Genomic DNA, 46,398 nt, shown 5'->3' on the forward strand with positions numbered 1-46,398 from the left:
GTACGGTGGTGTGAGAGGTCGGCTACTCTTCTAATGGGTAGCCTCCTACTCGATTATTTATGAATGGAATTCTACGGATTCATTTAGCTCTAATGGTAAAAAAGCATATACTCCTTCTTTTCGAATCCTACATTTTCGTACAGGAATAGGTTGCTTGAATATAGGGCCGTCTATTACCGTGGTATGAAACTCTCCACCTTCTCCGCATGGATCAATACCGCGGGCCTCTAGTTCTTTTATATAGTCATGAGTTAGGGTTCTTCCTAAATCCTCTTCCCGCATACCTAAAGATAAATTGACTGTGACTACAATCGTAGTAAAGCCAAGGTCAATAAATTCTTGCACCGCTTCTCTATGATCCATTCCCCATAGCGGCATTCCAAGCCCTAAACCTACGTTTTGCGACACCCTTTCATGCCAACAACCATGAGCAGGCACATCTAAATCTCCTGTGACCAGTACTTCGGCTCCTTGATTCTTAGCTCGTGTAAGGAGCCCCATAAATCTGGATTCGTACCCTTCCCAGCTTGCAGCAGCCGTAAATACCGGCAGTCCGATCGAGTCAGCTTGAGCTTGAATAAGCTTAGGAGGCATGCCGTGGGATCGCGATCGTTTTCCTTCCTCTTCTAACATGACGATCAGCCCAACAGCTCTGCCTGTTTGCATCCCTTTATACAGAGCTAGAACGCTGTCTTTACCACCGCTAAACGAGGCAATAAAGGGGCGGCCTACTGCGCCGTTTTTCCAATCTTTCATTTGCTCCACCGTGCTCGTCCTCTCTTGATTTCTATTCTACGTGCTTCATTCTATCACGTTATAGCAAGTGGACTTGAGAATAACAATATCTATGCTAAAATTTCCTTATAATACAATATAAGATATGAAATGTAACTTTTGTGTCTCATATTATCTAGTATGTAAATATATAACGATTTATTTTGAAGAAGCAAAGGAGGCGAAAATCATGATGAGAAGGGCGGCTCCTTATATCTTGTTCATTGGACTCACCTGTGTCGTTGTGGATGGTCTTTGGATTGTGGAGCATTACGATACCTATGATACATATCCGGCAGAAGCGTTCATCTGCCTTATCCTCGGACTTAGCTTAACTTTGGCTGCTCATCTAATCATTTTGCTTGGACAGGGGCAGGTGACTCCGATTGGAGTAAATAGTAAAGCAGGGGGAGGTAAGGATCACCGAGTTTTTCTCCAGAAAGTATGGGCAGATGGTGAAAAAATAGCAAATAGAGCATTATTAATTTTGCTTATTTTCTTTATCCTTCTTGCTATTTATGATTTTGGGTTGGCAATAAGTCTGCTGAATCCTGTTATTTTCATAGGGATGACCGGTTATTGGTTTTTGGAGATTGTGGTTTTATTTATATTTTTCAGCATGGTGACTTCTTCGGAGTTCGCCAAGCCAAACAGAGTGATTATAAAGTAATGCGACTGCATTTTTTTGAAATCATCATATGTGGCTCGACCTTTTTGATCTGGTTACTCATTCTGGTTGTTGCTTTGTTCACTAGTTACTAATCAAATAGGTGGGACCTACGATATCATCTCAGAAAGTGAGAATGGGAGGTCTCATTTTATTTATGTCTCTACTAGACTTGAAAATATTGTAAATAAATTAGAGTGGTGATATGATTAAATCATAGCAAATGATTAAAGTTACCTAATTCAACACTTAGGAGGGATGGGTTTGACCGATGACAATATTAAAGTAGGCGTCTCTAATAAAGAAGGTCAGCTAGGATTTCTTTTTACTAAAGGCGGGCTTCGTGAAGGGGCAGGAAGAAAAAGTATAGGTGTAACGAAAAAAGTATCGCTGACCTTAACGGAGGAGATGTGGGAGCAGTTCGATAAACATTGTGAAGAATTAGAATTATCTAAATCAGAAGCGATACGCACGATGATGGAGCAATATTTTTCATCTAGGTGAATCAATTTCACAATACTTTTAGTTTAAAGACATAGTTTAGAGAGGCTGAGGTGATGAATGTGCTTCTGGTAGTTGAACGAGGGGAATTGTACAAAGTACTTCGGCTTATCATGAGAGCGGTATCCCAAGATACAATGCCAGGAAACTCAGGATTACATATTCAGGCTAATAAGGATCGACTTATATTTACAGCAAGCAACTCCACTTTTATCCTTGAACATACGGTTATTACTGGAGAGCGTGATGACCACATCTGTTCTATAGAGCAGACAGGAAGCATAATCGTTCCAGCGATATACTTATACGAAATTATACGGAAGTTAGGCGCAGGGCATGTTACGTTAAAGACGAGCGATAAATTGACTCTTATCATCTCTTCAAATAAAGCCCGTTTTCGTATAAGGGGGAGAGAATCGGCAGAATATTTACCTTTACTGCGGTACAATGCAGATGACAATAAGAGTAAGTTCCTTGTATCTAATAAAGTTCTTCTATCAGCGATAAAACAAACCTTGGCAGCTACAGTAGATACATTGTCACGGCCACTCTTAACAGGTGTGCTCTTTGAGTACAAGGACAAGAAGCTGACTTTGACGGCAACAGATAGTATAAAACTAGCAACAATGACTATAGAAGTACTAGAGGTTAAGCATGATATGGGTCAGCGAGTAGTTGTACCTAAAAAAGGTATCAAAGAACTGCTTAGAGTAATGAAAACGATGGAAGGTGAAGGTACAACAGAAATTCAAATCAACACCAATAACATTAGGTTCGTATCTGGTCAGTTAACGCTCCAATCCGTTCTTCTTCAAGGAGATTATCCTCACACCGAACATCTCATTCCCAAATCGACTGGGTCAGAGGTGACTCTCCATACCGCAAGCCTTTTGCAATCGATAGAACGTGCCTCTGTACTCGCAAGTGAAAATATCATTCATTTCTCCATCATCGGTAACAAAATAAAGCTTCATTCTAATCTCTCCGAAGTAGGAGATATGAATGACGAACTCTCGACCTCCATGAAAACCGGCATTGATTTTCAAGTTTCATTAAACAGCAAATTTGTATATGATGCTTTGCGTCACTTTGACACAGAGAACACTATCATCAGGTACGCGGGACATTTACAACCGGTTGTCTTTCAGCCCGCTGATGCAGATCAGGCTTGCTTTTGTCTTATTCCCCCAGTTCGAACTTCTCAGAGGTAATGACATTAGAAGACATTAGAAGAGTAGTAGGTTGAGTTCTAAAAATATAGCCTCTGTTCCGTAGAACAGAGGCTGGCTTATTAATAATAGTTTAATAACTACTTTGCTCTATGGAAGTACGTTCCCGGCTGCGCGGTAAATTTCATACCATTCCTCACGAGTCATACGAATATCAGCTGCTTTGCAGCAGTCTTTTAGACGCTCCAGATTCATGGTTCCAATGACAGGCTGCATTTGTGCAGGATGGCGAAGTAACCAGGCGATTGCAATCGTTGTATTGCTTACCGAATATCTCTCCGCAATCTGGTCAATGACTTGATTCAGTTCAGGGAATTTATCGCTTCCAAGGAACACCCCTTCAAAGAATCCATATTGGAATGGGGACCATGGCTGAATAGTAATATCATGTAATCTGCAATAATCAAGGATACTTCCGTCTCGATTGACCGCAGCTTCATTCTCCATATTTACATTAATGCCGCTTGAAATCATGGTTGTGTTCGTGATACTAAGCTGCAGCTGATTTGCAATTAAAGGCTGTTTCACATATTTCTTAAGCAGTTCAATTTGCATTGGGTTCTGGTTGGACACCCCAAAGTGGCGAACTTTACCTGAACTCTCTAGAAGATCAAAAGCTTCTGCTACCTCTTCTGGTTCAACAAGCGCATCTGGACGATGAAGCAGCAAGGTATCTAGATAATCGGTTTTTAGACGAGCCAAAATACGGTCAACTGAATCCAAGATATGCTCTTTGGAAAAATCAAACATGCCGTTTCGAATGCCGCATTTGGATTGGAGGATGATCTTTTCTCGGATGTCATCGTTCATATGAATGGCATCTGCAAAAATTTCTTCGCATTCTCCACCGCCGTAAATATCCGCGTGATCAAAGAAGTTTGCTCCTTCTTCAAGAGCTGTTTGAACAAAATGTTCAGCTCCCGCTTTATCTAAAGAGTTTATACGCATACAGCCTATCGCTATAACGGGTACTTCAAGTGAACTGCTTCCAAGTTTCATCGTTCTCATTCATGTTCCTCCTTTTTATGTAGACAAGCTATGCTCCCTATTGATTTTGACACACAACTGTTACCGTTTACAAGACTAAATCTATTTGCATATTTCTTAATATCTGAAAATTATGATATTATATAACGGACTAAGGGCCGAAAGGTCTGTCTACGACAAACAAATATCTAATGAATTGAGGAATGAAAAGATGTCTGATTTGCCTAACTGTCCGAAATGTAATTCTGAATATACGTACGAAGATGGAACTTCGCTAGTATGTCCCGAGTGTTTCCATGAGTGGAACCCTGCTGATATGGAAAGCAATGAAGATACAAGAGTAATTAAAGATTCGAATGGTAACGTGCTAAACGATGGAGATACGGTAACTGTAATTAAGGATCTGAAAGTAAAAGGAAGCTCATCTGTGATCAAGATCGGTACAAAAGTGAAAAATATCCGCCTGATTGACGGAGATCACGATATCGATTGTAAGATCGATGGATTTGGAGCGATGAAATTAAAGTCAGAGTTTGTTAAAAAGGTATAGTAATAAACGAAAATAGATAAGAGCAACACGAAGGCCGTTCCCGTAGAGGAATGGCTTTTTTTATGATACAGAGACAAGAGATGAACCCCAAATAAATTTCTTGCTAAAACCAAGAAAAACCCTCAATATATAGTTATTATAATAAAGTTATTTACTTACGATTTTAAATATATTGGAGGGGTTAGGATGGAAATTGGAATTAGTACGTTTGCAGAAACTTCTCCAGATGTGTACACAGGTGAAGTCATGAGCCACGCACAGCGTTTGCGTGAAGTAGTCGAGGAGATCGTGCTTGCAGATGAGGTAGGTCTTGATGTATATGGAGTAGGGGAGCATCATCGAAAAGACTATGCAGCTTCAAGTCCCGCTATGGTACTGGCTGCAGCGGCAGCTCAAACAAGCCGAATTCGCTTAACAAGTGCGGTAACGGTATTATCTTCGGCTGATCCGGTACGCGTCTTTCAAGATTTTGCTACACTTGATGGGATTTCAAATGGCCGAGCAGAGATTATGGCAGGACGGGGTTCTTTTATTGAATCCTTCCCCTTGTTTGGATATGATCTGAACGATTATGATACGTTATTTGATGAGAAACTAGACTTGTTACTAAAGTTACGTGAATCCGAAAAAGTAACCTGGAGCGGTACACATCGTCCGGCAATTCACAATCTAGGTGTATATCCGCGTCCGGTGCAAGATCCGCTGCCGATATGGATTGGAAGCGGTGGAAATCAGGAGTCCGTCATTCGTGCGGGTCTACTCGGTTTACCGCTTGTACTAGCAATCATCGGGGGCAGACCGACTCAGTTTGCGCCGCTCGTTCAGTTATATAAGAAAGCAGCTGCCCATGCCGGTCATGATGCTTCCAAGCTGCCGGTTGCTTCTCATTCTCATGGTTTTGTAGGCGATGATTTAGAGTCTGCAGTAGATACCTTCTTCCTGCCGACGCAGCAGAGCATGAACGTGATTGGCAAGGAACGTGGCTGGCCTTCTTATACTCGTTCCAGTTATGATGCGGCTCGTAGTCTCGAAGGAGCACTATATGTAGGTGATCCGCAGACAGTGGCAGAGAAGATCATTTATCTACGCAAAAATGTGGGCATCACCCGGTTTATGCTGCATATTCCTCTCGGTACGATGCCGCACGCGGACGTAATGCGGGCGATCGAACTGCTAGGTACCAAAGTTGCTCCTATCGTCCGTGAAGAAATTACAAAATGGGAAGCCGCTGGCGGCATCTAAGCTTTTGTAATAATGTTAAACCTCGATTTCTCTACAAAGGAGACTTCGAGGTTTTTTTTAATTTGTCGTTTTTTGTAATTCGTTGCTGTTTACTCTTCCGGCACTATAACCTGAATATGAGAAGGCAGGATACGGAGTTCGAGCGGCAGAGGAGGTCCATCCTCGCCATCGACGTTGGTGTGGAGCTGCTCTGATGAAGTTACATGAACCTGCTTGGCAGGAAAATAGACGACATCCTTATGTTCTTTCAGGCTTCCAAATAACAAAGATGTACCTACGGTAATCGTGTTAAATACGTTAATATCTTTTATGATAAAACAGTGGAGCAGACCATCATCAACAGATGCCTCAGGTACCATTTTTTCAAAGCCGCCTACGGAATTCGTGAGTGCAACTACAAATAAAGGCGACTCACCGGTCCATGTCTCTCCATCATGCATAATGGTAAGAGGGTGTGATGAAGTTTTTATTAATTCTTTGAATCCTTCTTTTAAATAGGCAAAAGCACCAAGCTTCGTCTTTTCTTCAGAAGATACGGAAGATAATGATTCTGCTAAAGAACCTACCGCAACGACATTGGCGAACAAGCGGTCATTCATTTTGCCAATATCGACGGTTTTGACGATCGACGATGTGAGGGTCTGAATAGCCTTTTCCGGATTAAGGGGAATGTTCAGCGCACGGGCGAAATCATTAATTGTACCGAGAGGGACTACACCCAGTGTAGGGCGGTGTTCTTGATCTATGAGTCCGTTAATCGTTTCATGAAGGGTACCGTCTCCACCTATAGAGACTACAAGATCATAATATTCCTTGCAGGCCTGTAGACAGAATTTGGTTGCATCGAGTGGTTTAGCAGTCTCACTTACACGGACTTCATATCCCTTGTTACGCAAGATATCTTCCACTTGGCGGACGTACTCCATCGCCTCTTCTTTCCCGGAAGAAGGATTGATAATAATCATGGCTTGCTTCATAATCCATGGTCTCCTCTATTGTAAGGTTATTTATAATTCAGTATCTTTTATCCATTACCCAGCAGATGAGGTCATTGAATAGTCAACTTTTGACTAGAGGTTTCAGCACAGCAGGTCCTGTGCTATGATAACAATATATTTTCAGGAACAATCCAAGGAGTTAACTACCTATGAATAATGAAGTCCAACAATTTAAAGCTGAATTTTTCAAGGCGCTGGCTCATCCTATGCGTATCCGAATACTTGAAGTGCTCAGCGAAGGAGAAAAAACAGTTAACGAGATTCAGACGATTCTTGGATCCGAAGGTTCTGCCGTTTCTCAGCAGCTTGCCGTACTTCGCTCTAAAAATGTGGTGTCTAGTGTAAAAGAAGGAACTTCCGTTATCTATTCCCTTCGAGATCCTCTTATTAAGGAATTGCTGGCTGTAGCCAAACAAATTTTCGATAAACAATTAGTCAGTGCGATTTCCATGCTTGAAGATATGCGTAAAAATTAACAAGATGCGAAAGTGAGCGTGTTGTGATTTTTGACGTTGATTTTTTTGGCATGGCATCGTATTATACTTCGTATATTCAAATAATCAAATATCTAAAGAAAAGAAGGTTATCGTATATGACAGGATGGGGCCGATTCAAAGGCTATAATATGGCTTCTTTGCGTAAGGATATCGTGTCAGGTACAATCGTTGGAATTATTGCCATTCCTCTAGGGATGGCTTTTGCTATTGCGTCCGGTGTGAAACCGGAGTACGGGATTTATACGACGATTATTGCCGGGATTCTGATCTCCTTGTTTGGAGGGTCAAAGTTTCAGATTGGCGGCCCGACGGGCGCCTTTATCCCGATTCTTTTTGCAATTGGGATGCAGTATGGATATGAAAACCTGCTCATTGCAGGGATGATGGCGGGTGTGTTGTTGGTACTGATGGGAGTATTTAAGCTTGGAGTACTCATTAAGTTTATTCCAAGACCGGTTACCATTGGGTTCACAGCCGGGATTGCGGTTATTATTTTTACAGGTCAGATTGGGAATTTTCTTGGTCTTACCGGGATGGAACGTCATGAAGCTTTTATTGACAATATGAAAGAGATTGGCGCTCACATCTCGGCTATAAATATATATAGTATCATCACAGCTGTCGTCTCTTTGGTGGCTATTTTAGTACTGAAAAAATATGCTCCTAAAGTGCCTGGATCCCTAGTGGGTCTAGTGCTGGCAACTGTGGTAGCAAGTCTGTTCTTTAAAGGCGAAGTATCTACCATTGGTTCTGCGTATGGGGCTATTCCGAGTGAACTTCCTAAGTTTCAGTTTCCTCATATCACTTGGGAACGAGTAACACAGCTTATACAGCCCGCCTTTGTAATTGCGATGCTCGGAGCAATTGAGTCCTTGCTCTCTGCGGTCGTTGCAGATGGAATGACTGGAGATAAGCATAACAGTAATAGAGAACTCATTGGCCAAGGGATTGCCAATATTGCTGCCCCGATGTTTGGAGGAATCGCCGCAACAGGTGCGATAGCAAGAACAGCTACCAATATTAAGAGCGGTGCCGTATCCCCGATGTCAGGGATCATTCACGGGATTGTTGTATTTTTAATCCTTTTACTGTTTGCACCTTACGCTTCAAACATCCCTCTAGCAGCTATGGCGCCTGTTTTGATGGTGGTTGCGTGGAATATGAGTGAGCGAAAAGAGTTTGCTCGTTTGTTCAAGACAAAGACGGGAGATTCAATCGTGCTTGTCATTACCTTTTTGCTTACCGTGTTTACGGATTTGACGCTTGCGGTTGAGGTAGGTCTTGTGCTCGCCGCCATTTTGTTTGTGAAGCAAATGGGCGATACCCATAACGTATCTAAAGTGCTGCCTGATCCAGAGACTGTCAAAGTAAAGCCTCATATGGTGAGCGAACATCATGATTGCCCGCAAATTGGCATTTACACAATGGAAGGGCCGTTATTTTTTGGTGCAGCTTACCGGTTTGATGACACGATTCCTTTATCCGCTGCAGAAAAGAATAAAGTGATTTTGCTTCGGATGGGGAAAGTTCCTTTTATGGATACAACGGCTGAACTCATGTTAGAAACACTTGTCGAAAAAGTGCATTCTGCAGGAGGCAAGCTGCTCATTTCGGGTATCCAGTCACAGCCGTTATCCTTATTACAGCGGACAGGATTATATCAGAAGATCGGGGAATCTCATTTTTATGAGCATACGGGAGAGGCGATTAATGAAGCTTTAACCAGCATTCAGTATGTTACATGCTATGGCTGTCAGCATGCCGCTTTCCGTGAGTGCAGTTTGCTTTGCAGCAAGCAAATGAAAGACGGACAAGAGATGAAAGACTCCCTTTTGCATTTAGGAAAAATAAAGCATAGCCCAGCTGCTCATCTCAGCACAGGGGCTGAATAGATAATAGCAAAGCCTGCTCTGACCCATGTCAGTGCAGGCTTTTTTTGTATTGTGTCGCTTCACTCTTGTATTGTATGGCTGCTATAGCGTAGTCCGATCTTTTGGTTCGTCAGTATATACCGAGATCATGATGATTGCTGTTTCCTCACCGATATTCTTTACTTTGTGCGGAGTACAGGCGTTCCAGCTAAAAGAATCGCCTTCGGTTAGTACTACTCCTTCTTCCCCTTGTTCAGCTAAGATTTTCCCCTTCATGACAAGATGAACTTCTTCTCCTTCATGAGCGTGTGGCTCCTCTCCGGTAGAAGAGCCAGGCGGCATTTCAACAATCATCATTCGAACATGCTTCGTGGTGGCTAGATGAGATACTTTCAGTTGATCGGGGCGACTTGAGGTCTGCTTCCGCTCTTCCTTGCGAATGATCTGCATCCGTTCTTCTTTTTTGAGAAGTAAATAGGCCAAAGGAACTTCCAGTGCATCAGCAATATGTTCAAGTGTAGCGATAGAGGGTGATGTCTTATTCGTCTCCACCTGACTCATAAAACCTTGAGATAATCCTGTCATTTCACATATTTGAGCAATGGTAATATTTTTGCGTTTACGTATAGAACGAATGGTAGAGCCAATATCCAAGGGTTATTCATCCTTTCATTCCAACCTTATCATTCTTTATAGTTTATCACTTTGTGGGGAGGATCGTACAGTTTTGGGATCATTAAGCAGTCTAAAATATTAGAAATACGAATATAAAATATATATCAACTATATTTTTGTTGACAATAGCACAAGTACCCTGTAATTTTATATATAAATAAAAGTTCTGTATTACTAATAAATCGGGACATATTTAGGGGGAAGCATGATGAAAATGAATATAGTTACTACCATTATGAGGGTTGTGTTCGGTATTTTATTCCTTGTACATGGGATGGACAAGTTTAACACGGGGCTTGGTAATATATCGGGATGGTTTGAAAGTATTAATATTCCTGGATTTTTGGCTTATATCGTAGGACCTGTCGAACTTATTGGAGGAATTCTGCTGATCCTTGGCTTGTTCACTCGGTATGTGTCCGCAATTTTGTTGGTTATTCTGATTGGAGCAGTACTAACTGCTAAGCTCTCTATGGGGCTGCTTAACGGATATGAGCTTGATCTCTCGTTCATGCTCATTGCTCTATATCTTGTATTTGCTGAAACGTCACGCTGGTCACTTGATCATTTGATTTTCAAAAAAACGTATTAATCTGTCATTGGTAGAACAAAAAGCAATCACCCCTGGTAATAGAGCCAGAGGGAGGTTGCTTTTTTCGTCTTAACTCACGAGCTGGGCGGCGTCTTTACAAATAGAACATTTAATGAAATGTCCTGAAAAAAACGAGGTTGTTACAAGAATTTTCAGAAAAAACTTTACATATGTAAAAATGTTCACTATACTTTAGAAAGTAGTTACCTAGAGTAACTAAATTTCGGAGGTTTAAAATGGAGGACCATAGAACTTTTTTTCATAAATACTTTTTGCTGTATCGTCCCTTTGTTAGTGAGCTGAATCGTATTCTTGCGAATTATGAGCTTCACAACGCCCAGTGGTCTATCTTGTATTACCTTGATATGTACCAGTCTAGTTTTTCGCTCGTGGAACTATCCAAACATTTATATGTGGAGAAACCAACGATTACAAGAACGGTAATGACGCTTCTTCGCCTTGGATATGTGGAGCAAATTCCAGTTAGTGATAAACGTGAGAAAAGGATTCAGCTATCGGAGAAGGGCAAGGAAATAGCGGTACAAATCCGTCTTCTGCTGGATGAGTATGAGAAGAGTATTATGGAGGGTATCTCACCCGAGGAACAAAATCTGGTCATTCAGGTGATGGATCAAGTCCGAAACAAAATTATTGAAAAAAGGTGATGGAGTTGGAAACTGCAGATACGGAAGAACGATTATGGACGAAAGACTTCCTAATCGTTTTTGGTGTGAACTTCTTATTGTTTTTATGTTTTTATTTACTTGTCGTCATTATTCCTTCCTATGCTATTGATGAATTTCATGTCAGTGATGGCATCGCAGCGTTAGGATCCAGTATTTTTGTTATCGGCGCTCTTATTGGTCGAATTGCAGCTGGAAGATTGATGGAGAATGTAGGCCGTAGACGTATGTTATTTACAGGACTTATCTTCTTTGCAATTATAAGCTTTTGCTACTTCTTTATCAGCAGCATAACTACCTTGCTCGTGATTCGGTTCTTTCATGGTTTAGCGTTTGCTTTGGCTTCGACAGCCACAGGTACCATCTCGGCTAGTCTTATACCGCACAGCAGAAGAGGAGAAGGGACAGGCTACTACGGGGTAAGTATTATTGTTGCCTCTGCGATCGGACCCTTCCTCGGTGTATTGATCAGTAACAACAGCTCAGTCACAGGGAACTTTGTATTATGTGCTGTCCTTGCTGTATTTTCACTGCTTGCCGGCTTATTTTTGAACGTACCTAAATTTACGCTGACTGCGGAACAAAAGAGTGAAATGAAAGGCTTTAAGATTTCAAATTATTTTGAGCCAAAAGCAATTCCCATTTCAATCACAATTCTATTTATTGGGCTTGCCTATTCTAGCATTCTTTCTTACCTCAAGCTGTATGCTGGACAGATCAACTTAACAGAAGTCGTCAGTTTCTTCTTCATCGTATATGCCCTTGTTGTGATTCTGACAAGACCGTTCACAGGCAGATGGTTTGATAAGCATGGTGTAAATTTTGTAATGTATCCGGCGATTATCTGTTTTATTATTGCCATGATCCTGTTAAGTCAGGTTGAGTCAGGCCTCATCCTCTTACTGTCTGCGGTATTTGTAGGTCTTGGATATGGTACAACACAGGCAAGTGCACAGGCATATGCCGTAAAAAAATCTCCTGTACACCGTATGGGGCTCGCTACTTCTACATTCTATATTTTCTTAGACCTCGGAATTGGTGTAGGTCCGTTCTTACTCGGGTTTCTGACTCCGCTCATTGGATATAGAGGAATGTACATGGTGATGGCAGGAATGCTTGCCGTTTCTCTCTATGTCTACTATGTGCTGGTGGGCAGAAAAGAGAAGGCAGAAGCGAAGGATCATACGTTAAAAGTGCTAAATTAGATTAAAATACAGAAGGCCGCAAACCCATGAATAACAGGGTTTGCGGCTTTTTTTGAAGTGTATGAATGCAGAAGGGCTAAATGGTTAAAGACTTACTATAGTGACTCCTTAATTACTTTTTTATAATACAGTACCGACAGAATACCAAAGATGGAATAAAGAACGGTGTACACCACCATAACCAGAATCATGGGTGCGAGCATTTCTGTTCCGAAGAAGAACCAGCCTGATTTTACGGCAAAATAGCTGTGACACAGTCCGACCATCAGCGGGATCCCAAAGTTAAATAGCTGCTTATACTGAATACCGCGAAGCAGATTCCCTTGAGTGAACCCAAGTTTCCGTAAAATCGTATAGTTTGGTCGTTCTTCCTCACTTTCGTCCATTTGTTTAAAGTATAGGATACATCCAGAAGTGATTAGGAATGTAAGTCCCAAGAATCCGACAATAAACATGATCAGCCCCATACTTTCGATCTGTGACAGCTTCATATCCAGCTGAGAGAAATTTGGAAAATCCAAGCCTTGTTCATGGAAAATTTCATTTGCAGCGGAAACTTCAGATCGATCCGTGATGTCGATTCCATAGTAAGCGGATCTATATTCTTCCTGAGAATATTCGCTGCGGAAATCTTCATAGACGGTATCATCAACGACGGCAACAGGCAATCCGCCACTGTAAAAGAAGGTGAGAAGAGTCTCTTCATCCATGCCGGTAAGCTGCAGTGTCTGTGATTTTGTCGGTCCAAGAAGTGTTACTTCTCCTTGATCTTTCAGCGGCAAAAATGAGCTGATCGCTCCTGTATAATCTGCAAATCGTACTTCCCCCGGTTTCACATCTGCACTGCCAGCTTGTTTTTCTGAAATCACGGGAATGATAAAGTTATCGTTCATATCTCTAGAAATCATGTTGTCACTAATCAGAATTTGAGAAATGTCGAATTTAAGCATAACCGGTTCTCTAAACGTTTCTTTATACGCAATTTGCTTGTTCGTAAGCTCTGCTAGGAAACTATTCTTCGTCTCTGCTGTAGCAAATGAAAAGTCATTTGGAACACTGTTCTTAGCTGTTGAGTCTGCTGAATAATATGAGATATAACTGAGTGACAACAAACCTATCGCCAGTGCTGATACCGTTGTGATAATTGTTAGAAGAAGCGCATTGGACTTCATCCGGAACATAATGGATGACAGAGAAAGGACTTCACTTATCGACAAGTAACCTTTCCGATTTTTACGAATCAGATTAAAAATAAAGCTCACGGATCCTTTGTAGAACAAATAGGTTCCAATAATGACACTAGCCAGAATAAATAGCATTGCCATCATAAGCTGATTCATCTCGGTAAATTTACCTCCGAAGAGCTGGGAGGATACATAATAACCAAGAGCTAAGCCGAGCAGTCCCATAATGATCTCCCATACGGACATCTTCTGTACACGCTGCTGTGTAGAAGAAGTAACACGAAATAGCGAGAGAATACTCTGGCGCTTAATAAACAGGTAGTTCATGATCATGATAAGCAGATAGATCGCTGCAAATACAATGATCGTTTGGAAAAGTGCCTCTGTTGAAAAACGCAGTTTTGCAATTTCATCTACTTGGAGGATTTTGAACAGAATCATCAGCACCAAGCGGGAAACCGCAAATCCAGACGCAATACCTACGACCATGGAGCCAAAATAAAGAATGAGATTTTCAGCACTGAGGATTTGAAATATCCTTCCTTTCGTGAGACCAATCAGCTGAAATAATCCGATTTCTTTACTGCGCCGTTTAATAAAGATCGTATTTGCATAAAGCAAGAATATAGCAACAATAGCGACCAGCAGGACAGAGGCAGCACCGATCGCAGCGCCTCCTTTTACTGACCCGGCTGCTTCATCCATTGCAGGATCGTACTGAAGCGTAACAAACGAGAAGTATAGGGCTACGCTAAAAATAAGAGCGAAGACATATAAATAATAATTTTTAATGTTTTTCTTTAAGTTGCGAAAGATCAAGTAGTTAAGGTTCACTCTTGAACACCGCCCAGCACGCCTTGGGTTTTAATAATGTCATTAAAGAAGGATTGTCTTGATTCTTCCCCTTTATTAAGCTGAGTATAAATCTGACCGTCCTTGATAAAAACGACTCGGCTGCAGTAACTGGCTGCTACGGGATCATGAGTTACCATAATAATTGTCGCTTGGTGTTTCTCATTCATGTCGCTCAGTTTATTGAGCAGATCCGAAGCGGATTTGGAATCGAGAGCGCCCGTTGGTTCATCAGCAAAAATAATACTCGGATCATGAATAAAGGCTCTGGCGGCAGAGGTGCGCTGCTTTTGACCGCCTGAAATTTCGCTCGGATATTTATCCTTCAGCTCATAGATTCCAAGCTCAGAAGCAATATTCTGAAACTTTTCATTCGCTTCTTTTTTGGATACATTCTTGATGGACAGCGGCAGCAGCACATTTTCACGCACTGTCAGTGTGTCGAGCAAGTTGTATTCCTGAAAAATAAAGCCCAGATGATTTTTGCGGAATTCTGCCAATTGTTTTTCCTTCATCGCTGTAAATTCTTTTCCCTCAATCTGAATCGTTCCTTGGCTTACCCGGTCAATGGAAGAAAGGACGTTCAGCAGGGTTGTTTTACCCGAACCCGAAGCCCCCATAATGCTTACGAATTCCCCTTTATTGACTCGAAGATCAATGCCTTTTAGGACTTCTTGTTTGTTAAATTTATTCCCGTATGTTTTATGAATTTTACTCGCTTCAAGTATAATCAATTCACTCACTCCTTTGTTATGTACCTATCATAATAAAAGCAGTGCCGGCTTTCCTTCGATTTAACGAACAATATACAAAAGCATGTGACGATGTTGTCACATGCCCGTAATACGAATAAATTCATTTTTGCCCGGGAAAGTCAAAGTAAAGGTCGTACCTTCCCCAAGTACAGAAGACACGTTCATACGAATATGCAGGGATTCGGCTACTTGTTTTGCCAAATATAAGCCCATACCCGTAGAGGCACTGTCATCATGATGCGTTGTGGAAGTAAATCCTCGCTCATAAATACGAGGTAGATCTTTTGGATCAATCCCTCTGCCTGCATCTTGGATTGTGAGTATAACATGATCATCTAGGCGTGAACTCTCAATCAGAATATCAGAGGATGGACTGTATTTTACTGCATTGGTAATCAGTTGTCTGAGGATAAAGCCAAGCCACTTGGCGTCAGTCAGTACCTTCGTTTCCGTAAGGGAAACGTCAAACCCGATTCCTTTTTGAATACACCAGGATTTCAAGGCCCGAATTTCTTGGTAGATGATAGGCTCCAGTTCAGAAACTTCAATATAGAGATCATTTTGAATAAAAGGAATCCGTTTCTGGTGCAGCTGCTGATCGAGAAGGTGATGAATTCGCAGCCACTCATACATCAGTTGTCTTTGCAGGGTCTCATCGGGAAGCCGGTCGATCATCAGCTGCATCGCTGTCAGGGGTGTTTTTACTTCATGGATCCAGGACAGCAGCTCGTCCTTTTCCTGTTCAAGGAGCATATAATGATGCGAAGTTTCGCTTTTGTAACGTTCGGTCTGTAAAGTGACAGCGTCCAGAACAATCTGCTCAAAGGGACTGTCCGCACTACGTAGGTCAGCTAGATCATAGGTGTGATCCCGATTTTCCATATTTGCATAGAATTTCGTCTCTTTCGTGTACCGCAGCACCACAAAGCAGGTGCACAGAAGAGTGAGAAGAAGAACAATGTACAGCATCGACATAAACGGAATTGTGTTATCAATATAGGAAATAAACAGAATAATTAGCTGTATAGACAATAAAAGAAGAAGCCAAGTTCTGCGTTCTTTAAGAAAGGTCCAGATCATACGCTGACCTCTTCCGTAGCGATATAACCTTGTCCCACTTTTGTCTCAATATAGATATGGAGGCCAATCGTTTCAAGTTTCTTACGCAACCGATTCACATTTACCGTCAGGGTATTATCGCTGACAAAGTGTTCATGATCCCATAAGTTTTGGATGAGTTTTTCTCTGCTGACAATCTGGTTTTTATGCTCGGTTAAAATTTTGAGAATGAACATTTCATTTTTAGTAAGGTCGATCGATCCTTGCTCATTAGAGATTGTATTTTTGACGTACTCAATGGTGGCTCCGCGCCAGGTCCGGAGTTCAATGCGCTCGGTATTATAATTATAAACCCGTCTAAGGGTAGCCTGTATTTTGGCAATGAGAACATCAAAGTGAAAAGGTTTCTGTACAAAATCGTCGGCTCCCAGCTGCATGGACATAACCATATCGGTTGGGTGATCCCTAGATGAGAGAAAGATAATCGGCACATTTGAGTGTGACCGGATAATCCGGCACCAGTGAAAACCATCGAATTTCGGAAGCTGGATATCAATGATGACAAGGTCTGGTTTTATTGCTGTAAACTCTTGAAATACCTGATCAAAAGCCTGTACCCCATATACGTTATATGACCACTGAGCAAGCCGTTCCTTGATTTCATTAAAAAGGGTCGCATCATCTTCAATAAGCATAATTGTAAACAAAGAGTGTCACCGCGCTTTCTGACAAGTTAGATCTCCTAGGGCAAGTGTAACCGAAAAAGCCTCTTCCTTAAAAGAGAGCTATGTGATTTTACCGATATGTAAGAAGGAGAGCAGCTGGTTCGTATGTTTAAGAAAACGGAATATGAGGTTATATATAAAGAAGATAAGTTACTAAAAATCTATCTTTGAAAAGAGGGATTTCGATGGTAAAATGGTTGAATAATACAGATCCGAACGAGAATGAAGAAGATAAGGCGATTCGTGATGATGAGCCAGATGCATTCGAAACAGAAGGCAAATAAATAAAATAAGTAAGCAAGTAGAACAATCGCCTGCTCCCACATGTTGATGGGCAGGCGATTCTTTGTTATTCCACAATAACACTTGCTTCCATACTAGGATGCGTGGCACAGTAGTAGGGAAAGCTCCCTTTTTCCTGAAAAGTATAGGAGTACTGCTTGCCAGGTTCAATATGACGAGAATCAAATTGATCATCTATTGAAGTTACGGTGTGAAACATAGGATCGTTGTTAATCCAAGTGACAGTGGTCCCTTGCTTTACTTTGAGTTCGGGAATGGAGTAACGCATATCGCTGATAACAACGATAGTTCCCTCTCTAATTTCTTCAGGAAGGGTAGCTGTATGCTGATGATGGTTTGTGCCTTGCGGTGTTTTTCCATCCTTAGTGACCTGGACCATCGTATGCATCCCGCCAGGGTAAATGCCATTGTTGGTATTGTCGGTAATGTTATGACTATGGAAAGGATAGGAGCCATCTTGATCGAAGGTAATAAGCAGATCGTATCGTTCTCCAGGCCCAACATTAACGGTGTCTTTGATCAGCGGTGAAGTCAGCGGTCTTCCATCGGAAGCAATCACTTCAAAATGAAATCCATGCAGATGCATAGCGTGAGCTTGATACCCTGTATTAATGAGGCGTACGAGCACCTTGTCTCCGAGTTTTCCATCTATCATGGTTGCTGGGTCTTTCTCTGTATCAGGATAGGCCTTCCCATTGATGGTGAAATAGGTGGGATGGAAGGTGGTTCGATCATATTTCTTACCTTCTTCCACGGCTTTGTGCCACACAGGGTCAATCTCGTTCAGCATAAAAGTATATTCTTTAGTAAAGCCAGGACCGCTCGTCCAAGCTGCATTTGCTCCATCTTTTGCTTGTACAATAAATGCACCTGTCATCCCCATCTGCAAGTGTTCTACCGTATCGACATGACAATGATAGAAATAAGTCCCCGCATGTGTAGCCTGAAATTGATAGGAGAAGCTTTCCCCTACGAGCAAATCTTTTGAGGTATGAGGAACACCATCATTCGCCTGATCCGTATCTAGCCCATGAAAATGAATGGTATGGCCTACCCTCTTTATTCCTTTCTTGGCAGTGCCGATATTAGTAAGAGTAACTTCTACTTGATCACCTTCGTTAACAGTCAAGGCAGGGGCAGGATAAGTTGCCGATCCTTTTTCATTTTTCTCACTATAACCCCATACATAAACGGAAGTACCGTCCGGCAGTGCAAGAGTGCCGTCTGTAGCATAGAGATGAAATTGTTTAACAGCAGGTATTTCACCTTTTTGCCCGGGGTCTGCAGCAGTAGAAGAAGGAATCGCCTGGGCAGGCTCATGAAATAAAGTGCTTACTACAGGAAGAAGCAACAGGGCTAATAGAAGGGAAACAGGACATATATATAGAAATTTATTGAATATTTTTCTCATAATGTATTCCTTTCATCTCGATCTGGGTAAAGGGTAGAGGGATGCTTGTAACATAGCTGCCCATCTATTCGTCATTATTATTAGATTATGGCTTAAAGATAAGGATATTAGTCTCCTATATAGGAATTGGAATACGTATAAGAGTAGAAAGTACAGTTATAAAGGGGAGGATATGGGGAATGAAGAGAGTAATAACCATTGTACTTGCGTTTTTAATTACGATGGGCTGGGGAGGACAGGGCGCATATCTGTATGCTGCTGGGCAAGGTCTAGTAACAGACCCTTACTTGGACAATGGTCTCAAGATGATCCTAAATAAAGCACAAGATGATGAACTCACGGTAAGTGATTTGGAGAAATTAACGGTGATTGACCTTCCTTCTGCGGGAATTCGAAGTCTTTCCGGGCTGGAACATGCGGTTCACCTCACACATCTGCAAATTCCATATAACCAGGTCGAGGATTTGTCACCGCTCAAAGAGTTAACAACCCTGCGGGAAATCAATGTTACGAATAACTATGTCAGTTCCATAGAGCCGCTTGAGAAAAACACACAGATGGAACGACTTATTGTAAGCAATAATGCCATTACATCACTCGGTGTGACACGTAACTTTCCAAGGTTGCATACTCTTTATGCTGGAGGGAACCAGATCACAAGTTTAGATGGTCTGTCAGGAGCAGCATCCTTACGTGCGCTAGACATCAATTTTAACAAAATTGAAAGTCTAGAACCTTTAGTAAACATGACATCATTAAAGGAACTGCTGGCTTCCGCTAACCTAATTAAAGATATATCCATTCTTACCAAGCTTGAAAATTTGCAAACTCTCGATCTTAATCAAAACCAGATAACAGATGCAACCTACATAAATGAATTACCTAGATCCCTTGTCAGTCTGAAGCTTGCACATAATCCTTTGTCCAATATAGACGAGCTGCAAAATATGAGTCATCTTGTGAATCTTGAGATTCTAGATCTGTCAGGCTTACAGCTGAACAGTCTTACTCCTATTCAAGATCTACAGCAACTTACAGATCTAAACGCTTCTGATAATCAGATAACTAGCCTAGAACCACTGGAGAATTTAAAATTACTAACGAATATCGATGTGTCCAAGAATCTAATTTTTAATCTTGAACCTTTACAGCATTTGAGCCATATACAGAGTTTAAATCTATCCAGTAATCTAGTTTGGGACTTGTTGCCGATCCAGAATCAACAGTTTACCTATATACGCCAAGAATCCTCAGGAGAACCTTCTTATTATGGGCTGAATCTAAAAGATAATTATCTTGATCTAACTTATGGATTGGATACGTGGAGTTTGTTCACTGAGCTTGGAGGGAACCCGGAAGATGTGACTCCACAGGGGAGATACCAGCGACTTCAGGAAGGGTCAAAAACAGCCTATATGGGTGATGAACCTTATTCACTTCAAGTTGCTCCTTTTCTTGAAAAAGGACGTACTTATGTGCCTCTTCGTTTTATATCTGAGCAGCTTGGAGCCGATGTTACATGGGATCAAAAGAAGAAAGAGGTCACCATTCAGAAAAATGATATGTCCATCCAGTGGACTGCCTACAATAGACAAGTGAAGGTAAATGGCAAGACTACAATCAATGATGCTCCGCTGTTGTTAAAAGGCGGAGTGACCTGTATTCCCCTCCGTTTTGTATCTGAACAGCTGGGAACGAAAGTGAGCTATATAAATAACTCAAAAACAACACTCATCTTTGCGGATAAATAAGCTTAAGCCCCCGGTTATGTTCGGGGGTTCTTCGCTTTTTTACCGATAGATCAGGAGAATGTTAATTTTATAAAAGTGAGAATTAAATCACTGCTAAACAGAAAAGTATGATAAAATCTGTTTTATGATATTGATAATCATTATCAACAATAGGGTGGTGATTATGTTTCATGGCTGAGATGACAACCTCAACAGCGGGTAAGGTACAAAGCAAGCAACTCTTAGATTGCTCGGTTGTTAATCTGAAAGAAGTTCTTAAAGTAAGTGTAAGTAACAAGTGGAATACTTCTGATCTGAATCATCATTCTTCTCATCTGCTGATGGTTGCTGAGGGACAGGGATGCTTAACAGGGAGGGATTGTTCTCTTCCCGTTGATGGTACCTGCATCTATTCGTGTATGAATGAGGAGAAGCTGATGATGGATTGTAAGGGAAGCGACAAAGTGAACCTTACCATAATTGGCTATGATGTATATCAACAAGTTGACCCGAAGCAGCCTCTGCTTATAACAGAGATACCGCCTGTGGGACACTTACTGGATCTATCGAATCATGAGGTCAACTGGTTTACCGGTATATGTAATTCGATTTATGGTCACTGGCACAGCGGGGAAGGACTTGGGAGATATCGCAGTCAGCTTCTTTTTCAGGAGGCTTTATACTGGATTGCGAAAAGCAGTGACCAGGCTAGGGCAGACACTGACTCTGCATTACAGTCCACCAAAGATTACATTGATCAGCATTACACAGAAAACTTGCCGCTAGACAAACTTTGCCGGATGGCAGGACTAAGTTTGAAATACTACAGCGAGCTGTTCAAAAAGCACTACGCAGTCAGTGTAACAGAATACATAGCCACCGTCCGAATGGAGCACGCCAAACGACTCATGATGGACCCTGAGCTGAAGCTGAGGGAGATTGCACATCTTGTTGGATATCCGGATGAGTTTTATTTTAGCCGCAAGTTTAAGAAGATGATGGGAACTTCCCCTTCTGCCTATCGAGCAAGTCATTAGTTCAGCGCTTCTTTTGCTATTTCGTCCGTGGTATTCGTGATTAGACCTTGTTTAAACCTGAAAAGTTTGGGACAATAATAAACGGACTCAGGAAGATAGGTAACGTATTTTTGTATATGAGACGCAAAGGTTTGAATAGATTTTATTTTAAAGTTTTGAAAAGAGGGCCGTTTTGTCATGAAGAAACCATCCATTTATGGATTAACTCAAGAACATATGGGAGTTTGGCTGGAAGAACACGGCCATAAGAAATCTCGGGCATCCCATGTATGGGAGTGGCTGTACCGGAGACGTGTGAAGGATTTCGCGGAGATGACGGAAGTGAACAAGAGCTGTGTTCAGCTGTTATCCGAGCATTTTGTAATAGAGACATTAACGGAACATACAAGGCAGGAATCGGCAGACGGAACGATCAAGTTCCTATTTCGTCTGGAAGACGGTAATCTTATTGAGACGGTGCTGATGCGCCATAAATTTGGACTTTCTGTTTGTGTAACAACGCAGGTAGGGTGTAATATTGGCTGCAGCTTCTGTGCGAGTGGTCTGCTTATGAAAAGCCGTGACCTTTCTGCCGGAGAGATCGTAGAGCAGATTATGAAAGTTCAGTTCCATCTTGACCAGGCGGGTAAGGGGGAGCGGGTGAGTCATATCGTGGTGATGGGTATCGGCGAGCCTTTTGATAACTATGACAATATATCTGACTTTATCCGTGTGGTGAAGGATCATAAGGGACTGGCTATTGGGGCAAGACATATCACGGTTTCGACTAGCGGACTAGCGGATAAAATTAAAGAATTTGCCGATTCGGACCTGAACGTTAATCTTGCTGTATCACTGCATGCACCGAATAATGAGCTTCGCACACGGATTATGAAGATTAATAAAGCGATTCCGATTGAGAAGCTCATGGAAGCCATTGAATATTACTGGGATACTACAAATCGGCGGATTACGATTGAATATATTCTCCTGCAAGGAGTTAATGACCAGCCTGAACATGCACTTGAGCTTGCAGAACTGCTGAAAAATCGCCGGAATTTAGCGATCGTCAACCTGATCCCATATAATCCGGTAGATGAGCATAGTCAGTATCAGCGGAGTGAGAAAGACTCCATTACTGCCTTCTATGATGTGCTGAAAAAGCAGAATATCAGCGTAAGTGTGAGACTTGAACATGGTGCCGATATCGATGCAGCTTGCGGCCAGCTTCGGAGTAAGCAAATTCGTAAAGACCAAGGCGGCAGTATAGAGAAAGTAACATCTTAATTGAGATCAAGCTGCTATAGCAGGGAATTTAGTTCTAGATAGGCATAATAAAAAAACCTCTGTATCCAAGATGAACGAAAGATTCATCAAGGATACAGAGGTTTTTACGTTCTATTTTATTTAATCCCCTTCATGTAGGATTGAATTTTTGGTGCAATGATAAACAGGATGATACCAAGGACGATCGACGTTCCGCCAATCACTCCGAAATAAATCATCTCTGTTTCTTCGGAATACAGAGGTGCAATTAGAGCATTGATTGCTTGAGCAGCTGCGTTGGTTAAGAACCACAAACTCATCGTTTGAGCTGAGAACGCTGCAGGTGCAAGTTTTGTAGTTGCAGATAGACCAACCGGCGACAAGCAAAGCTCACCAAGCACGACAATGAAGTAACTCAGTACTAGCCAGAGAGGGCTTACCAGGCTGTTTTCTCCTCCGAAGTAAGAAGGCAGAAGAATAACCAAGAAAGATAGACCTGCGAACAGCAAACCGAATGCAAACTTTCTAGGAACAGATGGCTGACGATTGCCAAGTTTCACCCAAAGTCCAGCAAAAACAGGTGCAAGCAAGATAACGAATAGTGGATTTAGGGACTGGAAGAAAGCCGGCTTAAGTTTGAGCCCGAAGATTTCCAGTTGTGTTCTCGTATCTGCATAGCTGGCAAGAATCGTGGAACCTTGCTCTTGGATTGCCCAGAACATAACAGCTGCAATGAACAATGGAATGTAAGCCACTAGATTAGAGCGCTCGACAGCAGTTGTTTTTGGACTGCGGTACATAACAATAAAGTAACTAACCGGAATCAGTATTCCGAGGAATGCAATAATATTTACAAATACCGGGAATGTAAGAATTCCTGTCTGAATACCAATAAGAACAAGAATAGCAATGACTACAAAACCTACTGCTATTGTAGTAAAGATCTTTTTCTTCTCATGTGGAGCAAGCCGGTTATTTACAACCGTACCAGCAAGTCCAAGATTTTTCTTCTTCGTAACGACGAAAACAATCAAACCAATTAACATACCAATTGCTGCTAAGCTGAAGCCAAGATGGAAGTTGTTTGATCCGTTACTCGTTGCAACTGATCCTACTACAAGCGGAGCCAAGAATCCGCCAAGGTTAATCCCCATATAGAAAATACTGAAACCAGCATCACGGCGGTTATCTTCAGGGCTGTAAATATCCCCGACTACGCTGGATACATTCGGTTTGAGTAAGCCTGTCCCAAGGACAATGAGAACCATAGAAGCAAAGAATAAAGAAACACTGCCGGGAATAGCAAGTGCGATGTGTCCGAGCATGATGAGGACACCGCCATAGAATACGGCTTTTGATGTTCCAAAGACACGGTCTGCTAACCAACCGCCGATAATGCCTGACATGTAGACAAGGGAACCATAGATGGACATGATCGATAGAGCGAGTGACCGATCAAGACCAAGTCCGCCTTGTGAAACTTCGTAATACATATAGTAAACGAGGATTGCCCGCATTCCGTAATACGAGAAACGTTCCCAGAACTCAGTAAAGAAGAGGGTGAACAATCCTTTAGGGTGTCCAAAAAATCCTTTCTGGGGGACACTGTCTACAATTTCTTTTTTCGTGATGTCTGCCATTACATAACCTCCCTGATTTGATAGATATAATAACCTTATATGTTTTGGACTGTCAAAAGATATGGGACATGTAAATTCAGGAACTCCATATTTCTTTTAACAACCTATATATAATTCACAAATTCACTCCGTTTATTTATACCCACTATCCTTCTCTTTTAACAAAAATGTTAAATGAAAGAAGGGCACCACATTGACACGCTAATCGGATAAAGTATGAAGACACACGTTACTAGGTGATGGGTAGAAAATAAAAGGGTTTAGATACGGGTTAAATTATCATAGGCCTGATTTCCGACTCAGTGAAAAATGTCACACTTAATCATGATAGATCTGTGACATATATAAAGGTAGTTGAAATGGAATTGTATCATCTCTTAGGCAACCTGAACAGACAAGATATGGAATCTAATAGCGGACAAAAAAAAGCTGCCAAGCATAGGCTTGACAGCTTAATTCCACTCGATCTGACCTGCTTACATTTTTGATTTGGACAACAAATAAAGGAAGTAGGGAGCCCCGATAATAGCCACCATAATTCCGGCATGTATTTCTGTAGCAGGAAATACCAATCGGCCAAGCGTATCTGCCATGAGCAGCAGCAGGGCGCCGCCGAGCGCGGATGCAGGCAGCAACATTCGGTGCCCTGGACCAACAAGACGGCGTGCAAGATGGGGAGCAATCAGACCAACGAATCCAATTCCGCCCGTAAAGGCAACACAGGCAGCGGCTAATCCTACGGCAATGAGCAGCAAGTATAGCCGTTCACGATTGAGATTTACTCCAAGCGAGGAGGCAACGTTCTCATCCAGTGATAAAGCATCAAGCTTTCGCGACTTCAAAAAGGCGAAGACGATAAGCAGCAACACCCAAGGCAGGAGAGTAAGTACCTGCTTCCAAGTTGACCCCCAAATGCTTCCGGCAAGCCAGCTGGCTACCATATCGTACTTATTCGGGTTAAGCCTGAGCATAAGGACAATCATTAGGCCATTCACAGCTGCAGTAACTGCAATTCCCGTCAGCACCATTCGATTGGGATTCAGCCCATCCCTTTTGCTATAAGAGAGTACATAAATAATAGCTGCAACCATTAGACCCCCAGCTAGGGCGAGAAAAGGCAATAGCAGCGTAGGGGCTTTCGCCGTGCTGCTGTAGAAAGACAGATAGAGCACAACGATGAGCCCGGAACCTGAAGTGATTCCTAGGATACCCGGGTCCGCAAGTGCATTTCTCGATACCCCTTGCAGAATGCAGCCTGATACAGCAAGCCCAGCACCTACGAGCATGGATATAACAATGCGAGGCAGACGAAATTCGAACAAAATAAGGTTTTGCCGAGAGGTACCTTTGCCAAGGATTGTGTTTAGTACTTCTGCAGGGGCCAGCTTAGAAAAACCAGTGTTCATACTAAGGAAGATGAAAGCAATCATGAGGACAGCAAAAGTGATCATGACTGCCCATTGGCGTTTAAGACGCTTTTCCGTACTTTGCTGCATTTGTTCAGCAAGTGATTTTTTCATTAGAGACCCCTCCCTGATTTACGTGAGATATACAGGAAAAAGGGAACACCGACAAGCGCGAAAAGTGCGCTGATGGGTGTTTCGTAAGGCGGATTAATCATCCTCGCACCAATATCAGCAAGAAGCATCAAGAGGCTTCCGACCACGGCTGAGCAAGGAATAATAAAGCGATAATCCACCCCAACGATATAACGGACAAGGTGAGGAACAACAAGTCCTACAAAACCAATCGGTCCGGCAACCGACACCGCTGCACCAGCTAGGACGAGCACAATCATGCCGCCAATGATTTTGATTAGCCCTGTTTTTTGTCCAAGACCGGATGCCACTTCATCACCCAGACTAATCAGCGTAATCGACCTTGAAACCAGCATGGCGGCAATCAGTGCTAAGGAGATCCATGGAAGGATAGATAACACTTGGGGCATTTTAATACCTGCGACACCCCCTGCCACCCAATAAGCAAGATCTTGGCTCAGCCTAAAGTGAATCGCAATCCCTTGGCTCAGTGCAGTTAGCAGTGCAGAGACTGCAGCACCTGCAAGTACAAGCCGAATCGGAGTGACTCTCGCTTTACCTAGAGAACTTGTACCATATACAAGCGCGGTTGCGATAAAGGCACCAATAAAGGCGAAGATCATCGTACCGTTATAGGACATTTCTGGGAAGAAGGCCAGTGCGACTGCAATCATGAAGATTGCACCTGAATTAATACCAAGAAGACCTGAATCAGCAAGTGGATTTCTCGTCATCCCTTGCATGACTGCCCCCGCGACTGCAAAGGCTGCGCCAATGAGTACATCAGCAATCGAACGCGGAATTCTAAGCTCATGGATAATGGTGTGCTGGGTTACGTCTGGATTGAAGTTAACAAGGGCTTCATACACCGTAGAAAGCTGAATATCCGCTGCACCCACAGCAATCGATACACCCATGAATAGAATGACAGCAATCAGACCTATAGTGAGAGTCAAAAAAGCTCTGACAGGTCTGGCATGTATTTTTAATTTTGAAGAATGATGATCTTTTGAGACTGAATTATTCAATTTCATGACTCCTATTTGAGCAGTGATGGTAATAACTATTATCACTCAAGAGTAGAATGACAGGCAGTTACAATATGTTGTAGTTGGCCAAAAGGAGACCAAAGCCTAGTCTACTATATCACAACACCCGAACTTTTTATAATCATCGGAGCATATAATATCAGGTGTATCATGGAAGGGAAAAGGGGGATCCGTATGCCATCTATTACGACAGGAAATCTGATAAATATACCGATTCAAGGAGACAGGCCATATGTTCAAGTCATTGTCAAAGTCATTAATAATAATACCTCTTCTGGGCTTTGTTACTTGAAGGGTCTCGTGAATAACGGGAGCCAGCAAGCTGCTTTTGCAGAAGATCTCTTTTTCTTGGATACAGAGGAAGTAATCACCCGCACATATGACGTGGGATATGATCATTTTCAGATTAATGCAGTTTACTCGACCATAGGGTTAGAAATCGCCTTATACGGAGTTGATGCAGGGGGACTCTATACTCCAATAGATACGGAGGAGGTAAATATCAGTAGAGTCACTTCTGAGATTAGATCTGTCAATTCTATTACACAAGTTGATAATTATGCTGTCATAAGTTTTAGAAAAAACCTTTCCTTTACGAATCCATATGGAATAGCCGCTTCTGTCTATGTAGAAGGATTGGATATCCTGACAAGGAACCCTGTTAGATATACTTTAATCCAAGGAGGGACGATTGATGGGAATTTTAATCGGTATCCCACGCCTACAACGCAGATTCCTGCGGATGAAACAGCGTTAGAAGTAAATACAACGTGTACGGTCGTTACGAATGGACGAGTTGTTACCCAAGGAACCCTGACGGGCATAGCCGGAGCCTTTACCAAGACTTCCGTTAATCTAAAGGAAGAGGGTGTGATGTTATATCTTGAAGATGGAACGAATCTCACCCTTGTTATAGATTCACTGATGGAAGATATTGATGTTGTCGTTACACTTCGAATGCTAGAGCAATGGTGACAGGAAAGGGAAGAGAATATCACTTATATTACGGACATCCGAGGAATGGATGTTCTTTGTCTTGGGTGACTTTCCCTGAGGGTAAGGACAATTATAGATAATATAGTTTAAATACGATATCTTGATCGTGATTCCCAAATTTCTTACCAAATAGAGTTGCACCGCCAATATGATTCGCATCTTCTTTTACTTCAATACGGAAGGTCCAACGACTGCAGGTGGTATCTAAATCTTTCACCGAAACCGTTGAGATCGGGTCCCCGTCAATATAGGTGCCATGGCTTGTAATACGAATGGTTTTTAACAAACCATACTGGTTAATATTATGAGGCCACCACTTCGGTGTAAATTTCCCTCTTGCATCTCCAAAATCCCCTGGACTTGTCCATGTTCCAAGCTCTAATCCATTGAGAGAAAAAGTGATGTCAGAAGGCCATACATCGTTGGAAAAAGGAAACTCGGAGGCAATCTCTAAGCTGATTTCGAATTGTTGAAGTTCTTCTTCTTTTTTTAGAAAATTGGCGATATTGTACTGAACAAACCCCTGAGTAAACCATAATATCTCCGCATCTACCCGCTTTGAATCCATAAAATACTTTGGTTCATCCACTCTTCCTATAAACTCTTTATCCGTAGCAAGACCACAGGTTGGTTTCAGATCGAAATCGTTATAGTGACCGATCGGAACAGAGGTCTCATAAGAGGCAAAAGAGTGAAAGATCTTTTTGGGAAAATTAATTTCAATGTGATCGACTCTAAGAGTGGAGATTTTTTGAAGACCGGACTTTCCGGGGATCTTTTCTGTCTTGATAATCCCGGCATCCTCCAGCTTTTTGATATGTTTAGTAACAATCGGACTGCTAATTTGCAGCTCTTCTGCTAGATCTTTGATGTTCATTTTATTCTTTGAAAGTAACTGAATAATTCTAATTCGTACTTCACTTGCCAAGGCTTCGTAAACAACGAGCGAGGACTTATCGATTTCCAGCTGCATGTTATCCACTTCTTTCCCAAATAATTAATCTTGACATTTATTAACCAGTACCAAAGTAACACGAAAGATAACCAAAGTAAATAATGATACTGTATGCACCCTTTTGATTAACCTTTTGGTTAACTTAAATTAAAAATAAAGAGTTAAATTTACATAAAAGTTATTGACACCGCTTTCAGTATGGATGTATGATGATTGCGAATTGTAATATTTTTCAATATACAGAAAACGGGAGGAAAACATCTTGAAAAAAATGCGGGGTCTTACATCTTTAATTCTTGCTGTTGTGCTAATTACAGTTTTGTCGGGTTGTGGTGGGGATGATAAAAACACAATTGTATTTTGGACGCCACTAACGGGTGACGATGGTGCTTACATGGATCAGCTCGTTAAAGATTACAATGCAACTGATCCTGAAATAAAGGTTAAGCATGTAATTACGTCAGATATGTATACGAAGAACTCCACCGTACTCAACTCCGGTAAAGGGGTTCCAGATCTATCTATTATCCATGCTGACCGTGTTCCAGGGTATGTTAAACAAGGTGCTTTAGAAGATATGACAAGTGTGATGGCTGCTGAGCCTGAACTTAAACAAGAAAATTATCTTCCTCAAGCTTGGTCAACAGGAACGATTGATGGAACTCAGTATACGGTTCCTTTGGACATTCATAGTGTTGTTATGTATTACAACAAAGATTTGCTTAAGAAATATGATGCAGAATATTTCCTTGATGATAACGTAGTAACTATTGATGAGATGCTTTCCTTACAAGGCAAATTGGATGATGGTGACTTTGTAGTAAATGATGCCTTGCTCGGCTGGGTTATCCTATCTCAAATTCAGAATCTAGGCGGGGACATTCAAGAAGATGGTAAACCTGCAGTGAATACACCTGTTATGAAAAAAGCATTTGAAGAAGTGAAGAGAATTGCGGACGCTGGCTTGATGACACCATATGGTGAAGACGGCTACCTGATGTTCCAATCCGGTAACGTTCTATTCTCTACAGACGGAACTTGGAGTTCCACAGCTCATGCTGGTGTTGAGGGATTGAACTTTGGTGTAACTAATGTGTACTCTCCAACTGAAGAGAAATTCACAAACAGATCCTCTTCTCACTTGTTCGCTATGCTGAAAAACGATGAGAGAACAGATGAGAAAGAAGCGGGAATTGCGAAATTCCTTGAGTTTATCCGTGAGAATTCCCTTGAATGGGCAAAGGCTGGACAAAACGTAGCAAGTAAACAAGTTAACGAAAGCCCTGAGTACCAAGAATATATGCAGTCCTTCTTTACTTCTAATGAGAAAGAGATTGAATCTTTGTACATCTACACTTATGAATACTATGCATACGTTGCTGAAGCAGTAGATACTTATGCACTTGAGCTGGCTCGCGGTAATGTAGACATTGATGAGACACTAAACACAATGCAAAAATTTGTAGAAGATAAAATTGCAGAAGGTACAAGCGGACAGTAAGGGCTAGAACTGAATAGATTGTATAAAGTAATGTGCCATCCATTGGCACATTACTTTATTCAGAAGGAGAAATGACTTCCTATGAAAAAGAAAATTAACTGGGCTCCCGCTTTCTTTGTAGGCCCTCATATTATATTATTCGCCATCTTTATACTGCTTCCGACGATCTATGGTATTTATGCATCATTTACAAAATGGAACTTAATGAATGAACCGGTTTGGGTAGGTTTGGATAACTATAAAACGATTCTGTTTAATCAAGATTCTACGTTTCATACTCAGTTTTTTAATGGGATGAAAAACACCTTTATTTTTGTGGGCATCAGTGTCCCCCTTCTGATCATTATTCCTTTGATGATCGCTGTTGCCTTAGAGCATAAACAAGTAAAAATGAAAAACCTGATCCAGTCCATAATTTACATTCCGGGACTTATTTCTATATCAGCAGCAGCTCTGATCTGGCTGCTAATCTTTAATAAACAGCTCGGTATTACTGGAAACTTGTTTGGTTCCGATGTTGCATGGCCTGCTACTCAGCCTTATGCCTGGATTATTATCTTCGTGATTACAGTCTGGGGCGGTGTTGGCGGTAATATGATTATCTACCGCGCTTCCATCAGTGGAGTATCGCAAGATTTGTATGAATCTGCAGAACTCGATGGAGCAGGACCTGTCCGGAGGTTTACCAGCATTACCTTGCCTTCCATCCGTTTCCCGTTAATCTATACTTTTGTTATGACTACCGGGGGTGCCTTTAACGTATTTGGACAGCCGTTAATGATGACCGATGGCGGACCGCGTCAAAGCACCCATGTGCTCATGATGTATATCCGTCAGTTGGCCTTTGGTAACGGAGAATCCATTGCCGGTATGGCATCTGCTATGGCAGTACTGCTCGGAATTGTTATCTTAGTAATCTCTGCCCTGCAATATTATGTGATGAACAGAAACGCTGCTTAATTTCATAGAGAATAATATTTTGCTTACAATGGAAATGGAAAGGTAGATGGACCGCTATGTCAAATCCGTTAGTGAATCCGATTGATCAGCCCTTGAAAAGGAATACTCGAGGGAAAAAGAAACCTTCTGATAATAGCGTATCTAAATACGCAGCTTATATTTTCTTAATATCACTTTGCCTTATTTGGATCATCCCTGTCGTTTTCGGGATTTCTACGTCTTTTAGATCTCAAACTGAAGTCGTATCTTCCGGTTTTAGATTGTTGCCTAAAGATTGGACGATCGACAATTATATTGCGACTTTAACGAATACGTCTACAGCCCCTATTCTACGGTGGCTTTGGAACTCCCTGTTTATCGCAACGACACATACGCTGCTCGTTGTTGTCATTATTTCATTAACAGGTTACGGATATTCCCGTATGAAATTTAAAGGAAGAGATGCTTTGTTTTTTACATTACTAGGGATTTCTTTCTTTCCAGGTGTCGTCAATCTCATTCCTTCCTACAAAATTATTGATGCATTCGGTTGGGTAAATACAGCTTGGGCTATGATTATTCCAGGTTTAGCAGGGATGGGGAATATATTCCTCGTGAGACAGTTCATGAATGGACTTCCCAAAGACCTAGACGAATCGGCTCGTGTTGATGGGGCATCTGATTTTAGAATCTATTTATCTATTATCGTTCCACTGGTTAAACCCATCTTAATCGTGTGTGCGCTATTCTCTTTCACCGGATCATGGAATGACTTCCTCTGGCCGGTCATCGTGTATACGGATGTTGAGAAAATGCCGGTTACAGCAGGACTTCTTTTATTACAAGATATTTATGGAAACTACCGTATGATCGGACAATTGATGGGGTCTGCAATTCTTGCTATTATCCCTACTTTGCTACTTTTCTTATTTGCACAGAAGTATTTTGTTCAATCCATTAACCTCAATTCCGGTATTAAAGGTTAGTTTATCGCATTAGAAAACAAGACAATTCCTCCCGCATAAATAACAAAGAAAACCAGTCCCTCGCTATGTGAAGTGAGAGCTGGTTTTTTTTAGATTTAAAACATATAATCCCTATAATTACTAATTTTATAATAATTAGGAGGGATAACATGAAGCATCATCAAGTTATTGTAGCAGGCTGCGGTGGAATGTCGAATGCTTGGTTAGACTATGCGGCAGAGCGGGACGATGTACATATCGTTGCCTTAGTAGATATATATGAAGAGAATGCGGTGAAGATGGCAGAGAAGAGAGGACTTAAGGTGCCGATCTATAACGATCTTAGCACTGCTCTTCAGTCTGTGAATGCCAATCTAGTATTTGACGTGACCATACCCTCAAGTCATAAATCGGTGGTAACTACGGCGCTTGAGGGAGGATGCCATGTATTTGGTGAGAAACCCATGGCAGAATCTCTAGAAGATGCACGCGAAATTGTGGAGGTCAGTAAACGTACGGGGAAACGATATGCTGTGATGCAAAACCGCCGTTATCTCAAGCAGATTCGAGCGCTTCGTGACCATTTACAATCAGGCGCTATTGGCAAAATAGGATCTGTACATGCTGACTTTTTCCTCGGACCTCGGTTTGGCGGATTTCGTGATGTTATGGACAGCCCGCTTATTATTGATATGGCAATTCATACATTTGATCAAGCCAGATTTATTACGGGAGTGAATCCTGTGTCGGTGTATTGTCATGAATATAATGCAGAAGGGTCCTGGTATCAGGGAAATGCTTCTGCGATCTGTATTTTTGAAATGAGTGATGGTTCTGTATTTAGCTATCGGGGGTCTTGGTCAGCCATCGGCCTGCCTACCTCTTGGGAAGCAGACTGGCGAGTGGTGGGGAGTCAGGGATCTGCCCGTTGGGACGGAGTGCATATGCCTTTCAGTGAGCAAAAACAGGAACAGGCTAGCGAAGGATTCTTTCATGAGATTGTCCGAACGGAAGCGGAAGCAAGGTGGAACGGAAGAGAAGGGCATAATGGATGCCTAGACGAGATGTTTACCGCACTCGAGGAAGATAGACCGGCAGAAACCGATGCCCTTGATCACATCCATAGTGCAGCAATGGTTTTTTACGCTCTAGAGAGTGCAAGGACAGGGAAGAAGGTCTTTTTATAACATGCTGTCGTTTCTTTATTCAGAATGTGACTTTCGCTTTTCAAGGTAACGGAAGATAAACATAGGTACGACAACAGTAAGCGTAATGCGAATCACAATTTCAAGCCATGGAACATCTGCTGGAGGCGTTCTTAACATAATCAGTTCATAGAAGGCAATGAAAGCGATAGGGGCTGCTCCGCATAATAAGATCTGGTAAGGGGTTAATGGCTTTCTAACTTGGCCTTGCTGCTTCCTATAAACTGTACTTGTATAACCAAATACTGCCGTTAATGCTAGAGCCAAGAAAACGGCTGTAAGAACAGAATCAATTCCCATAAGAAAATATTGTGTCCCAATGAAGGCGACTGCGATGGCAGATGCGAAAATCGTAAGCAGTTTACTATCGTAGTCGTACCCTTTTATTAGACTGATTGCTATATATATGGCTGCAACAACCAAAGTGAACAAAAAGGAAAACATCGTTATTTCACCTCTTTTATGAATAAACTCAGCATGCAAACAATATAAGGAAAATACTTTCTAATAACCTTACCCTATTTAAATAGGTAATAAAAGGATTAGGAGTATAAAAAGTGGCGATTTCGATTAGGAATCGTCACTTTTTTTGTTCAATACCTGGGATAAAGAACACTGAATTATGTACGAAAAACACTGTTTTTTAGATGTTAAAAGAAGTGATCTAAAGCTACGATGGAAGGGGTTACATTTAGAATGCAAAGGAGGCATCTTCATGAAAGCAAGCAGGAAGCACCATCCTGGCAAATCTCGATTTTTTATCATTTTTCTTGTTTTTCTTATGGTGCTGTCAACGATGGCAATGCCAATGGAATGGGGTGGACAGACGGTAAAGGCAGAGGCAATACAAGATGAAGTAGACGAGGGTGTACAAGAAGATGCACAAGCAGGGCAAGAAGGGGTAGAAGAAGGACAAGAAGGATCAGAAGAAGGTCAGGAAGGAGTAGAGGAGGAAGTGCAAGGGGATGGAACGCAGGCGGATGCGGGTCGCGATGCTCTGGCTCCACAGACGAACGATGCAGATAATAACCTGAAGATGGCTGCTGAAGGCGAATATCGCTTTGATTTTGGGGATGGAGTGGTAGCGGAAGGTTATATCGGAGTCGGTGCACAGTCATCTTATTCACAAGAGACAGGGTATGGTTTTACAGATCTGTCCACAGTGACTGTACATGACCGCGGAGGAGATGACCCGCTTCGTTCTGATTATGCACATGTGGATAACGGCATGTTTCAGATTGATCTGCCAAATGGCGATTATGACGTAGCTCTTATTGCAGGGGATCAGGAGGAAGGCTCGGAGATTGCGATTAAGACAGAGCGGATGGAAAAAGTGCAGCTGACTGCCAAAGGGGCAGGCGAGTTTTTGGAGATGAATTTCTCCATTGCACTGGTTGATGGCCAGCTGAATCTCGCAATCACCGGTTCTGCAGCTAAACTGAGCGCGCTGGTCATTACGAGGCTCCCGGACCGGACACCAGGCAGTAATCCGGCAATCTATATTGCTGGAGATTCCACAGTGCAGACTTACGATCCATACTGGAAGCCGCAAGCTGGATGGGGACAAATGCTCCCTCGTTTCTTCGAGGAACAAATTACGATTAAGAATCAATCTATTGGTGGACGAAGCACGAAATCTTTTATCGATCAAGGCAGACTCGATGATATTCTAAAAGTCATTCAGCCAGCTGATTATTTCCTTATTCAATTCGGTCATAACGATGCGACAATCTCGATACCGGATCGGTACGCTTCACCAGCTGATTTTAAAGAATATCTCAGAACTTATATCCACGGTGCAGAGCAGCGCGGGGCAATCCCGATTCTCGTAACACCGGTAGGAAGAAGAGATTTCAATGCAGATACAGGTAAATTCAATGTGAGTTTCCCAGAGTATGTAGATGCAATGAAAGAAGTAGCAGCAGAGGAAAATACAAAGCTTATCGATCTTAGTACGCTGAGCAGAGCCTACTATGATTCCATTGGTGTAGAAGAGACCAAATCCGTCTTTTTGCATACCGACCCAGGAGTGTATGCAGCATTTCCGAATGGATCAGCTGACAATACACACTTCCAGGAGTATGGAGCGATTCAGCTTGCTAGAATGGTTGCTCAGTCGATCAAGGAGCTGAACATTCCACTATCGGAATATGTAAAAGAGCAGGACCTGCCGGATGCGAAACCAAGTCCTGTAACCGGTCTTGTGGCAGGTAATATCAGTAACAGCGGTGCGTTATTAAAATGGAACGCAGTAGAGAATGTTGATATTTACCGGATCTACGTCAAGCTTCAGACAGATGCAGAATCCGCGTATAAGTTAGCAGGAACAGCTACCGTGCCTAGCTTCTCTTTGGCTGGTCTTTCAGAAGGAAAAGCATATACTGCGTATGTCATTGCGGTAAATGGAAAAGGTTCCTCTGATCCTTCTGAGAAAGTAACGATTGGAACCAAATCAGCTGCTTATCGCTATGATTTTGGTCCTCCGGGTTCCCCTGTAGCAGAAGGATACACGGAGATTAATCGTAATATTCTCTATACCAAGGAACGCGGTTATGGACTTGTCGTTCATGAAGGTGCTTTGGCAGACCGTGATCGAGGTGGGGCTACGGATGCCCTTCGCCGTGATTTTATTATTAATTTCGGTGGTGTTTACGAATTTAAGGTAGATCTTCCTAACGGTACATATGCCGTGAAATCCTATACAGGAGACTGGATTGGTTCTACTAGAACGAACGTGAACATTGAAGGGAAGGACTATGGAACAATAAGCTCTGGGAAAGAGAATATTGCTGAGAAGCTGCATGCTCCTATAACTGTACAAGATGGGCAGATCAACATGATCTTCTCTGGACAAACCGCTCATGTGAACGGAATTGAGATTACACCTCTTCTGCTTGCACCAACGGGTCTGGAACTTGTGAAAGTGGATCTTGCGAGTGAAGTTCCTTGGGCAGAGATTTCTTGGAAAGACATGGATAGTGCAGCCTTATACCGTGTATATCGTCAGGCAGAAGGAGAAGCGAAACCATCTTTCTTAGCGGAAACTTCCGGACTCACTTGGAAAGATGAAACCGTGGACTTTGGTATGAAATATACCTATACAGTAACCGCAGTGGATGCAGCGGGGCTTGAATCGGTTGCTTCTACACCGCTAGAGGTTTCCATGATTGATTCGTCTGTAGAGAAAGCCGGCATTCCTAAGGGCTTAAAGGTAAGTTCTATTCATAAAAATGAAGTCACATTTACGTGGGAACTAAGCACAAAGGCTCGTTCATATAACGTATACCGTTCGGATAAAGAGAACGGAGTCTACCATCTTATCGGTAAGACAAAAGAAGCACAGTACACAGATCAAACCATTCTCAGTACGATACCTTATTATTATAAAGTGGCGGCTGTAAATGCGGGAGGAATCTCGGATTTGTCAGAGGTGCTGGTTACTGAAGCGGTAACCACGTTATATCGTCAAATGGAGAACCTTGATCGTGCACCCGTTGCAGTCAAGACAGAAGACGGCGTATTTATTAGCTGGAGAATGCTTGGTCTGGATCCAGATTCAATTGCATTCCAAATTTACCGTGATAGCAAGCTCATTACGAGCAAACCGATTACGGATCGTACCAACTATGTGGATGCAGGGGGTACAGACAAATCGAAATACGTAATTGAACCGATGGTAGGTGGAGTAAAACAAAAAGCGACGGAGCCAATCTCCGTATGGCAGCAGCAATATAAATCCATTCCGCTTGATAAACCAGCAGATGGTTATACCAAGGATGGTCAGCCTTATTCTTACTATGCGGGAGATGCGAGCGCAGGTGATCTCGACGGAGATGGCCAGTATGAAATCGTTATGATGTGGTCGCCAACGAACAGCAAGGATAACTCACAATCAGGATACACAGGCGAAGTGTATTTGGATGCTTATAAAATGGATGGAACAAAACTATGGCGTATCAAAATGGGTCCTAACATTCGTGCAGGGGCACATTATACTCAGTTCCTAGTCTATGATTTTGATGGAGATGGAAAAGCGGAAGTTGCTATGAAGACAGCAGACGGAACCAAAGACGGAGCGGGTGTAGTTATTGGAGATGGTTCGCTTGATCATCGCAATAGCTCTGGATACGTTCTTCTTGGAAACGAATTCCTTACTGTATTTGAAGGACCAACGGGTAAGGCACTGAGTACCGTTCCTTATGATCCGCCTCGCGGTGATGTAAGTTCGTGGGGAGATGGATACGGAAACCGGGTTGACCGGTTCCTTGCGACCGTTGCTTATCTGGATGGAGAGCATCCAAGCCTTGTTTTCTCTAGAGGTTATTATACAAGAACCGTGCTTGCTGCTTATGATTTCAGAGGCGGGGAGCTGACCAAACGCTGGCGCTTTGACTCGAATGATGAAGGTCTTAGCAGCTATGCAGGACAGGGTAATCATAATTTGTCTGTCGGTGACGTAGATAACGATGGCAAAGACGAAATCCTGTTTGGTGCCATCGCCATTGATGATGACGGTACTCCGCTTCACAATACAAGACTCGGTCACGGCGATGCTATGCATTTTGGTAATCTCGATCCTCAGCGAGAAGGTCTTGAAATATTTAGTGTTCATGAAGACAAAAATGCGAAATACGGCATGGAAGTACGTGATGCAAATACAGGCGATATTCTATGGGGAGTTCCTTTGGGAATTGACGTAGGCAGAGGGATGTCAGCCGATATTGATCCGAATTATCCAGGAGAAGAAGTATGGTCTGCTACGATTACGAACGCAGAGCATATTCCGCTAAGCGGTTTGTATTCTATTAAAGGGGAGAAAATATCATCTAAAATCCCTTCATCGACAAACTTTGGGATCTGGTGGGACGGCGATCTGCTAAGAGAGCTGCAAGATGATATCCGAATTGATAAATGGGATTACAAAAATCAAAAAACGATCAATTTACTCACAGCAACAGGCGCTGCGTCGAACAACTCCACAAAAGCGAATCCAAGTTTACAAGCGGATCTTTTGGGAGACTGGCGTGAAGAAGTTATCTGGCGTTCGGAGGACAGCACAGAGCTTCGGATTTATACAACAACCGATGAATCGGACTATCGTATTCGTACGTTAATGCATGATCCAATCTACCGCTTAGGTGTTGCATGGCAGAATGTTGCTTATAATCAGCCTCCACATACAGGCTTCTATTTAGGAGCAGGAATGGAGATGCCTGGGGCTCCAAACATTCGTTATACGGGTGCTGAGGATCAGGGATCAGCAAAAGAAAAGCCAGGAATTCCTGTACTTTCTGATAATAACGGACACAATAATGGTCTTTTGGATGGAGAATACACCATCTCTATGAATATGTGGTGGGGTGAGAATGGAACCAGATATAAACTGTATGAGAACGGGAAGCTGATCCATACAGAGCTTTTATCTGATAGTACACCTGACGCACAAAGTGTTCATGTTCCACTGGCAGGAAGAGATAACGGTACGTATGTGTACACGGCAGAACTGATAAATGCACACGGAACAACACAAAGTGCCCCTCACACGGTAACGGTAAAAGATGCGGCCCCGAGTAAGCCTAGTATATCAAGCGATAACTGGGATCAAGACGGAGAGTACCGAATCACGATGAACATGTGGTGGGGAACAAGCGGCACCCTCTATAAGCTGTATGAGAATGGGGAACTCGTCGATACACAGGAATTAGCAGCAGTGACTCCTGATGCACAGACAGCCTACACGGAGATTACAGGCAAAGCAGCCGGCGTATACGAATATCAGATTGAACTGTCTAACACCCATGGACAGGTAAGAAGTGAAGTCATCCGTGTTGAAGTGAAATAAACTAGGAATTGAGTGAGAGAAGCCGGGCGCAGGGTTGTTATTTCATCCGCGACCGGCTTCTTTATTTTGTATACATAATAGAAGAAGGTACGTTTCCACGAGGCAACAATCAGATTTGATTCCGGGCGAGCGTTTAATCCAATGTGCTGAAGGGTACTTAAACTAATATGCTAAATTACTATTTTTTTTCGGTAGATTCGTTGTTAGTTACTGATTAAGAAGCGAAAACGAAGAGGAGTGATAAGAATGAGTGAAAAAGATATGAACCTGAACAAAGACGCGAAAGACGAGCAGCTCGATACATTCCGAGTGGACAATGATGGACAGAAGTTAACGACCAACCAAGGTCTTAAGGTGTCTGAAGATGAATTTTCGCTGAAAGCAGGAGAGCGTGGACCGACGTTAATGGAAGATTTTCATTTTCGTGAAAAAATGACGCATTTTGACCATGAGCGTATTCCAGAACGGGTTGTGCATGCCCGCGGTTTCGGTGCCCATGGGTATTTTCAAGTCTATGAGCCGCTTACTGAGCTCACCAAAGCAGGTTTTCTGCAAGACCCAAGTGTAAAGACTCCTGTCTTTGTCCGTTTCTCAACCGTAGCAGGGTCACGCGGATCAGCAGATACGGTTCGAGATGTGCGCGGATTCTCCACGAAATTTTATACCGAAGAAGGTGTCGTTGATATCGTTGGTAACAACATACCTGTCTTTTTCATTCAGGATGCGATTAAGTTCCCGGACTTTATCCATGCGGTAAAACCCGAACCTCATAATGAAATTCCGCAGGCTGCTTCTGCTCATGATACGTTTTGGGATTTCATAGCGAATAACCCAGAGACCGCTCATATGATGCTGTGGCATCTGTCCGATCGTGCTTTGCCGCGCAGTTTCCGGATGATGGAGGGTTTTGGTGTACATACATTTAGACTAATTAATGCCGAAGGAAAAGCCCATTTTGTGAAGTTTCACTGGAAACCAGTGCTTGGCGTTCACTCCCTTGTCTGGGATGAGACTCAGAAGATTGCGGGTAAAGACCCTGACTTCCATCGACGCGATCTATGGGATGCGATTGAGTCCGGCAATTATCCAGAATTTGAGTTTGGACTTCAAGTTATTAAGGAAGAGGATGAGTTTAGTTTCGATTTTGATATCCTTGATCCGACTAAGCTATGGCCAGAAGAACTCGTGCCTGTTCGTAAAGTAGGTAAAATGACGCTGAATCGGAATACGGATAATTTCTTCAGCGAGACAGAGCAAGTGGCCTTCCATCCTGGACATGTTGTTCCAGGTATTGATTTTTCCAATGATCCATTGCTTCAAGGCCGTCTATTCTCGTATACAGATACACAGCTTACGAGACTTGGCGGGCCAAACTTTGCCGAAATTCCTATTAACCGTTCGATTGCTCCCGTACACAATAACCAGCGTGACGGTATGCACCGCATGACGATTAACCGTGGCCAGGTCAGCTATCACCGTAACGGAATGGCCGGAAACAGTCCTTCTACGGCTACACCTAGCGAAGGCGGTTATGAGCATTATACCGAGAGGGTAGATGGCCGAAAAGTACAGGCAAGAAGTGAAAGTTTCAAAGACTTCTACAGCCAGGCCAAATTGTTCTGGAACAGTATGTCGGAAGTGGAGAAAAAGCATATTATAACTGCGTTCCAATTCGAGCTTGGAAAAGTTCAGCGCAAGGAAGTGCGTCAATCGGTAGTAAATCTGTTGATGAATATCGACACCACTCTTGCAGCGAGTGTTGCGCCGAAGATCGGTGTACAGCTTCCGGAAGCAGGAGAGGCAACCAAGAACCCGATTCCAACTGATTCTCCGGCACTCAGCATGATGAATACTATTTTCAGTGCGAAGACTCGTAAGGTTGCGATCATTGCAGGAGAAGGTTTCGATCAGGCAACAACCAAAGTTATAGAAGCGCTGAAGGAAGCAGGTGCCATGCCAGAAGTGGTTAGTGACCGACTTGGTCCCATCAGCGGACAAGGTGGACAAAGCATTGAGGCACTGCATACTTTCCTCACCAGCGATTCTTTATTATTCGACGCCATTTATATTGCGGGTGGAAAAGAAGGGGTTAATCTGATTGCCTCTGAACCTGATGCAAAAGAATTTGTGCGCGAAGCATACAAGCACTTTAAACCGATCGGTGCTGTGAATGAAGGGGCAGCTTTCCTTCAGCAGTCCCTCGCGATAGAAGACCTGCGTTTACCAGGAATTGTGACAGCTCGGTCTACAGAAGAGCTTTCTGGTTTTGAGAACAAATTTGTGGAAGCTGTAGCGGCACATCGTTTCTGGGATCGCAAAATGTAAATAAAAAGGGCGATGAATTACCTTAAGAAGGTGATCCATCGCCCTTTTTTTAAATTCATTACATCTGTTTATTCTCCCCGCTGCTCAAACAGCTGAACAATACCAATAATGACCTGAGTGGCTTTCTCCATATGATCTACGGATACATACTCATAACGTCCATGAAAGTTCTCTCCGCCTGTAAAAATATTCGGTGTCGGCAGTCCCATGTAAGATAACTGAGAACCGTCGGTTCCCCCGCGAATCGGTACAATATGAGGCTCAATTTCGAGCTGTTTCATGGCTTCTCCGGCAATATCCACAATAAATTTCACTGGCTCAATTTTCTCGCGCATATTGAAATATTGGTCACGAATCTTAAGTTCGATTCGCTCCTCACCGTAGGCAGCCTGGAGGATTCTGGCGATCTGCTCCAGATTCGCTTTCCGTGCTTCAAATTGTTCACGATCGAAATCACGGATAATATAATTCAGTACGGTTTCTTCTACATCTCCCTTAACAGAAGACAAGTGGTAGAAACCTTCATAGCCGTCCGTAAACTCGGGTGCTTCTTGAATAGGAAGTCTTGCGTGGAACTCCATTGCGATTTTGGCGGAGTTCACCATTTTATTTTTGGCAGTACCCGGGTGGACGTTTTTGCCTTTGAAAGTAATTTTGGCAGCTGCGGCATTAAAGCTCTCATACTCCAGTTCACCAAGCGGTCCTCCATCAACGGTGTAAGCATATTTTGCACCAAATGCCCCTACATCAAAACGCTCCGGTCCACGGCCGATCTCTTCATCAGGTGTAAAAGCAACCCGGATCTTCCCGTGTTTAATCTCTGGATGAGTGATCAGGTATTCCATGGCAGTCATAATTTCGGCAATCCCTGCTTTGTTGTCTGCACCGAGAAGAGTCGTTCCATCCGTTGTAATTAGCGTATGACCTTTATAACCTGCAAGCTCTGGAAAATCTTCTAGAGACATGATAATCTGTTGTTCCTCGTTCAGCGTAATATCTCGGCCATCATACTGCTCTATAATTTGAGGGTTTACGTTCTTTCCGGTAAAGTCAGTGGCCGTATCTAGATGAGCAAGGAATCCGATGACAGGAACATCATGATCTGTGTTAGAAGGAAGTGTGGCCATCACATAACCGTTATCGTCTATACGGATCTCTTGCATGCCGATGGAGTGCAGCTCTTCTACCAGCTTGCGTCCAAGTTCAAGCTGTCCTGGAGTTGTAGGGCAAGTCTCACTGTTCTCATCTGACTGGGTATCCACACGTACATAGCTCGTTAGTCTTTTAATTAAGTCCTTTTTCACGCGACATCAGCTCCTATGTAGTTCTCTTTTATAAATGTAGTTTATCACGAACCTTGTCCTCATGCATAAATCTGGAAGGGGAATGCACAATAGTAGAAAACCACTTGAGATTCCATTGACGTGCAACCATTAGGTGCTATAATTGCTGCATTCTTTACTCACAAACGATGAAACTTTTTGTAGAAGGAGCGACTTATGACAACATCATTGCCCGAAATTAGAAAAACCATTCTGCTGAATGCACCTATCGAGAAGGTATGGAAACTAGTTTCTACAGCAGAAGGAATTGCAGAGTGGTTTATGCCAAGTACCTTTGAACCTGTGCTTGGTCATGAATTTATTCTTGAAGCAGGACCTTTTGGTAAATCGAAATGCAAAGTAACGGAGTTCGATCCGCCAAATACGCTGAGTTTTACTTGGGATAAAGATTGGTTACTCACTTTCAAGTTGGAAGAGAAGGAAGAGCAGACCGAGTTTACTTTAATCCATGACGGCTGGAAAGCTGGAGAGAAGACTTCATTTGGAGAAGATCACAGTCTGGTTCGGGATCGTATGGATCAAGGGTGGAGCGGCATTGTAAACAAGCTTGCTGCCATAGTTCAAGCCTAAAGATATATTTCCGAGTTGCGGTTTTGCGACACTTGACCTGTAATGAAGGAATGACAGCATACTTTCAATTGAAAAGAAGGTCTATCTAGACCAAAGAGAGCGCAGCAGGTTAATCCCGCTGCGCTCTTCTTGTATTTACGATAATGTAAGGCTTCGCCATAACTAGAATACAGCGTAAGCTTCATAACCTTTCCACGGTTCGAAAACAGCGCATCATCACATTGTGACTTGCTAATATGTCCGACCCTATATGGCGATCGTTAGAATTCAAAACGGGCATGTCCTTTTCGGGTGTAGTCATGATATCCCTCTAGTGTAAGAAGTGCCTCCTTGAACTCAAGTCCTCCGCGGAAGCCCGTGAGATTCTTATTCTTACCGATAACCCGGTGGCAAGGAACCACCATGGGAACGGGATTAGCTCCATTTGCAGCGCCGACAGCACGGACTGCCTGTGCTCTGCCGACATGGTTTGCGATATCGGAATAGCTGCGTGTTTCTCCATAAGGGATCTGCTGTAGTGCATTCCATATTTCGATTTGAAAAGCAGTTCCGCGAAGATCAAGGGGTACAGAGAACGGAAACCTTTCTCCACTCAAATACGCTGTAAGCTGTTTGGTATAGGGTTCAAGCTGCTGTTCATCCTTAAGCAGTGCAGCATCTGGGATGTGGCGATCAATCCAGGACTGAAATCCCTCCCAGTTCTCTGAGGGCCAGGTGATTTTACAGATTCCTTGTTCAGTTGCTGCAAGATATAAAAATTGATTTTGTAACAAATCATGTTGAACCTTCGTCCAATAGACAGGGGTCACGATCTATCCCTTCTTTCGCTTAATTGTTCATATTTCTTATTATAGGCTTGCTTGGCATATAGAGCAGTATTTTGGAATAGGAGAGCAAGTTTTCGACATTGTCACCAAAATGATATTCCTTATTATGGAAACTTGTAGTATAGTAATTGCGTTATCCCTTTGTAAGCAGAACTGTACATAATTTTTAATTAAACAAAAGCAATCTTAGTCTGAAATTATAGCTTGAATCTGTCGAAAAAAAAGAAAAAGAGTGCAGAGAGGAGAAGCACATGAGTGACCAGGAAGAATACCCGCTGACGCGGAGTAAACGACACCAGAACAAAAAAAAGAAGAAACCGAAATCAAAGAAACCGCTGATTATTACAGCGATCATTCTCTTGCTTATAGGAACGATGGGGTTTGCATTCCGTAAAGAACTTGTTGCTGTAGCATTTCACTTATTTATAGAAGATACAGTAGTGGACGGAATTGATAAAGCATACGAGCCGATTAAGGTGACAGGTCCTGCAGGGGATGAAGAAAAGCAGGGCGAGCTGACAAAACCATTCAGCATGCTGCTGCTCGGTGTAGATGAAAGAGAAGGCGATGTCGGAAGATCAGATACGATGATCTATGCGGTATTTCGGCCCGCAGAGCACCGAATGTTATTAATGTCGATCCCTCGGGATTCGTATGTTCCGATTGTAGGAAAAGACAAGAGAAATAAGATTAATGCTGCCTATGCTTTCGGGGGAACCAAAATGAGCGTAGAGACAGTGGAGCAGTTGCTGCAGGCGGATGTTAATTACTATGCTAAAGTCAATTTTCAAGCACTAGTAGAAGTAGTGGATGCGCTTGGCGGTGTGAAGCTGCCAATAACCGAAGTTATTGAGAACAAACAAAGAATCCACATAAAGCTCCGAATTGAGCCGAACAAACCGATCTATGACGGTGCAGATGCCCTAAATTATGTGCGTTATCGTGAGGATTCGGATTATAAGCGAACAGAGCGCCAGCGGATTTTTATTAAGCAAGCGACAGAGCGGGCATTATCGCTGGGTAATATTACAAAGATTCCGCAGTTAATCGACATAGCGAGTTCGAATATGAAGACAGACATGACTTCTGATTTTATTATTGATCTAGCGGAACTATTGTATGAGAAAGGATCCGTTCCCCAGATGAGCAGTTACATGCTGAAGGGTGAAGGTGAGAATAACCAGTACGGCTGGTACTACATGCTAAGTGATCAAGGGTTAGCAGAGGCGCAGGAAATCATCAATAATTGGATGGATGAAAATACCGCAGCAACGGATCTTATCGATCCTGAGCTCAAAGAACAATGAAAGAAAGAGGCAGACCTGTAAATCAAAGGTCTGCCTCTTTTGATACCTTATTTTTAAGCTTGTGACTCTTGCTTCTGATCGTCTGATTCCTGATCTTGAACTTGTTCCACCCAGACTGAGACACTTCCGCCTTTGACGGTAAAGTTAGCACAGCCATCTTCTTCGATCGTAAACGTCTGTTCTTGGTTACCTGTAATGTCATACCAAGTCTGCCCCGCACGTTCTTTACCGACACACATCCGCTTTTCTCCATTTTCGCCGTTACCGATAATGATGGCACAGCCGGAGTGAGGGATTTCAGCGACACCGCATCTTACCCAGCCAATCGTATTGGGATGGTCAAAATAATCAATTTGGTCACCGTAGGCATGATCGTATCTTGCGGCTAGCAGAGGGTCGATGGCTGCTTGCTTCGAAGGAATCGGATTTTCTCCGCCAATGCCATAGTAATCTCCGTAGAACACACATGGGTATCCGCCCTGACGAAGTAAGATCAGTGCATATGCACTTTGTTTAAACCAGTCGTCAATCCAGGACTCGAGTGCTTCTCCCGGCTGAGAGTCATGGTTATCAACAAAGGTAACCGCATGGGTGGGGTGGGTTTGAACAAGCGTATCATTAAAA

39 protein-coding genes are annotated in these 46,398 nt (G+C 42.6%); 22 read left to right on the forward strand and 17 right to left on the reverse strand.

From position 1 onward, the window contains the following. Positions 1 to 57: 57 nt before the first annotated feature. A complete protein-coding gene (locus GQY27_RS05320) occupies positions 58 to 756 on the reverse strand; it encodes a Dph6-related ATP pyrophosphatase (protein ID WP_442950885.1) in 699 nt (232 codons plus the stop codon). Between the two features lie 208 nt (positions 757 to 964). Between GQY27_RS05320 and GQY27_RS05325 the strand changes: the two genes are divergently transcribed. The 3 genes from GQY27_RS05325 (at position 965) to dnaN (ending at position 3,153) form a co-directional block, all read left to right on the forward strand. Beyond that, entirely contained in the window at positions 965 to 1,444 is a 480-nt protein-coding gene (locus GQY27_RS05325) for a hypothetical protein (RefSeq protein ID WP_160032520.1), read from the forward strand. A gap of 261 nt (positions 1,445 to 1,705) precedes the next feature. Further along, positions 1,706 to 1,945, forward strand: a complete 240-nt coding sequence (locus GQY27_RS05330) for a ribbon-helix-helix domain-containing protein (RefSeq protein ID WP_236570500.1) — start codon at positions 1,706 to 1,708, stop codon at positions 1,943 to 1,945. 53 nt (positions 1,946 to 1,998) lie between these two features. Continuing rightward, positions 1,999 to 3,153: a DNA polymerase III subunit beta gene (dnaN, locus tag GQY27_RS05335; protein ID WP_160032522.1), complete on the forward strand. Its 1,155-nt coding sequence runs from the start codon at positions 1,999 to 2,001 to the stop codon at positions 3,151 to 3,153. A gap of 108 nt (positions 3,154 to 3,261) precedes the next feature. On the opposite strand, the gene GQY27_RS05340 is transcribed toward dnaN, so the two are convergent. Continuing rightward, complete coding sequence (locus GQY27_RS05340; protein ID WP_160032523.1) at positions 3,262 to 4,179, reverse strand: aldo/keto reductase; 918 nt, start codon at positions 4,177 to 4,179, stop codon at positions 3,262 to 3,264. A gap of 190 nt (positions 4,180 to 4,369) precedes the next feature. Between GQY27_RS05340 and GQY27_RS05345 the strand changes: the two genes are divergently transcribed. Beyond that, on the forward strand, positions 4,370 to 4,708 hold the full coding sequence (locus GQY27_RS05345; RefSeq protein WP_160032524.1) for a zinc ribbon domain-containing protein YjdM: 339 nt from the start codon (positions 4,370 to 4,372) through the stop codon (positions 4,706 to 4,708). 186 nt (positions 4,709 to 4,894) lie between these two features. Continuing rightward, positions 4,895 to 5,950, forward strand: coding sequence for an LLM class flavin-dependent oxidoreductase (locus GQY27_RS05350; protein WP_160032525.1), 1,056 nt, complete (start codon positions 4,895 to 4,897; stop codon positions 5,948 to 5,950). A gap of 89 nt (positions 5,951 to 6,039) precedes the next feature. Here GQY27_RS05350 and GQY27_RS05355 read toward each other — a convergent pair whose 3' ends face one another. Next, positions 6,040 to 6,927 carry a diacylglycerol/lipid kinase family protein gene (locus GQY27_RS05355; RefSeq protein ID WP_160032526.1) on the reverse strand — a complete coding sequence of 296 codons (888 nt, stop codon included), beginning with the start codon at positions 6,925 to 6,927 and terminating at the stop codon, positions 6,040 to 6,042. Between the two features lie 170 nt (positions 6,928 to 7,097). On the opposite strand from GQY27_RS05355, the gene GQY27_RS05360 reads away from it, so the two are divergent. Beyond that, positions 7,098 to 7,424, forward strand: coding sequence for an ArsR/SmtB family transcription factor (locus GQY27_RS05360; RefSeq protein WP_160032527.1), 327 nt, complete (start codon positions 7,098 to 7,100; stop codon positions 7,422 to 7,424). A 116-nt stretch (positions 7,425 to 7,540) separates the two neighbouring features. Continuing rightward, on the forward strand, positions 7,541 to 9,337 hold the full coding sequence (gene sulP / locus GQY27_RS05365; protein ID WP_160032528.1) for a SulP family inorganic anion transporter: 1,797 nt from the start codon (positions 7,541 to 7,543) through the stop codon (positions 9,335 to 9,337). A gap of 81 nt (positions 9,338 to 9,418) precedes the next feature. Here sulP and GQY27_RS05370 read toward each other — a convergent pair whose 3' ends face one another. Continuing rightward, positions 9,419 to 9,970 (reverse strand): helix-turn-helix domain-containing protein, encoded by a 552-nt coding sequence (locus tag GQY27_RS05370; protein WP_160032529.1) that lies wholly within the window; start codon positions 9,968 to 9,970, stop codon positions 9,419 to 9,421. A gap of 226 nt (positions 9,971 to 10,196) precedes the next feature. Between GQY27_RS05370 and GQY27_RS05375 the strand changes: the two genes are divergently transcribed. From GQY27_RS05375 to GQY27_RS05385, 3 genes are all read left to right on the forward strand, one after another. Beyond that, positions 10,197 to 10,583, forward strand: coding sequence for a DoxX family protein (locus GQY27_RS05375; RefSeq protein ID WP_160032530.1), 387 nt, complete (start codon positions 10,197 to 10,199; stop codon positions 10,581 to 10,583). 236 nt (positions 10,584 to 10,819) lie between these two features. Continuing rightward, a complete protein-coding gene (locus GQY27_RS05380) occupies positions 10,820 to 11,248 on the forward strand; it encodes a MarR family winged helix-turn-helix transcriptional regulator (protein WP_160032531.1) in 429 nt (142 codons plus the stop codon). Further along, the gene (locus tag GQY27_RS05385) at positions 11,248 to 12,471 is read left to right on the forward strand and encodes an MFS transporter (protein ID WP_160032532.1); all 1,224 of its coding nucleotides are present in this window, start codon (positions 11,248 to 11,250) and stop codon (positions 12,469 to 12,471) included. The genes GQY27_RS05380 and GQY27_RS05385 overlap by 1 nt, the downstream gene beginning before the upstream one ends. A gap of 95 nt (positions 12,472 to 12,566) precedes the next feature. On the opposite strand, the gene GQY27_RS05390 is transcribed toward GQY27_RS05385, so the two are convergent. The 5 genes from GQY27_RS05390 to GQY27_RS05410 all read right to left on the reverse strand — a co-directional run bounded on the left by GQY27_RS05390 (position 12,567) and on the right by GQY27_RS05410 (position 18,760). Next, positions 12,567 to 14,489 carry an FtsX-like permease family protein gene (locus GQY27_RS05390; RefSeq protein ID WP_160032533.1) on the reverse strand — a complete coding sequence of 641 codons (1,923 nt, stop codon included), beginning with the start codon at positions 14,487 to 14,489 and terminating at the stop codon, positions 12,567 to 12,569. Beyond that, on the reverse strand, positions 14,486 to 15,241 hold the full coding sequence (locus GQY27_RS05395; protein ID WP_160032534.1) for an ABC transporter ATP-binding protein: 756 nt from the start codon (positions 15,239 to 15,241) through the stop codon (positions 14,486 to 14,488). Before GQY27_RS05395 ends, GQY27_RS05390 begins: the two co-directional genes overlap by 4 nt. A gap of 96 nt (positions 15,242 to 15,337) precedes the next feature. Further along, a complete protein-coding gene (locus GQY27_RS05400; protein ID WP_160032535.1) occupies positions 15,338 to 16,342 on the reverse strand; it encodes a sensor histidine kinase in 1,005 nt (334 codons plus the stop codon). Continuing rightward, a complete protein-coding gene (locus tag GQY27_RS05405; RefSeq protein WP_160032536.1) occupies positions 16,339 to 17,028 on the reverse strand; it encodes a response regulator transcription factor in 690 nt (229 codons plus the stop codon). Before GQY27_RS05405 ends, GQY27_RS05400 begins: the two co-directional genes overlap by 4 nt. Positions 17,029 to 17,395: 367 nt before the next feature. Further along, positions 17,396 to 18,760: a multicopper oxidase domain-containing protein gene (locus tag GQY27_RS05410; RefSeq protein WP_160032537.1), complete on the reverse strand. Its 1,365-nt coding sequence runs from the start codon at positions 18,758 to 18,760 to the stop codon at positions 17,396 to 17,398. 179 nt (positions 18,761 to 18,939) lie between these two features. On the opposite strand from GQY27_RS05410, the gene GQY27_RS05415 reads away from it, so the two are divergent. The 3 genes from GQY27_RS05415 to rlmN all read left to right on the forward strand — a co-directional run bounded on the left by GQY27_RS05415 (position 18,940) and on the right by rlmN (position 22,793). Then, a complete protein-coding gene (locus GQY27_RS05415) occupies positions 18,940 to 20,511 on the forward strand; it encodes a leucine-rich repeat domain-containing protein (protein WP_160032538.1) in 1,572 nt (523 codons plus the stop codon). Between the two features lie 170 nt (positions 20,512 to 20,681). Continuing rightward, positions 20,682 to 21,527, forward strand: coding sequence for a helix-turn-helix domain-containing protein (locus tag GQY27_RS05420; protein ID WP_160032539.1), 846 nt, complete (start codon positions 20,682 to 20,684; stop codon positions 21,525 to 21,527). A 177-nt stretch (positions 21,528 to 21,704) separates the two neighbouring features. Beyond that, on the forward strand, positions 21,705 to 22,793 hold the full coding sequence (gene rlmN, locus GQY27_RS05425; RefSeq protein WP_160032540.1) for a dual-specificity RNA methyltransferase RlmN: 1,089 nt from the start codon (positions 21,705 to 21,707) through the stop codon (positions 22,791 to 22,793). A 116-nt stretch (positions 22,794 to 22,909) separates the two neighbouring features. Here the strand turns inward: rlmN and GQY27_RS05430 are convergent, their stop codons facing one another. The 3 genes from GQY27_RS05430 to GQY27_RS05440 form a co-directional block, all read right to left on the reverse strand. Beyond that, entirely contained in the window at positions 22,910 to 24,412 is a 1,503-nt protein-coding gene (locus GQY27_RS05430) for a peptide MFS transporter (RefSeq protein WP_160032541.1), read from the reverse strand. A gap of 476 nt (positions 24,413 to 24,888) precedes the next feature. Next, on the reverse strand, positions 24,889 to 25,932 hold the full coding sequence (locus tag GQY27_RS05435) for a FecCD family ABC transporter permease (protein WP_442950881.1): 1,044 nt from the start codon (positions 25,930 to 25,932) through the stop codon (positions 24,889 to 24,891). Continuing rightward, the gene (locus tag GQY27_RS05440; protein WP_160032542.1) at positions 25,932 to 26,984 is read right to left on the reverse strand and encodes a FecCD family ABC transporter permease; all 1,053 of its coding nucleotides are present in this window, start codon (positions 26,982 to 26,984) and stop codon (positions 25,932 to 25,934) included. Before GQY27_RS05440 ends, GQY27_RS05435 begins: the two co-directional genes overlap by 1 nt. A 189-nt stretch (positions 26,985 to 27,173) precedes the next feature. Here GQY27_RS05440 and GQY27_RS05445 point away from each other — a divergent pair, with 189 nt between their 5' ends. After that, positions 27,174 to 27,974: a hypothetical protein gene (locus GQY27_RS05445; protein WP_160032543.1), complete on the forward strand. Its 801-nt coding sequence runs from the start codon at positions 27,174 to 27,176 to the stop codon at positions 27,972 to 27,974. Positions 27,975 to 28,065: 91 nt separating this feature from the next. Here the strand turns inward: GQY27_RS05445 and GQY27_RS05450 are convergent, their stop codons facing one another. After that, positions 28,066 to 28,968, reverse strand: coding sequence for an ArsR/SmtB family transcription factor (locus tag GQY27_RS05450; protein WP_160032544.1), 903 nt, complete (start codon positions 28,966 to 28,968; stop codon positions 28,066 to 28,068). A gap of 253 nt (positions 28,969 to 29,221) precedes the next feature. Here GQY27_RS05450 and GQY27_RS05455 point away from each other — a divergent pair, with 253 nt between their 5' ends. The 4 genes from GQY27_RS05455 to GQY27_RS05470 all read left to right on the forward strand — a co-directional run bounded on the left by GQY27_RS05455 (position 29,222) and on the right by GQY27_RS05470 (position 33,542). Next, positions 29,222 to 30,451, forward strand: a complete 1,230-nt coding sequence (locus GQY27_RS05455) for an extracellular solute-binding protein (protein WP_201450695.1) — start codon at positions 29,222 to 29,224, stop codon at positions 30,449 to 30,451. 81 nt (positions 30,452 to 30,532) lie between these two features. Further along, a complete protein-coding gene (locus GQY27_RS05460; RefSeq protein ID WP_160032545.1) occupies positions 30,533 to 31,411 on the forward strand; it encodes a carbohydrate ABC transporter permease in 879 nt (292 codons plus the stop codon). Between the two features lie 56 nt (positions 31,412 to 31,467). Continuing rightward, on the forward strand, positions 31,468 to 32,376 hold the full coding sequence (locus GQY27_RS05465) for a carbohydrate ABC transporter permease (protein ID WP_160032546.1): 909 nt from the start codon (positions 31,468 to 31,470) through the stop codon (positions 32,374 to 32,376). 149 nt (positions 32,377 to 32,525) lie between these two features. After that, positions 32,526 to 33,542, forward strand: coding sequence for a Gfo/Idh/MocA family protein (locus GQY27_RS05470; RefSeq protein ID WP_160032547.1), 1,017 nt, complete (start codon positions 32,526 to 32,528; stop codon positions 33,540 to 33,542). A gap of 15 nt (positions 33,543 to 33,557) precedes the next feature. Here GQY27_RS05470 and GQY27_RS05475 read toward each other — a convergent pair whose 3' ends face one another. After that, entirely contained in the window at positions 33,558 to 34,004 is a 447-nt protein-coding gene (locus GQY27_RS05475; protein WP_160032548.1) for a hypothetical protein, read from the reverse strand. A gap of 271 nt (positions 34,005 to 34,275) precedes the next feature. Here GQY27_RS05475 and GQY27_RS21985 point away from each other — a divergent pair, with 271 nt between their 5' ends. Together GQY27_RS21985 and GQY27_RS05485 are read left to right on the forward strand one after the other, a co-directional pair. Further along, on the forward strand, positions 34,276 to 39,402 hold the full coding sequence (locus tag GQY27_RS21985; protein WP_328802955.1) for a rhamnogalacturonan lyase family protein: 5,127 nt from the start codon (positions 34,276 to 34,278) through the stop codon (positions 39,400 to 39,402). A 246-nt stretch (positions 39,403 to 39,648) separates the two neighbouring features. Beyond that, positions 39,649 to 41,727, forward strand: a complete 2,079-nt coding sequence (locus tag GQY27_RS05485) for a catalase (protein ID WP_160032549.1) — start codon at positions 39,649 to 39,651, stop codon at positions 41,725 to 41,727. Positions 41,728 to 41,795: 68 nt separating this feature from the next. Here the strand turns inward: GQY27_RS05485 and pepT are convergent, their stop codons facing one another. Continuing rightward, positions 41,796 to 43,031 carry a peptidase T gene (gene pepT / locus GQY27_RS05490; protein WP_160032550.1) on the reverse strand — a complete coding sequence of 412 codons (1,236 nt, stop codon included), beginning with the start codon at positions 43,029 to 43,031 and terminating at the stop codon, positions 41,796 to 41,798. 195 nt (positions 43,032 to 43,226) lie between these two features. On the opposite strand from pepT, the gene GQY27_RS05495 reads away from it, so the two are divergent. Next, a complete protein-coding gene (locus GQY27_RS05495; protein ID WP_160032551.1) occupies positions 43,227 to 43,640 on the forward strand; it encodes an SRPBCC family protein in 414 nt (137 codons plus the stop codon). Between the two features lie 260 nt (positions 43,641 to 43,900). Here GQY27_RS05495 and GQY27_RS05500 read toward each other — a convergent pair whose 3' ends face one another. Then, positions 43,901 to 44,449 carry a methylated-DNA--[protein]-cysteine S-methyltransferase gene (locus tag GQY27_RS05500; RefSeq protein ID WP_236570501.1) on the reverse strand — a complete coding sequence of 183 codons (549 nt, stop codon included), beginning with the start codon at positions 44,447 to 44,449 and terminating at the stop codon, positions 43,901 to 43,903. 269 nt (positions 44,450 to 44,718) lie between these two features. On the opposite strand from GQY27_RS05500, the gene GQY27_RS05505 reads away from it, so the two are divergent. After that, positions 44,719 to 45,774 carry an LCP family protein gene (locus GQY27_RS05505; RefSeq protein WP_160032552.1) on the forward strand — a complete coding sequence of 352 codons (1,056 nt, stop codon included), beginning with the start codon at positions 44,719 to 44,721 and terminating at the stop codon, positions 45,772 to 45,774. 53 nt (positions 45,775 to 45,827) lie between these two features. Here GQY27_RS05505 and GQY27_RS21695 read toward each other — a convergent pair. Further along, the coding region (locus GQY27_RS21695; RefSeq protein WP_236570502.1) for an alpha-amylase domain-containing protein at positions 45,828 to 46,398 on the reverse strand (571 nt) is incomplete at its 5' end.

Origin of the sequence: Paenibacillus sp. An7 (genome assembly GCF_009870785.1) — a bacterium.
Taxonomy (GTDB): Bacteria; Bacillota; Bacilli; order Paenibacillales; family Paenibacillaceae; genus Paenibacillus.

Coding starts and splice junctions, on each gene's coding strand:
- GQY27_RS05320 (WP_442950885.1), bottom strand. CDS start 756: ATGAAAGATTGGAAAAACGGCGCAGTAGGCCGCCCCTTTATTGCCTCG.
- GQY27_RS05325 (WP_160032520.1), top strand. CDS start 965: ATGATGAGAAGGGCGGCTCCTTATATCTTGTTCATTGGACTCACCTGT.
- dnaN (WP_160032522.1), top strand. CDS start 1,999: ATGAATGTGCTTCTGGTAGTTGAACGAGGGGAATTGTACAAAGTACTT.
- GQY27_RS05340 (WP_160032523.1), bottom strand. CDS start 4,179: ATGAGAACGATGAAACTTGGAAGCAGTTCACTTGAAGTACCCGTTATA.
- GQY27_RS05345 (WP_160032524.1), top strand. CDS start 4,370: ATGTCTGATTTGCCTAACTGTCCGAAATGTAATTCTGAATATACGTAC.
- GQY27_RS05350 (WP_160032525.1), top strand. CDS start 4,895: ATGGAAATTGGAATTAGTACGTTTGCAGAAACTTCTCCAGATGTGTAC.
- GQY27_RS05355 (WP_160032526.1), bottom strand. CDS start 6,927: ATGAAGCAAGCCATGATTATTATCAATCCTTCTTCCGGGAAAGAAGAG.
- GQY27_RS05360 (WP_160032527.1), top strand. CDS start 7,098: ATGAATAATGAAGTCCAACAATTTAAAGCTGAATTTTTCAAGGCGCTG.
- sulP (WP_160032528.1), top strand. CDS start 7,541: ATGACAGGATGGGGCCGATTCAAAGGCTATAATATGGCTTCTTTGCGT.
- GQY27_RS05375 (WP_160032530.1), top strand. CDS start 10,197: ATGATGAAAATGAATATAGTTACTACCATTATGAGGGTTGTGTTCGGT.
- GQY27_RS05380 (WP_160032531.1), top strand. CDS start 10,820: ATGGAGGACCATAGAACTTTTTTTCATAAATACTTTTTGCTGTATCGT.
- GQY27_RS05385 (WP_160032532.1), top strand. CDS start 11,248: ATGGAGTTGGAAACTGCAGATACGGAAGAACGATTATGGACGAAAGAC.
- GQY27_RS05400 (WP_160032535.1), bottom strand. CDS start 16,342: ATGATCTGGACCTTTCTTAAAGAACGCAGAACTTGGCTTCTTCTTTTA.
- GQY27_RS05410 (WP_160032537.1), bottom strand. CDS start 18,760: ATGAGAAAAATATTCAATAAATTTCTATATATATGTCCTGTTTCCCTT.
- GQY27_RS05415 (WP_160032538.1), top strand. CDS start 18,940: ATGAAGAGAGTAATAACCATTGTACTTGCGTTTTTAATTACGATGGGC.
- GQY27_RS05420 (WP_160032539.1), top strand. CDS start 20,682: ATGGCTGAGATGACAACCTCAACAGCGGGTAAGGTACAAAGCAAGCAA.
- rlmN (WP_160032540.1), top strand. CDS start 21,705: ATGAAGAAACCATCCATTTATGGATTAACTCAAGAACATATGGGAGTT.
- GQY27_RS05430 (WP_160032541.1), bottom strand. CDS start 24,412: ATGGCAGACATCACGAAAAAAGAAATTGTAGACAGTGTCCCCCAGAAA.
- GQY27_RS05435 (WP_442950881.1), bottom strand. CDS start 25,932: ATGAAAAAATCACTTGCTGAACAAATGCAGCAAAGTACGGAAAAGCGT.
- GQY27_RS05440 (WP_160032542.1), bottom strand. CDS start 26,984: ATGAAATTGAATAATTCAGTCTCAAAAGATCATCATTCTTCAAAATTA.
- GQY27_RS05445 (WP_160032543.1), top strand. CDS start 27,174: ATGCCATCTATTACGACAGGAAATCTGATAAATATACCGATTCAAGGA.
- GQY27_RS05450 (WP_160032544.1), bottom strand. CDS start 28,968: ATGCAGCTGGAAATCGATAAGTCCTCGCTCGTTGTTTACGAAGCCTTG.
- GQY27_RS05455 (WP_201450695.1), top strand. CDS start 29,222: ATGCGGGGTCTTACATCTTTAATTCTTGCTGTTGTGCTAATTACAGTT.
- GQY27_RS05460 (WP_160032545.1), top strand. CDS start 30,533: ATGAAAAAGAAAATTAACTGGGCTCCCGCTTTCTTTGTAGGCCCTCAT.
- GQY27_RS05465 (WP_160032546.1), top strand. CDS start 31,468: ATGTCAAATCCGTTAGTGAATCCGATTGATCAGCCCTTGAAAAGGAAT.
- GQY27_RS05470 (WP_160032547.1), top strand. CDS start 32,526: ATGAAGCATCATCAAGTTATTGTAGCAGGCTGCGGTGGAATGTCGAAT.
- GQY27_RS05475 (WP_160032548.1), bottom strand. CDS start 34,004: ATGTTTTCCTTTTTGTTCACTTTGGTTGTTGCAGCCATATATATAGCA.
- GQY27_RS21985 (WP_328802955.1), top strand. CDS start 34,276: ATGAAAGCAAGCAGGAAGCACCATCCTGGCAAATCTCGATTTTTTATC.
- GQY27_RS05485 (WP_160032549.1), top strand. CDS start 39,649: ATGAGTGAAAAAGATATGAACCTGAACAAAGACGCGAAAGACGAGCAG.
- GQY27_RS05495 (WP_160032551.1), top strand. CDS start 43,227: ATGACAACATCATTGCCCGAAATTAGAAAAACCATTCTGCTGAATGCA.
- GQY27_RS05505 (WP_160032552.1), top strand. CDS start 44,719: ATGAGTGACCAGGAAGAATACCCGCTGACGCGGAGTAAACGACACCAG.